Below are 55832 nucleotides of genomic sequence, written 5' to 3'. Positions count from 1 at the left end.
GGTTTCCTCGCCGATCGCCTGAAGGTCTATCTCCGCGATCAGGGCGCCCGCCACGACCTGATCGACGCCGTCTTCGCCCTCCCCGGCCAGGACGACCTGCTGATGGTCGTGCGCCGCGTCGAGGCGCTCGGCCAGTTCCTCGACACCGAGGACGGCAAGAACCTGCTCGCGGGCTACAAGCGCGCGGCCAACATCCTGCGGATCGAGGAGAAGAAGGACGGCCGCGCCTACGATTCCGCGCCGGACGCCGCCCTCGCGGAAGCGGGCGAGCCGGCCGAGCGGGCGCTCGCCGAGGCGCTGGCGAAGGCGCGGGAGACCGCCTCGGCGTCCGTCGCCCGCGAGGATTTCGCCGGCGCCATGCAGGCGCTCTCGACGCTGCGCGCGCCGGTCGACGCGTTCTTCCAGGACGTGACCGTCAACGCCCCCGATCCGAAGCTCCGCGAGAACCGCTTGGCTCTGCTCAACGCGCTGCGCGCCGCGACGCGGGAAGTGGCTGAGTTCGCGAAGATCGAGGGGTGAGGCGCAGACCACCGCAGCCCCATCCTACCATCCTCCCCCTCATCCTGAGGTGCCGGAGCGTCGCGGAGGCCTCGAAGGAGGGCTCAGGGATCGCGGCGGCGTCTGGAGGGCTCCTTCGAGGCTCGCTGCGCTCGCACCTCAGGATGAGGTGGTCTGATGGGAGAGCGGACCCACCGCCCTCACTCGTGATCGTGCCCGGCATGGTCGTCCGGCTCCGGCAGGGTCAGGTCGAAATGGCTCACCAGATCGGCCACCTGCCCGGGGCTCAGCTGCCGCGGGTTGAGGTTGCGCAGGAGCAGGTAGAGCTTGGCGGTCTCTTCCAGCTCCTCGGTGGCGAAGACCGCGCCCTCCAGGCTGTCGCCGGCCACCACCGGGCCGTGATTGGCGAGCAGCACCGAGCTGTACTTTCCCGCCAAGCCCCGGATCGCGTCCGCCACGGCCGGGTCGCCCGGGCGATAGTAGGGCACGAGCGCCGTGCCGCCGGTCCGCATCAGGTAGTAGGGCGTCAGCGGCGGCAGCACCTGCCTGGGGTCGACCTCCGGCAGCATCGAGACCGCCACCGCGTGGGTCGAGTGCAGGTGGACGATGGCCTTCGCCTCGCTCCGGCTCTCGTAGAGCGCGCTGTGCAGCGGGATCTCCTTGGTGGGCTTGTCGCCAGAGACCAGCCGCCCCGCATCGTCCAGCCGCGCGATCCGCGCCGGGTCGAGGAACCCGAGCGACGCGTTGGTCGGCGTCACCAGCCAGCCGCCGTCGGGCAAGCGCAGCGAGATGTTGCCCGACGAGCCCGGCGTCAGGCCGCGCTCGAACAGCGAGCGGCCGTAGCGGCAGATCTCCTCGCGCAGTCGGCTCTCGTCGCTCATGCGGTCGCTCCCTCGATCAGCTCGAATCCGAGATCGATTCTTCTCGGGCCTGCGCCGGTCAGGCAGGCGGCGGCCTGCCGGCCGATCTCCAGGCGCGGCGTGCGCACCGTCGACAGGGGCTGCGGCATCGCCGCCGCGAAGTCGAGCCCGTTGAAGCCGAACAGCGCGATCCGTCCCGGCACCGCCAGCCCCGCCGACAGGCAGGCGAAGTAGCCGCCGAGCGCCATGTCGTCGTTGGAGAAGTAGACCGCGTCGAGATCGGGCACGCGCGCCAGCAGCGCCTCCAGCCCGGCCCGGCCCGAGGCCGGCGAGGACGGTCCCGTCCGGATCTCCTTGCCGTGGAGCGCCAAACCCGCCTGCCCGAGCGCGGCCTCGAACCCGGCGAGCCGCTTGCCCGCGCGCAGGTCGACCGCGAGGTCGTGGCCGAGATAGCCGATCCGCCGGTACCCGCGCGCCACGAGGTGGCGGGCGCTCGCCGCCCCGACGGCGCGGTTGGAGAAGCCGACCACGGCGTCGATCCCCTCCCCGTCCGTGTCGATCATCTCGACCACGCGCACGCCCCCGGCCTTCGCCAGGGCCACCGTCCCGGGATTGTGCTCCAGCCCGGTGAGCAGCAGCGCCGCCGGCCGCCAGGAGAGGAGCGCGGCGGCCAGCGCCTCCTCCCGGTCCGGGTCGTAGTCGCTCACTCCGATCACGCAGGGGATGCCGTCAGCGTCGAGGGCGGCGGTGAGGCCGCGCAGCAGGTCGGGGAAGACCACGTTGGCGAGCGACGGGATGACGACCCCCACGAGCCGCGCGCTCGCCCCCTGGCCGGCGAGGCTGCCGGCGAGGCGATTCGGAACGTAGCCGAGACGGGCGACCGCCTCCGCCACCCGCTCGCCGGCGCGCTTGGAGTAGGAGCCGTGGTTGCGCAGTACCCGCGAGACCGTGCTCTCGCCGACCCCGGCCTCGCGGGCGACGTCGGTGAGGGTGACGAGCCGCCCCGGCGGCTGGATGTCGTCCATGGCCCCGCTCTCCCGGCGCGGTTTTTTTTCACGACGCCCGTCGAACCTCCCGGCGTCCTTCCCTCATCCTGAGACGACCGCGAAGCGGGCCCCGAAGGAGGCCTCCGCCACGCTGCAGCGCCTCGGCATAAGGCAGGAATGGGAAGACCGTCCGCGTCGATCCACGACTGACATAGCGGCCTGCATTATCTCGCACAACCGGATTGGCAGCGCTGCCAAAAGGCGATATGGCACCGCCCCAGCGCCGCCCGACGAGCGGTGAAGAGCAATGTCCGGCAGCCGTGCGGCCCGGACCAGGGAGTACGCCATGTCGGTTCAAGCCGCCCCGCTGGGGGGCGCCACCGCACCCGCGGACGAGAAGTCCTTCGCCGACCGCACCTACGCGAAGGTGTTCTGGCGCCTCGTGCCGTTCCTGATGCTCTGCTACGTCGTGGCATATCTCGACCGGGTGAATGTCGGCTTCGCCAAGCTCCAGATGTCCCAGGAGCTGAAATTCTCCGAGACGGTCTACGGCCTCGGCGCCGGCATCTTCTTCCTCGGCTACTTCCTGTTCGAGGTGCCCTCGAACGTGATCCTGCACCGGGTCGGCGCCCGGGTGTGGATCGCCCGGATCATGATCACCTGGGGGGTAATCTCCGGGGCGTTCCTGTTCGTGAACTCCGAGTGGAGCTTCTACGGGATGCGCTTCCTCCTCGGTCTCGCCGAGGCCGGATTCTACCCGGGCGTCATCCTCTACACGACCTCGTGGTTCCCGGCCCATCGCCGGGCCCGGGTGATCGCCGTGTTCATGGCGGCGATCCCGATCTCCGGCATCTTCGGCAACCCGCTCTCCGGCTGGATCATGGACGCGTTCAACGGCGCCCACGGCCTGTCGGGCTGGCAGTGGATGTTCCTGATCGAGGCAGTGCCGGCGGTGCTGATCGGCCTCGCGGTGTTCTTCTACCTCGACAACCGCCCCGCCGAGGCCACGTGGCTGACCGACGCCGAGAAGCAGCTCCTCGAGCGCGACATCGCGGCCGACAACCAGGGCAAAGAGTCGAGCCCGCACTCCATCGCCACCGTGTTCCGCAACGGCCGCGTGTGGTTCATGAGCCTGATCTATTTCGCCTTCGTCACCGGCCAGTACGGGCTGACCTTCTGGATGCCGACGATCGTCAAGGCGTCGGGCGTACAGGGCAACTTCAACATCGGCCTGATCAGCGCGATCCCGTTCGTCTGCGCGGCGATCGTGATGATCCTGCTCGGCCGCTCCGCCGACCGGATGCGCGAGCGCCGCTGGCACCTGATCATCCCGGCGCTGATCGGCGCGGTCGCCTTCGTGGTCTCGGCCAATGCCGGCTCGACGACGCTCGCCATCGCGGCGCTGTCGGTGGCGGCGGCCGGCGTGCTGACCTGCTCGCCCCTGTTCTGGTCGCTGCCCACGGCGTTCCTCAGCGGCGCGGGCGCGGCGGCCGGCATCGCGCTGATCAACTCGGTGGGGAACCTCGCGGGCTTCGTCAGCCCCTACGTGATCGGCGCGCTGCGGGACGCCACCGGCAGCACCGCCACGGGCCTCTACGCGCTGGCCGCCATGCTGGTGGTCGGCGCGGTCTGCGTGTTCGTCACACCCGCCCGGATGGTCAACCGCTGACCTCTGATCCGGGCGCGACTTGGCCCCTCTCCCGCACGGGAGAGGGGACCCGCGCTTCGAGCGGCGACGCCGAGGCGCCCTTTCCCAGCTTCAGGAGCCGTCCCCGATGACCAACGCAACACCCCGCGCCGCGGTGATCGGCCTGGGCTCCATGGGCTCCGGGATGGCCGGCTCGCTCCTGAGGGCGGGCTTCGCGGTCTCCGCCTGCGACGTGAACCCGGAGGCGGTCGCCCGCTTTGAGGCGGCCGGTGGCCGGGGCGCCGCGAACCCCGCCGAGGCGGCGCGTGACGCCGACGTGGTGGTGAGCGTGGTGGTCAACGCCGCCCAGACCGAGGCGGTGCTGTTCGGCGAGGACGGCGCCGCCGCCGCGATGCCCGAGGGCGCGGTGTTCGTCTCCTCCGCCACCATGGATCCGGCGATTGCCCGGGCGCTCGCGGCCCGGCTGGAAGCCACCGGCCGCCACTACCTCGACGCCCCGATGAGCGGCGGCGCGGCCCGCGCGGCGGATGGCGGGCTCACCTTCCTGGCCTCGGGCTCGGCGGCGGCCTTCGCGAAGGCGCGGCCCGCCCTCGATGCCATGGCGGGCACGCTCTACGAGCTCGGCGACGCCGCCGGCCAGGGCGCGGCCTTCAAGATGATCAACCAGCTGCTCGCGGGCGTTCACATCGCCGCCGCCTCGGAGGCGATGGCCTTCGCGGCCAAGCAGGGGCTCGACCTCCGGCGCGTCTACGAGGTGATCACCAAGTCGGCCGGCAATTCCTGGATGTTCGAGAACCGGGTGCCGCACATCCTCGACGCCGACTACAGCCCGAAGAGCGCGGTCGACATCTTCGTCAAGGATCTCGGCATCGTGCAGGACATGGCTCGGGCCGAGAAGTACCCGGTCCCGGTGGCGGCGGCGGCCCTGCAGATGTTCCTGATGGCGTCGGGCGCCGGCATGGGCCGGGACGACGACGCCTCGGTGGCGCGGCTCTACGCCCAGGTCTCGGGGGCGAAGCTGCCCGAGAAGGCTTGAGGGGACAGAACCATGCCGCGCTTCGCCGCCAACCTGAGCCTCATGTTCAACGAGGTGCCGTTCCTCGACCGGTTCGAGGCCGCGGCCCGGGCCGGGTTCGACGCCGTCGAGTTCCTGTTCCCCTACGAGCATGCGCCGGACGACATCGGCGCGCGGCTGCGGGCGAACGGCCTGACCCAGGCCCTGTTCAACCTGCCGCCGGGGGACTTCGCCGAGGGCGAGCGCGGGATCGCGGCCTTCCCCGAGCGGTTCGACGAGCTGAAGGCGGGGGTCGACACGGCGCTCCGCTACGCCGAGGCGACCGGCGTCGGCCGGCTCCACCTCATGGCGGGCCTCGCCCCCTGGGACGATCCCAGGGCGGTCGAATCCTACCGCCGGGCCGTGACCTGGACGGCGGAGCGGCTGGCGCCGGTCGGCCTCGACCTCGTCCTGGAGCCGATCAACGGCCGCAACATGCCGGGCTATTTCCTCAACGATTTCGGCCGCGCGGCCGACCTGATCCGCGACCTCGCCCTGCCGAACCTGAAGCTCCAGTTCGACCTCTACCACTGCCAGATCCTGCACGGCGACGTGACCGTGCGGCTGCGCGCCCTGATGCCGCTCATCGGCCACGTCCAGACCGCGAGCGTGCCCGAGCGGCATGAGCCCGGGACCGGCGAGATGGCCGACTTCTTCCTGTTCGACGAGCTGGACCGGCTCGGCTACCGCGGCTTCGTCGGCTGCGAGTACATTCCGGCCGCCGACACCGTCGCGGGCCTCGGCTGGCTCGCCGCCTACAAGGGGAGCGCCCGATGAGCCTCGCGCTGGGATGCGTCGCCGACGACTACACGGGCGCCTCGGACCTCGCCAACACGCTGACCAAGGCGGGCCTGCGCACGATCCAGACCATCGGCGTGCCTGAGGACGGCCGGTCGCTGCCGGAGGCCGACGCTGTGGTGGTGGCCCTCAAGAGCCGCTCGATCCCCGCCGACCAGGCCGTGGCGCGCTCCCGCGAGGCGGAAGCCTGGCTGCGGGCTCGGGGCGCGGCCCACGTGATGTTCAAGGTCTGCTCGACCTTCGACTCCACCGATGCGGGCAATATCGGTCCCGTGATGGACGCCCTGCGGGCCGAGGCCGGAGAGACCGTCGCCCTCGTGACGCCGGCCTTCCCCGAGACGGGGCGGAGCGTCTACCAGGGCAACCTGTTCGTCGGTTCGGTGCCGCTGAACGAGAGCCCGCTCAAGGACCACCCGCTCAACCCGATGCGCGACGCCAACCTCGTGCGCGTGCTCGGGCGCCAGAGCGGCAGTCCCGTCGGCCTGATCGACACCGCCACGGTGTCGAGGGGCGCGGAGGCCGTGGCCGCCCGCCTCGACGCCCTCGCGCAGGAGGGCATGGGCGCCGCCATCGCGGACGCGATCTTCGACAGCGACCTCGAAGTGCTCGGCCGGGCGATCGTCAGCCGCAAGTTCTCGGTCGGCGCGTCCGGCCTCGGCCTCGGCCTCGCCCGGGCGCTCGCGGCCGACGGGCGGGGAACCCAGGACGCTGCCGGCGCGGCCGTGGGCGAACCGGTGGGTGGCGCCTCCGCCTGCCTCGCCGGCAGCTGCTCGCAGGCGACCCTCCAGCAGGTCGCCGCCGCGGAAACGATCATGCCGGTGCTGCGCCTCGACCCGGCGCGGCTGCTCGCAGGCGACGACGTGGTCGCCGAGGCCCTGGCCTTCGCGGACAAGCACTTGGCCTCGGGCCCGGTGCTGATCGCCACCTCGGCCCCGCCCGAGGCGGTGCGCGCGCTCCAGGCCGCCCACGGCGTCGATGCGGCCGGCCACGCCATCGAGGCGGCGCTGGCGGCGATCGCCGAGGGCCTCGTCGCCCGCGGGGTGCGCCGGCTCGTCGTCGCCGGCGGCGAGACCTCCGGCGCGGTGGTCGACCGGCTGGGCCTCACGGCCTTCCTGCTCGGGCCGGAGATCGCCGCGGGCGTGCCGGTGCTGCGCACGGCGGGCCGGCCCGAGCCGATGCTGCTCGCCCTCAAATCCGGCAATTTCGGCGGCTCCGACTTCTTCGGCCGCGCCCTCGACATGATGGCCTGACGCCACAACTCCACGGGAGGTTTTCCATGCACGCCCTGATTCTCGGCGCCGCCGGCATGATCGGCCGCCGCCTCGTGGACGCCCTGGTGAGGGATGGCCGGGTCGGCGGTGTGCCGCTCACCGCCCTCACCCTCCTCGACGTGGTCCCGCCCGCGGCGCCCGAGGGCTTCTCCGGTCCGGTGCGGGCCGAGGCCGCCGACCTCACGGCGCCCGGCGCCGCCGAGGCCGCCATCGCCGAGCGGCCGGGGGTCATCTTCCACCTCGCTGCCGTGGTCTCCGGCGAGGCCGAGGCGAACCTCGAGCTGGGCTACCGGGTCAACCTCGACGGCACCCGCCTGCTCCTCGACGCGATCCGGGCGGCCAGCGCGGCGGACGGCTACCGGCCGAAGCTGGTCTTCACCTCCTCGCTCGCGGTGTTCGGGCCGCCCTTCCCCAAGATCATCCCGGACGACCACATCCTGCGCCCGGCCTCCTCCTACGGGGTCCAGAAGGCCATGGGCGAGCTGATGCTCGCCGACTACGCGCGCCGCGGCTTCCTCGACGGGATCGGCCTGCGGCTGCCGACGATCTGCGTACGGCCGGGCAAGCCCAACAAGGCGGCCTCGGGCTTCTTCTCGGGCATTATCCGCGAGCCGCTCGCCGGCCAGGAGGCGATCCTGCCGGTGCCCGACACGGTGCGGCACTGGTTCGCCAGCCCGGCGGCGGCGGTGGGCTTCCTCACGCACGCGGCCGGGCTCGACCTCGCGGCGATCGGCCCGCGGATCAGCCTGACCATGCCGGGCGTCTCGGCGACGGTGGCGGAGGAGATCGAGGCTCTGCGCCGCGCGGCGGGCGACAAGGCAGCGGCGCTGATCCGGCACGAACCCGACGCCACCATCGCGCGGATCGTCGGCTCCTGGCCGGAGGCGTTCGAGCCGGAGGCCGCCCTGGCCCTGGGCTTCCGGGCGGATGAATCCTTCGACGCGATCGTGGCCCAGCACGTGGCCGAGTTCCACGGGGGCTGAAGCCTCAGGCGAGGGCGGAGCGGATGTCGGTCTGCGGGAAATCGTCGCCGACATAGAGCAGCGGCACGCCGTGCACCTGTGCGCAGGCATAGGCGAAGCAGTCGCCGAGGTTCAGGTGCGCCGGGTGGCGGCCCTTGCCGTAGCGGGCATGGGCCGCAACGGCGATGCGGATTTCTGCAAGGCCGAGGGAGACCATCCCGATACCGACCGTCTCGCGGAAGCTGTTCACGAGTCTCTCGGCGGTCTCAGGCGGCAGCGACCGAATGCGAGCCACCGCCAAGACAGCCTCGAACTGGGCGAGGGCGCTGGTCAGACGATGCGGAGCTTGGCGGAGACAATCTGCCACCCGTTCATATTCCTGCTCCTGGCACAGGATCGCCACCAGCGCCGAGGCATCGATGAACATCAGTCCTCATAGAGGCTGTCGTAGAAGGTCTTGTCGGCCTTGAGGCCGGTCTTCGGGTAGGCGGCAAGGGCCTCCTGTATCGGGCGAATCTTCTCCAGAAATTCGGTCAGCGACTCTTCCCGCCGATCCAGCTCGTTCTGAAGCGCGATCCGCACCGCCTCGGTCTTGCTCACGCCGGCCCGCGATGCCAGCTTCTCGGCCAGCTGATTCACCACTTCGCTGCGGATGTTGAGCGGCACGGTCGCCTCCGTGTAGACAGGTGAGGCTAGTGTCTACACATCCGCGCCGCAAGCCCGGTGCAGACACCCGACCAAGGATCCCGATGACCCGCCTCGACGAGGCCCGCGCCGCGCTGAAGAAGACGTTCGGCTACGAGGATTTCCGCCCCGGCCAGGACGAGGTGATCGGCGCGGTGCTCGACGGGACCGACGTGTTCGCCGTGATGCCCACGGGCTCGGGCAAGTCGATGACCTACCAGCTCCCGGCCCTGGTCGATCCGGGACTCACCGTGGTGGTCTCGCCGCTGATCGCGCTGATGCACGATCAGGTCCAGCAGATGCGCAGCGTCGGCATCCGCGCCGCGACCCTCAACTCGACGGTGGCCGAGTCGGAGTCCCGCGAGACGTGGCGCGCCCTGCGCTCCGGCGACCTGCGGCTGCTGTTCGTCTCCCCCGAGCGCCTGCTGATGGACGGCTGCATGGACGCCCTGCGCGGCGCCGGCGTCCGGCGGCTCGCCGTCGACGAGGCCCACTGCGTCTCGCAGTGGGGGCACGATTTCCGGCCCGAGTACCGCGAGATCGCCCGCGCCCGGACGGCGCTGGGCAACGTCCAGACCCTGGCGCTCACCGCCACTGCCGACGCCGCGACCCGCGCCGAGATCGCCGAGCGCCTGTTCCCGCAGGACCGGCCCCCGAAGATCTTCGTCCACTCCTTCGACCGGCCGAACATCCGGCTGACCTTCCAGCCCAAGGACAACCCGGCCCGGCAGATCGAGCGGTTCCTGAAGCACCGGCGCGCGGAGAGCGGGATCATCTACTGCTCGTCGCGCAAGCGCACCGAGCAGCTCGCCGAGACCCTCCGGAAGGACGGGTTCGACGCCCTGCCCTACCATGCCGGCCTCGACCAAGCGACGCGGATGGCGAACCAGGACCGGTTCCTGCAGGAGGACGGGGTGGTGATGACCGCCACCGTCGCCTTCGGCATGGGCATCAACAAGCCGGACGTGCGCTTCGTCTGCCACGCCGACATGCCCAACAACGTCGAGGGCTACTATCAGGAGATCGGCCGCGCCGGCCGCGACGGGCTGCCCGCCGACACCCTGACCCTCTACGGCCTCGACGACATGGCGCTCCGCCGCCGCCAGATCGACGAGAAGGAGATCTCGGACGACCGCCGCCGGGTCGAGCGGCGCAAGCTCGAGGCGATGATCACCCTGTGCGAGGGCGCCACCTGCCGCCGCCAGTCGCTGCTCGCCTATTTCGGCGAGTCGAGCGGCGCTTGCGGCCGCTGCGACCTGTGCCGCGGCGGCGTCACCCTCGTGGACGGGACGGTCCCGGCCCAGAAGATCCTGTCGGCGATCGTGCGCACCGGCCAGCGCTTCGGCGCGGCGTATATCTGCGACGTGGTCCACGGGAAGGAGAGCGACCAGATCCGCCGCAACGGCCACGCGAGCCTCAAGACCTTCGGGGTCGGGGCGGACAAGCCGGTGGCGGCGTGGCGGGCGATCCTGCGTCAGCTCTTCGCCGCCGGGGCGATCGCCGAGAACGCCGACGGCTACGGCGGCCTGTCCATGACCGAGAAGGGCGAGGCGATCCTGTTCGGCCGGGAGCCGGTCCAGCTCCGCCCCGATCCGGAGCCGAAGACCGAATCCCGCGAGCGCCGCCGGGCCGCCGCCCGCGAGGACGGCGAGATCGCCCTCTCGGAGACCGACGAGGCACTGTTCCAGCACCTGCGCGGCCTGCGCGCCACGCTCGCCCGGGCCGAGGGCATCGCGGCCTTCATGGTCTTCCCGGACCGGACCCTCATCGAGATGGCCCGCCAGAAGCCCGTCGATCTCTGGGCGCTGCGCACCGTCCACGGGGTCGGCGAGCGCAAGCGCGAGGCCTACGGCGACAGGTTCGTGGCCGCGATCGCCGATTTTCTGGCCCATCCGCCGGCCGCGTGACCGGCACCCATACACGGCCAGCAGGGCCGGCGTATTGCAACGCGGTGGCGGAACGCACTAATCCGTCACCGTCGCCGCGCGCGGCCCGGTTCGGGTCGCGCATCGGGTCGAGGGCCCTGCCGGGGCTCCCGGACCGCCCTCGTCGAGACCGCCCATGTTCCGCAACGACGTTCCGATCACCCCCGAGCTCGTGGCCCAGCACGGCCTGACGCCGGACGAGTACGAGCGCTTCCGCGGCCTGATCGGGCGCGACCCGACGCTGACCGAGCTCGGCATCGTCTCGGCCATGTGGAACGAGCACTGTTCCTACAAGTCCTCCCGCAAGCACCTGCGCGGGCTGCCGACCTCGGCGCCGTGGGTGATCCAGGGGCCGGGCGAGAACGCGGGCGTCATCGACATCGGCGACGGCCACGCCTGCGTCTTCAAGATGGAGAGCCACAACCACCCGAGCTACATCGAGCCCTACCAGGGCGCGGCGACCGGCGTGGGCGGCATCCTGCGCGACGTCTTCACCATGGGCGCGCGGCCGATCGCGGCGCTCAACGCCCTGCGCTTCGGCTCCCCCGACCATCCGCGCACCCGCAGCCTCGTCTCGGGCGTGGTCGCGGGCGTCGGCGGCTACGGCAACTCCTTCGGCGTGCCGACCGTCGGCGGCCTGACCGGCTTCCACAAGCGCTACGACGGCAACATCCTGGTCAACGCCATGGCGGTGGGGCTCGCCCGCACCGACGGCATCTTCTACGCGGCCGCCGCCGGCGTCGGGAACCCGATCGTCTATCTCGGCTCCAAGACCGGCCGCGACGGCATCCACGGCGCCACCATGGCGTCGGCCGAGTTCGACGAGGAATCCGAGTCGAAGCGCCCGACCGTGCAGGTCGGCGACCCCTTCGCCGAGAAGCTGCTGCTGGAGGCCTGCCTGGAGCTGATGGCCTCGGGCGCGGTCATCGCCATCCAGGACATGGGCGCGGCCGGCCTCACCTGCTCCGCGGTCGAGATGGGCGCCAAGGGCGACCTCGGCGTCGAGCTCGACATCGACAAGGTGCCGGCCCGCGAAGAGGGCATGACCCCCTACGAGATGATGCTCTCCGAGAGCCAGGAGCGCATGCTCATGGTGCTCAAGCCCGGCATGGAGGCCGAAGCCGAGGCGATCTTCGTGAAATGGGGCCTCGACTTCGCGGTGATCGGCCGGACCACCGACACGCTGCGCTTCGTGATCAAATGGCACGGCGAGACCGTGGCCGACCTGCCGATCAAGGAGCTCGGCGACGAGGCCCCGCTCTACGACCGGCCGCACCTCGCCAACACGCACCAGCCGGTGATCGCGGCCGCCGATGTGGCGGCCCCGGCCTCGCTCACCGACGCGCTGAAGCGCCTCGTCGGCTCCCCCGACCTCGCCTCGAAGCGCTGGGTCTTCGAGCAGTACGACCACTTCATCCTAGGCAACACCGTCCAGAAGCCCGGCGGCGACGCCGCCATCGTGCGGGTCGAGGACGGGCCGAAGGGGCTGGCGCTCACCTGCGACGTCACCCCGCGCTACTGCGAGGCCGACCCGGTCGAGGGCGGCCGGCAGGCCGTGGCCGAGGCGTGGCGCAACATCACCGCGGTCGGCGCCAAGCCGCTCGCCATCACCGACAACCTGAACTTCGGCAACCCCGAGAAGCCCGAGGTGATGGGCCAGCTCGTCGGCTGCCTCCAGGGCATCGGCGAGGCCTGCCGGGCGCTCGACTTCCCGGTCGTGTCGGGCAACGTCTCGCTCTACAACGAGACCAACGGCGTCGGCATCCTGCCGACCCCGACCATCGGCGGCGTCGGCGTGCTGGACGACGTGGCGCGCCACGCGACCATCGCCCTGAAGCGCGAAGGCGACGTGCTGGTGCTGATCGGTGCGAGCGAGGGCTGGCTCGGCCAGTCGGCCTACCTGTCGGTGATCGAGGGCCGCGAGGCGGGCGCTCCGCCGCCCGTCGACCTCGCGCTGGAGCGCCGCAACGGCGACTTCGTCCGCGGCCTGATCCAGGCGGGCACCGTCGACACGGTCCACGACCTCGCGGATGGCGGCCTCGCCGTCGCGCTCGCCGAAATGGCGATGGCGGGGGGCATCGGCGCGGCGCTCTCCGACGTGCCGGTGGACCTGCCGCCCCACGCCTACCTGTTCGGCGAGGACCAAGGCCGCTACCTGCTGGCCGTGCGGCCGGAGGCGGCCACCGACCTGCTCGCGGTCGCCGCGGCCCAGGGCGTGGCGGCGGCCTCGGTCGGCGTCGCGGGCTCCGACCGTTTGACGCTGCCCGGCGGCGAGACCATATCGCTCGCCGACCTCACCGCGGCGTACGAGGGCTGGCTGCCCACCTACATGGCGAGCCAGCCGGCCGCGCCGGCGTCCTGATCCCTTAATCCCAGGAGTTTCCCGATGCCGATGGATGCGGGCGAGATCGAGCGCATGATCCGCGAGGCCCTGCCGGACGCGCAGGTGGAGATCCGCGACCTCGCGGGCGACGGCGACCACTACGCCGCCACCGTCCTGTCGGCGGCCTTCAAGGGCAAGACCCGGGTGGCACAGCACCAGATGGTCTACGGCGCCCTCCAGGGCCGGATGGGCGGCGTGCTCCACGCCCTTGCGCTGACCACGGGCGTCCCGCAGGATTGAGGCCTCTCGCGGGAGCGCTCCCGATGGACCGACCGAGTCTCTACGACGACGACATCGTGACCTGGGCCGAGGAGCAGGCGGCGGCCCTGCGCGCGCTGGCCGAACGACCTGAGCTGTCGAACGCGGTCGATTGGGAGAACGTTGCCGAGGAGATCGAGAGCGTGGGGCGTTCGCATCTGCGGGCCGTCGAAGGTCTGATGATCCAGACGCTCGCCCACCTCCTCAAGCGCGCATCCGCCCCGCTCGCACCGGCCAGCCTGCACTGGCGGGAGGAGATCGCGACTTTCCAGATCACCGCCTGGAACACCTACGAAGCGTCGATGCAGCAAAGGCTGAACTGGAACAGGATTTGGAAATCCGCCGTCACGGCGGCCGAGGCTGGTCTCGGCGCCTATGGGAACGCGCTGCTCCCGGGGCTGCCGGAGGCCTGCCCGATCCGTCCTGAGCACCTTCTGACCGAGACTTTCGACATAGAGCGCGCACTTCGTACGATCGCTACATCGGTTGCGCGCCGCTGACTCAGACCTCACATACGACCGACGAACAAGGACAGAGCGATGACCGACGCTAACACGACCATCCAGAACGAGATCGCCTCCCAGGACGTGGTGGTGTTCATGAAGGGCACGCCGCAGATGCCGCAATGCGGCTTCTCGGGGCAGGTGGTGCAGATCCTCAACTACCTCGGCGTGCCGTTCAAGGGCGTGAATGTCCTGGCCGATCAGGAGATCCGGGAGGGCATCAAGGCCTTCTCGAACTGGCCGACCATCCCGCAGATCTACGTGAAGGGCGAGTTCGTCGGCGGCTGCGACATCACCCGCGAGATGTTCCAGTCGGGCGAGCTGCAGACTTTCCTGTCCGAGAAGGGCGTGCCGGTGAAGACCGCCGCCGCCTGATTTTTTCAGGGACTCGGCACATCGGATGAGGGCGCCCGCGGGCGCCCTTTTTCGTGCGCGCCGCGTCGTTGCGAGCGGAGCGAAGCAACCCAACGCCGCCACGCTCGCCGATGTCGCGCTGCCCTGGATTGCTTCGCTCCGCTCGCAAGGACGTTTGAGGCAAACGGCAACCGGCTCAGCGTGGCTCCCGCGCCACGAACAGCGCCACGCAGCCGACGACCGTGATCTCGACCGACCGGAACCGCCGGTCCAGCGCCGCGCGCAGCTCCGGCAGCGTGTCGGCGGCGTTCGAGAACACCCCTTTGCGGTTGTAGACCCGCATCAGCGCCCGCGCCGCGCCCGTGGTCGGGACGCCGCCCGACAGGATCGTGGCGCCGAACACCACGCCGTCGTCGGCCAGGCAGGGCCGCACTGTGTCGAAGGCCTTGGCCTTCGCGGCGATGTCGCCCGGCAGGCAGTGCAGCAGGTAGGTCATCCCGATCGAGTCGAACGGCGCGATGCCGGTGGCCGGGGCGCCGAGCACGTCGACCCGGTAGGTCTCGGGCCGGTAGCGCGCGATCCGGTCGGCCGCGAAGGCGAGGCTGTCGGCGTTGAGATCCATCAGGCCTATCCGCGGCGCGGGCGCGGGGAAGCGGCACCGGTCGAGGTACCAGCCGGTCCCGACCCCGACGTCGAGATGCGCGAGGCCCGCGTGCCGGTCGTAGAGATCGAGGATCCGCGCCGTGGGGCACCGCCAGATCAGGGGGTTCGACAGGCGCAGCACGACGAGGTCGTAGATCTGCAGCGTCCGCGGATTGTAGATCGCCTGCCCGGCTCGGGTGTCGGTCGCCATGGCTCTCCGTCAGGGCCCCTGTGGGCGGCACGCATTCGCCTTCGCCGCCGCGATCGCCTATATCAGACCCTTTCCAACGTATGGATCGTTTGAACGCCATGGCGACGCCGTCGCTCGACAGCGCCCGCGCGGCCGATGCCGCGATCGAGAAGGCGCCGGATCTCCTCCCCGAGGCGCTGCCCGGCCGCCGCCCCTCGCTGGTCGGCCTGACCCGCGACGCCCTCAAGGCACAGCTCATCGGCATGGGCGTGCCCGAGCGCGAGAGCCGGATGCGCGCCGGCCAGGTCTGGCACTGGGTCAATTTCCGCGGGGCGTCCGACTTCGCCGAGATGACCAACGTCGGCAAGGCGCTGAAGGCGCAGCTCGCCGAGCACTTCACCCTGGAGCGGCCGGAGGTGGCGAGCCGGCAGGTCTCGCGCGACGGCACCCGCAAGTGGCTCCTGCGCATGGCGCCGACCAACCGGCAGGAGCACAACCGCGGCGCCGAGATCGAGTGCGTCTACATTCCGGGGCCCGACCGCGGCACGCTGTGCGTGTCCTCCCAGGTCGGCTGCACGCTGACCTGCTCGTTCTGCCACACCGGCACGCAGCGCCTCGTGCGCAACCTCTCGGCGGCCGAGATCGTGCAGCAGCTCGTCACCGCCCGGGACGAGCTCGGCGACTGGCCCGGCCAGATGCCGAGCCGCGACGCCGGCGGCTCCGGCGAGGTCGGCCGGCTCGTGACCAACATCGTGTTCATGGGCATGGGCGAGCCCCTCTACAACCTCGACGCCGTGGTCGACGCGGTCGGGGTGATGTCGGACCAGGAGGGGCTCGCCCTGTCCCGCCGCCGGATCACGGTCTCGACGTCGGGGGTCGTGCCGCAGATCCCGCGGCTCGGCGAGCAGGCCAACGCCATGCTGGCGATCTCGCTCCACGCCGTGCGCGACGACCTGCGCGACGAGCTGGTGCCGCTCAACCGGAAATACCCGATCGCCGAGCTGCTCGCGGCCTGCCGGGCCTATCCGGGCCTGAGCAACGCCCGCCGGATCACCTTCGAGTACGTGATGCTGAAGGGCGTCAACGATTCGGACGCGGACGCGCGGGAGCTGGTGCGCCTGCTCAAGGGCATCCCGGCCAAGATCAACCTGATCCCATTCAACCCCTGGCCGGGCAGCCGCTACGAGTGCTCGGACTGGGACCGGATCGAGCGCTTCTCCGAGATCGTGTTCAACGCCGGCTACGCCTCGCCGGTGCGCACGCCCCGCGGCCGGGACATCCTGGCGGCCTGCGGCCAGCTCAAGAGCGAGACCGAGAAGCTGCGCGCCCGCGCCCGGCTAATGCAGGAGGAAGGCATCGGCGTGGAGAGTTTCTACGCGGGCGCCGATGACTGACACCCGTCTTTGCGAGCGCAGCGAAGCAATCCAGAGTAGCGCCACGCTCACCGATGGCGCGCTGCCCTGGGTCGCTTTGCTGCGCTCGCGATGACGGGGCGGCTCACGCAGCAAAACGTCGTGCATCGGCTCTGCGCAGTGGCGCCTCCGCGGCCCCGACCCATTCCGTCCGGTGCCGCGGCAGGGCCTCCGGGTGCTCGGCCTGGAGCCACGTGATCATCGCCTCGCGGACCACGCAGCGCAGGTCCCAGGCCTGGGGCGCGTTGCGGGCGCTCACCAGCATTCGGATCTCGATCGTGGATTCCTTCGCGTCCGAGACCTGGAGGTTCACCACCTTGCCGTCCCACAGGGGCGTAGCCCTGGCGATCTCGGCGAGCTTCTCGCGCATCGCTGCCACCGGCGCCCGGTGGTCGACGTAGACGAACACGCTGCCGATCAGCGAGGCGCCGTCGCGGGTCCAGTTCTGGAACGGCTTCTGGATGAAGTAGGTCAGGGGCAGGACCAGCCGGCGCCAGTCCCAGAGGCGGACCACCACGTAGGTCGCGGTGATCTCCTCGACCCAGCCCCACTCGTTCTCGACGATGATCGCGTCCTCGATCCGGATCGGCTGCGTGATGGCGATCTGGATACCGGCCACGAGGTTCGACAGGACCGGCTGCATGGCGAGACCGAGGACGAGGCCCGCCGCGCCCGCCGAGGCGAGCAGGCTGACGCCGTACTGGCGCACCGGCTCGAAGGTCATCAGCGCCACCGACAGGGTGACGAGGGCCACCAGCGTCACGCCGGCCCGCTCCAGGATGCGCATCTGCGTGAAGTGCTTGCGCGCCAGGAGGTTGTCCTCGGCGTCGAGCTTGAACCGCCGCAGGTAGATCACCGTGGCGATGTGGAGCGCGGTGGCGCAGCACCAGCCGGTCAGCGTCACGAAGGCCACCAGCAGGATCTGGTTAAGGGCGATCCGCACCTCCCAGGACAGGTGCACGGTGGTCGAGGCGAGGCTGATCGCCACCACGATCAGGCCGAGGCGGCTCGGCCCGCGGGTGCGCGACACCAGCGAGCGCCAGAACAGGCTCTTGCCCGCGACCGCCCGCTTCATCGCCCGGTAGACGATCCCGTGCAGGGGCATCACCACGGCGCAGCAGGCAACGATGAGGATCAGGCTCTCGGCCCACCATGGCAGGTAGGCCAGCGCGCGGGCTGCGGAGCCGGCGAGCGCGTCGAGGTCCGGCATCGGGCATCGCTCCACGGGTTCCGAACGGGACCTGAAGGAATGGGTGGGCGCTCGCGGCGGTTCCGCAGCGCACCATGTGCCTGCCGCAACGCAGCAGCCCGGCCCGGCGGGTTGCGCCTTGACGTCCTAGTCGGATCCGGACGACGGCCTCCGCACCCCCGTCCTTGCGAGCGCAGCGAAGCAATCCAGGGTAGCGCCACGCTCACCGATGGCGCGCTGTCCTGGGTCGCTTCGCTGCGCTCGCGATGACGGGCGGACCCCGACCAGCGGAGCGCGCGAACGCCGCCCGCCCTACTTCGCCGCCCCGACCGTCACGCTGCCCGAGGCGGTCCGGCCGAACCGCGCCGGCCGGTACATGTCCTCCACGGTGGCGCCCGGATGGACGTAGGTCCCGGGCGAGACCGCCCGCACCGTGTAGGCTACGGTGAAGAAGGCCGACTGGCTCGGGTCGCGGTCGTAGGCGGCCACGAACCGGTCGTCCCGGAACTCGGTGTGGACCGGCTGCACGTCGGACTTGGCGAAGGCGAGCCCCTGGAGCGCGTCGGCGTCGAGGAGCTTCGGATTGTCGATCTCCAGCCCCGCCGGCAGCGGATCGACCAGCAGGAGCCGCGCCGCCTCCGCCTTGGCCTCGGTGACCTTGAGCACCACCACCAGCCTGTCGTTCTGGCGCAGGCCGCTCGCCGGATCGACGACGCTGCCGTCGAGGCGGCGGAAGCTGCGCTCGATCGTGTAGCCCTGCTGCGCCGCAGGCTCCGGCACCAGGGGGCTGCCGTTGACGGTCACGGCCACCTGCACAGGCGCGCGGCCGGTATTGGTGAGCTGAACGCCCCGGTCGGCCAGGGTCGCCTCCCGATAAACCCGGGCCAGCAGGCCGGTCTGCGGGGCGCCGTCCAGGGTGAACGAGAGAGTGCCCGCCTCGTTCGACAGGCTCTCGGCGGCGAGCACCAGCCAAGCATTCTCCTGCGTGCTCGTCGAGCGCTCGGATTGCTGCTCCTCGCCGAGCACGGAAGCCGCGGGGCCCAGCGCCCCCTGCGCCAGCCCGCTCTCGGCGGCGAGCGTGATCAGCCCGGCACCGTCGCGCAGGCGGGAGCCGTAATCGGCGCGGTAGACACCCTTGTCGCGCTCGGCGCGCAGGATCGTGAGCGCCGATTCCATGGTCTTGGCGGCGCGGCCGCGGTCGCCGAGCAGCGCCAGAGCGGCGGCGAGCTGCGCGCGCCCGAGGGCGGAGGAGAAGTCGCCGATCTTGGTGTCGGCGAGGTAGCGCAGGTCGCCCATCACCGGCCGCCCGTTCCGGGCGAGCACGTACGCCGCGTAGGCGAGGTCGGCGCCGCCGCCCCGCACTTCGGTGGCGTTGGCCACCGCGTTGCGCAGGTAGTCGAGGGCCTGGGCGAAGGCCTTCTGCGGCACCGCGAATCCGCGCTCGCGGGCGCGGGTCAGGAAGTCGGTCACGTAGGCGTCGAGCCAGAGGTCGCTCGACCCCTGCGCCGACCACAGGCCGAAATCGCCGCTCGAATCCTGGCGGGCGAGCAGGCGCTCGATCGACTCGCGCACCCGATCGTCGGCGCCGTTGTCGAGGGCGAGCTTCTCCAGGGCCGCGAGCTTGTTGACGTAGAGCAGCGGCATCGCCCGGCTCACCACCTGCTCGGAGCAGCCGTAGGGGTAGCGGTCGAGCGCCCGGAGCAGGGCCGCCACGTCGACCCCCGGCAGGGCCGTGGCCGAGAGCGAGACGCTGCCGGTGCCCGGCTGCAGGTCGGCGAGGAGGTCCGAGGTCAGCGTCAGGTTCGCCCCCGGGGCGAGGCTGCGCACCGAGCGGCGCAGCAGGGCGCCCGTCCCCGGCGAGATCCCGAGGGCGAAGCTCTGGTTCAGCGCTCCGGGAAGGCCCGGGCCTGTCAGAGCGAGGTCGAGCCGGGCCGTGCCCGGCCCGGCGGCGGTGAGGGGGATCGCGAACTGGCCCTTGGCGCCGGCCTCCAGCCGCAGCGTCTGCCGCAGGGCGCTGGCGCCGACCACGACCGGGCCGGTCGGGCTCAGGTCGACCGTGTAGTCGCCCGCCTGCCCCTCGACGTTGTCGAGGGCCACGAACAGGCGCGAGCGGTCGCCGGTGTCGAGGAAGCGCGGCAGCGTGGCGCTGAGCACGACCGGGTCGCGGATGATCACGTCGGCCTGGGCCTGCCCGACCCGGTCGCCGCTCCAGGCGGTGACCATGACGCGGCCGGTGCCGTTGAAGGCCGGGATCGGGAAGGTGACGCTGGCCGCGCCGTCCGGCCCCACGGTCACCACGCCGGAATAGAGCGCCAGCGGCGCCTGGGTCGGCGGGGAATCGGCGAGTTCGCCGCCGCCCGCGTCGCCGCCGGAGCGGATCGCCCCGGCCGAGCCCTGCATGCCGTCGATCAGGTAGCCGTAGAGGTCGCGGACCTCCGGTCCGAGCGCCCGCTGGCCGAGGAAGTACTGGGTCGGGTCCGGCGCCGCGTAGCGGGTCAGGTTGAGGATGCCGACATCGACGAGGGCCACGGTGATCCGCGCCGGCTCGCCGGCCTTCAGCCCGGTGAGCTGGACCGGCAGGGTCAGGTCCTGGCGCGGGCGCGCCCGCTCCGGCGCCTTCAGGGCGACCCCGAGGCTGCGGCGCTCCCGGTCCACCGAGAACCACGCCAGACCCAGCGCCCGGCCGGGCAGGCGCTTGGCCGCCTGGTCGAGGGGCCGGTAGGCGGTGGCCACCAGGTAGGCACCGGCGCCCCACTCGGCCTTCACCGGGATGCTGACCGTGGTGCCGCCCTCCGGCACGCTGACCTCCAGGGTCTGGTGCACGCGGTCGCTGACGACCATCAGGCTGGCCTGACCCTTGAACTTCGGGCTGAGCTTGGCCCGCAGCGTGTCGCCGGCGGCGTAGGCGGCCTTGTCGAGGGTCAGGTCGAGCAGGTCGGGCGCCTCCGCGGTCTCGGAGCCGCCCCAGCCCACCTCGAAGCCGAGGCTCGCACCCGCCTCCGGAGCGCCCGCGGTCGAGACCTCCAGCCGGTAGCGGCCGAGGCCGACCGGCGCCTCGATCCGGCTCGGGCCGGCGGCCGTGAGGTCGACGGTGCCGCTGGCGACGCGCCGGGCGGACTTCACCGCCTCGAACGACCAGCGCCCGTCCGCCCGGTACCACTGGTAGGAGGAGTCGATCCGCGACAGGGTCCAGCTCACGCCCGGCCGGGCAACGAGCGCCCCGTCGGGGCGCGCGAACACCACGTCGAAGCCGGCGATCCCGCCCTCCTTGAGGTCGGTGAAGCCCTTGCGCAGGGCGAGGACCGGGCTCGCCGGGAGGATCGGCAGGGTCAGGCTGCGCGACAGCGCCCGGCCTCCGGGCTCGCCGACCGCCAGCGTGATCTTCGCCTCCAGCGCCCGCGGCGCCGCGACCTGGGGCACCGGCACCGTGACGGTGGCGGCGCCCTGCGCGTTCGTGGTGGCGTGGTCCTGCAACTCCTGGGTCGTCGGCTCCACGGCCTCGTCGTCGAGACCGATGGAATAAGTCTCCAGTCCCTTGATGCCGCTGGTGGCCGCCGCCTGCACGGTCACACTGCCCGACACGTCGAGATCGGAGCCCGGGGCGCCGTAGAGGTAGCGGGCGGCGACGTCGACCTGCGCGGCCTCGCCCCGGTTCAGGGCCGCCTGCCGGGCCTTGAGGGTCACCTCCAGCCGCTCGGGGACGTAATCCTCCACGAGGAAGCTGGTCTCGCCGATCGCGGGCGCCTTCGGGTCCGTGTAGGCGGAGACCCGCCACGTGCCGTGCATCGCCCCCGACAGGAGCGGCAGCGGCAGGGCCCGGCCGCCGAGCCCCTGGTCGGGCACCGAGACGCGCCGGTACTCGACGCCGTCCGGCCGCTTGACCACCAGGGTCAGCGGCAGGTCCGGCACGGCGGCGCCGCGGGGGTCGCGCAGCAGGGCGGTGAGCTGGACGGTCTCGCCCGTGCGGTAGACCCCGCGCTCCGGGAACAGGTAGGCGTCGAGGCCGCCGGTCTCGGGCCGTCCCTTCACGCCGCGGTCGGTGAGGTCGAAGGCGCCGAGGTTGAGGTCGAGGAAGCCGTAATCGCCGCCCGCCTGGGCGACCACGAGGCTCGGCGCCAGACCGCCCTCCCCGCGGGCGAGCCCGGGATCGAAGGCGACGTGGCCCTGCGCGTCCGTGGTCCGGGTGCCCAGCACCTCGTTGTTGCGGGCGACCAGCCGGATCTCGGCGCCCGGCATCACCTGCGCGGAGGCGAGCGAGCGCAGGACCACGGTGACCCCGTCCCGGCCCTTAGTGGCGGTGAGCCCCAGGTCGGAGACCACGAACCACTGGGTCGCCTGGGTGTCGTACTCCTCGTCGGAGGCGGCCGTGCCGGAGGGGCGGGCCAGCATCACGTAGAGGCCGGGCTCGAGCTTGCCCACGGCCTGAAGGACCGGGAAGGCGGTGACGGCCTCCTGGTTCAGCTCGGCCTTGGCGGTGTCGAGGGTGCCCTTCCAGACGCGCTGACCCTTCTCAGACGCGATCGTCCGGGCGGTGGACCCGCTGAGCTGGCCCAGGAAGTCCTCCGACCGCAGGGTCGGCAGCAGGCCGCGATCGCCGATCCGCAGAACCTCGACGTCGAGCTTGGGCGCGTTCACCGAGACCAGGGGCACGCCCGCTTGGCCCGTCCGCGGCAGGACGTAGTTGCGCCCGGTGAAGCGCACCTGCGGGGCGCGGTCGCGGACGTAGATCTCGTAATCGGCGGCCTTGAGCAGGCTCTCGCCGACCGCGGAGGGCAGGCCCTGGCGGACCACGATGGCGTAGCGGCCGCCGTGCTTGAGTCCGTCGACGCAGACCTGGGAGCCCTCCCCGGTCACGGCGGCCGCGCTGCTGCCGGAGACGGCCACGAAGGGGGCGTAGTCGGTCTTGGGGCGGATCGCCTCCGAGAAGGTGAAGCAGGCCCGGGGAGCGGCCGCGTCGGAATCGACCTTGTAGTCGAGGATGCGGAAGCCGTGCTGCGCCCGCACGGTCTCGTAGGTCTCCCGGACCGAACCGGTCTCGGCCAGGGCGAGGCTCGCCGCGTAGGCGTCGAGCGCCGGGCGCCAGGATTCCTGCTCGGCCTCGGCGGCGCCGAGCGCCGCCAGCGCGGCTGCGGCGTCGGCCGCCGTGCCGGCGCGCTCGTAGGCGCGGTAGGCGGCGGCCGTCACCCGCCCGCGCAGGCGCGACCGGCCCTGGTAGTCGTTGTCCTCGAGGGCACCCAGGGCCGCCGCGGCCCCCCGGGCATAGGCCTGCCAGTTGCGCGCGTCGGCGGGATCGGCCGCCACCGCGGCGGTCAAAGGCGCCAGCGCCTCGTCGGGCTTGTCGGCGGCGAGCAGGGCCAGCCCGGCCGCGCGGGACTGGCCGGCGGGCCGCAGCGGGCCCCCGGCCTCCGCCTTCAGCGCGGTCTCCAGGCGGACCGCCGCGCTGGCGAGGTCGGCCCGGACGAAGGTCCTGGCGAACGGCGCGGCGACAGCCGTCGCCGGGCGGGGCGCGGTGCGGGCCGCAGGTGGGGACAGGGCTGGCGAGGTCTGGGCGAGGGCCGGATTGCTGGCGATTCCTCCGAGGAGCGCCAGGGCACCCGCGAGCCGTCCGAGCCGCGCCATCAGCCTGTTCCCCACCCGCAATCCCGATGATTCGTTCCGGGTCCCGTCGCGCGGGAGCCTAGCACCGGCGGTCGGGCTCGCAACGCTTCGGATCGCTGTAGGCCCCGCCCGGCCTCGCGCCGAGGCTCAGAACGCCTTCAGCACCTGCTCGGCGTGCTCGACGGCGACCGGGCCGGCGAAGCAGTGGGAGACCAGGGCGCGGTAATCCTGCCAGGGCTGCGAGCCGGTGAAGTCCTTGGTGTGGGCCTCCAGCGTGTCCCAGTGGATCAGCAGGCGGTAGCGCTGCGGATGCTCGATCGAGCGCCGAACCTCGAAGTGCCGGCAGCCCTTAGCCTGCTTGAAGATCGCCGAGGCCTCGGTGATGCCCTTCTCGAACTCGGCCTCAAGGCCGGGCTTGATCTCAATCTGCGCGATTTCGAGGATCATCGGTGCGGTCCCTGTCTCAGGTGCGAAGGGCGCGGCCGAGCTTGGCCGCGAGGATGCGCTGCGGGATCAGGTCCGGGTCGGCCTGGGCGGCGACCGGCAGGTAGGCGGTCTGCTCCAGCATGTAGCGGCCGCCCATGGCGCCGTGCATCACGAGGTCCGAGAGAGGGTCCCGGGTGAAGGCGGGGACGCGGATCAGCAGCCGGCGCAGGGACGCCTGCACCTCCGGCGTGCCGGCCGCGCCGCGCAGCTCGGCCGCCTCGCCGTGGATGCTGACGTTCTCGGCCCTGCCGTCCGCGAAAGGCCGCTCGGTGAACCGGCGCTCGAACGCGCTGAACGGGAAGGGCAGATCGGGGAACAGCAGCACCGCCGCGGCCTCCAGCCCCCGCGCCCGGGAGCCGGACGCCTCGCCGGGGACAATTCTGCGGATCGGGGTGATCATCGTCTGCGCGCCCGCGGCCGTCACGGTCCGGCCCCCTCTAGCGGAGCCGCCGGAGGGAGGCCAGGGCCGCGCATTTCCGGTGGACGGCGGGTGTCATCCACCGGCGCGGCGGAGGGCACCCGCCAGATCGGCTTGCGCAACCGCTTCGTTCCCGGCACGTTCCCCGGCCAGCACCCGGCCCGAGAGCCCGGCGGAGGATGGCGCCGATGGCGACCCTGAAGGAATTCGAGGAGGCCCTGCGCGAGCACGGCATGAACATGGCGCTGGCGCTGCTGGAGCGCCTGCGCGAGCGCGACCGCGCCACCCGGACGGTGAAGCCCGCCCGGCGGCTGACCGGACAGAAGATGACCCCGGAACTCGCCCGGGCGATCCTGGACCTGCACGCCACGACGGGCATGACCCAGCAGGAGATCGCCTTCAAGGTCGGGGTTAACCAGGGCCGCGTGAACGAGGTGATCAAGCGCGGCAAGTGGCTGAGCGACGACCCGAACGCCCCGGAGGCCGTGGCCCGCGACAAGGCGGTGGCCCGGATGCGCGGCGACCCGAAGCCCAGGAAGGCGGCCGCCGCGCGCCCCGCCTCCGGGCGAGCCAAGGAGCGCAAGGCCGCGCCGCCGAAGGCGCGCAACCAGGGTCAGCTGGCTCTGGGGGATCTCTGAGGGGCTGCCGCACCGTCGTCCTCGCGCGGAGCGAGGCAACCCAGGGCATCGCGATTCTGCGAAGCGCGGGACGCTGGATCGCTCCGCTCCGCTCGCGAGGACGGTGCGGGCTCCCGCCTCCGAGGGCCCGCGCTCTTACCCGGCCGGCGCGAAATGGCCCCGGTAGCGCGCCCCGATCACCTCGACCGGCAGCGCGACGAACACGTCCGTCGTTCCGAACTGGCGGTCGATCACCGCGCCGTCGCCGAAGGTGGCGCCGAGGCGCAGGTAGCCCTTGATCAGGGGCGGCAGCGCCTGCAGGGCGGCCTTGGCGTCCACCGCCTCGCGCGGCATCCGGTCCATCGCCACCGCCCGCTCCGGCAGCGCCCGGGCCCGCCAGCCCTCCGGCGCGCGGGCATGGTGGTGCAGGAAGGCGAGCGGTAGAGCCAGCCGGTCCGGGTCGGTGCCCTCCAGGCTCGCGCAGCCGATCAGCGCGTCGATCCGGTGGTGCAGGACGTAGGCGTAGATCCCCTGCCACAGCAGCTCGACGGTCCGCTTGCTCCGGTAGGGCTTGAGCACGCAGGAGCGGCCGAGCTCGAGGAGCCGCCGATGCCCCTGCGCGGCGAGAAGCGGCGCGAGGTCGTACTCGCTCTCCGAGTAGAAGCCGGTATGCCGCTCGGCCACCTCGCCGCGCAGCAGCCGGTAGGTGCCGACGACCTTCGGGCGCGGCTCGACGAAGGGCTTCTTCCGCCGCGGCGCCGCGTGGTCGAGGACGAGGAGGTGGTCGCAGACCGCGTCGTAGCCGTCGACGTCGCGCCGGGACAGGGCGGCGAGCCCGGAGGGCACCGCCGACATCTCCTCGTAGAAGACCTTGTAGCGCAGCCGCTGGGCCCGCCGGATCTCCGATTTCCGCGTCGCCAGCCGGACCTCGAGGCTGCCGATGCGGCCGAGGCTGCGACCCTCGAACGGCTCGGGCAGGCGGATCGCCCGCTCGGCCGAGAGCACGTCGTCGATTCCGCCCACGCCCTCGACGCCCGGCAGCGGGACCGACCGGCGGCGCAGCTTGGCGATCGGCGCGCCGACGCCCCACTGCACGCCCCTGTGCCAGCCGGCTCCGAGCGCGCTGTAGGCTCCGCGGGCGAGATTGGCGACCATCGTCGGGTTCACTCCGGGTGCGCATCCGTGCACCGTCGAATCCGACAGAGAGCACGACGGCCACACGCCATTATGACAGCCGCCACGAGAAAGCGCCCCGGCCGGGGCCGGGGCGCTCCAACAACCTGATCGGTACCTGATGTGGACCCGACGGTTCCCGCGCGGGGCGGGGTCAGGCGGCCTGCTGGACCGCGTCCTTGCGGACGTCGCCCTCGATCACCGGGGCGCTGGGGCGCACCGCCGAGGCGATCTCGATGCGACGGGGCTTCTTCGCCTCCGGAACCTCGCGGACGAGGTCGATGTGGAGGAGGCCGTTCTCGAGCGCCGCACCCGTCACCTGGACGTGGTCGGCGAGCTGGAACCGCCGCTCGAAGGCGCGGGCCGCGATGCCCTGGTGCAGGAACTCCGCCCTGCCCTCGGCCTTGCGCTCGCCCTTCAGCGTGAGCGCGTTCTCCCGCACCTCGATCGACAGGTCGGACTCGGTGAAGCCGGCGACCGCGACGGTGATGCGGTAGGCGTTCTCGCCGGTCCGCTCGATGTTGTAGGGCGGGTAGGTCGGGGCCGCCTCGGCGCTCGCGAACTGGTCGAGGGCGGAGAACAGGCGGTCGAAGCCGACGGTGGAGCGGTACAGGGGAGCGAGATCGAACTGACGCATGACATATCCTCGTCTGAGCAACATGCAATTCCGGTCCGCCCGATGGGCCGGACCCGTCTCTCGTGCCGCCTGACGGCCGGCACAGACGAGATATCGGAGGGGGAAAATCGCGCTTCAAGACCCCCGGCGAGGGTCGGAAACGAGATTTTTTCGCTACGGTCGCAGAGTGCATCCGGGCGTGTATCGGACGATGCGCGGAGGCGCTGAGGTGAGGCCAGTGAGACGCTTCGACGGTGACACCGGGCGCGAGCCGCCGCTCCTGACGCTGCGCAGCACGCCCGACAACCCGGTCCCGCCGGGCGGCACGCTGATCGCCGTCGGCACGCGCGACGACTGCACCCTGCGGGCGGCCTACTGGCAGACCACGGCGCGCACCTGCCGGGGCACGGTCTGCCTGCTCCAGGGCCGGGCCGAGTTCATCGAGAAGTACTACGAGACGATCCACGAGCTGCGCGCCCGGGGCTTCGCCGTCGTGGCGTTCGACTGGCGCGGCCAGGGCGAATCGGACCGCCGGGTCGACGACCCCCACAAGGGCCACGTCGCCCGGTTCGACGATTACCGGCTCGACCTGCGGGCGGTGGCCGAGACGATCCTGGTGCCGCTGATGCCGGAGCCCCATGTCGGCCTCGCGCATTCCATGGGCGGATGCGTCGCGCTCCTCGCGGCCCTCGACGGCGCGCTGCCGTTCCGGCGGCTGGTGACCCTGGCGCCGATGCTTTCGATCCGGATGGTCCGCTGGCCGGCCGGCGCCGCGATCCTGTCGCGGGGCCTGCAGCGGCTCGGCCTCGGGAGCCGCTACATCCCGTTCGGCAAGCCGGTCTCGATCGCCACCAACCCGTACGCCGGCAACCGCCTGTCGCGCGATCCCATCCGCTACGCCCGCAACGCCGCGGCGGCGCGGCAGGTCGGCGCCGGCGCGGTCGGCGACCCGACGATCGCGTGGCTCGCGGAGGCGTTCCGCGCGATGGCGCGGCTGCGCGACCCGCGGGCGGCGCCGCGGATCGGGCTGCCGACCCTGATCGTCGCGGCGGGCGCCGACCCGGTCTGCGGCACGGCGGAAACCGAGCGCTTCGCCGCCCGGCTGAAGGCCGGCCATATCCTGGTCCTGCCGGATTCCCGGCATGAGATCCTGACCGAGCGCGACGCGATCCGGCAGGATTTCTGGGCGGCCTTCGAGGCCTTCGTGCCGGGCTCGCCCCTGCCGACCCACGCGGAGGTCGAGGCGCACGCCGTGGCGGTGCCGGTCGCCTGAGGCGTCAGCCGCCGAGATCCGGGTCGATGTCCCGCGGGCGCACGTACCGGTCGAGGTGCCCGCGGTCCGGCGCGATCTCCGCCCAGCGGTCGCCGTCAAAGTCGATCACCACGAAGGCCGCGGTCGGGAATTCCAGGGCCAGCCGGTCCCGGGCCGCCCGCGGTCCCGAGCCCGCGAGGATTGCGGCGAGGTCGCCGAGGCCCGGATTGTGGCCGACGACGATCAGCGTGGTGGCCGCGTCGGGCGCCTGCCGGATCACCCCGAGGATCCGGTCCGCCGGCGCCTCGTAGATCTCGGAATGCCAGCGCGTCTCGGGGCTGCCGAGGGCCGCCTCCATCGCGGCCCAGGTCTCGCGGGTCCGCGCGGCGGTGGAGACCAGGGCGAGGTCCGGACATAGGCCCTCCCGCGCGAGGTGGGCGCCCACCGCCGGGGCAGCCCGTTTCCCGCGCGCGTTGAGCGGGCGCTCGTGGTCCGCCACGCCCGGCGGACGGTCGGACTTGGCGTGCCGCAGCAGGATCAGCCTGCGCATGAGCGAACCTCTGACGCGTCTCGTGGGCCGGTCTCGGGGCTGCCGGTCCGGGCGCGCGCGACCGGACCGGGCGGCGCCCGCTCCCGCCCGGTTAGCCGAAAGCACCGCGTGCGGGAACCGCGGCTTTGCCCGCACCGTTCCGACCGGGAGCCGTCCGCAGCACGGCCCGCGGCCTGATCCGCGGCGCGACGGTCTCTGGCCAGGAGGCTGCCCGATGGACCGATCCGCCCGCGTCACCGAGATCCTGTCGTGGTACGGGGCCGACAGCCCCGGGACCCTCACCAACCTCGCCCGGATGCTGGAGCACGGCAAGCTCGGCGGCACCGGCAAGATGCTGATCCTGCCCGTCGACCAGGGCTTCGAGCACGGGCCCGCCCGCAGCTTCGGCCCAAACCCGCCGGCCTACGACCCGCACTACCATTTCGAGCTGGCCCTGGCGGCGGGGTGCAACGCCTACGCGGCGCCGCTCGGCTTCCTGGAGGCGGGCGCGCGCGACTATGCCGGGCGCATCCCGCTCATCCTGAAGCTCAACGATCACGACCTCCTGGCCGACGAGGAGGATCCCGAGCAGGCGATCACCGGCTCGGTGGCCGACGCCCTGCGGCTCGGCGCCTGCGCCATCGGCTTCACGATCTACCCGGGATCCGCACACCGCAACGCCATGTACGGGCAGATCCGCGCGATCGCCGAGGAGGCCAAGAGCGTCGGCCTCGTCGTGGTGATCTGGTCCTACGCCCGCGGCTCGGCCCTGTCGAAGGAGGGCGAGACCGCCATCGACGTGATCGGCTACGCGGCCCAGATCGCCGCGCAGCTCGGCGCCCACATCATCAAGGTGAAGCTGCCCTCGGCCCATATCGAGCAGCCGGCGGCGAAGAAGGTCTACGAATCGACCGGCATCCCGATCGGCACGGCGGCCGAGCGCGTCCGCCACGTGGTGCAGTGCGCCTTCAACGGCCGGCGGATCGTGATCTTCTCCGGCGGCGCCCAGGCCGAGGAGGCCAGCTTCCTCGACGAGATCCGCGCCATCCAGGCGGGCGGCGGATTCGGCTCGATCGTGGGCCGCAACGCGTTCCAGCGCTCGAAGGCGGACGCCCTGTCGCTGCTCGGCAAGATCACCGACATCTACGCGGGCCGCTGAGGCAGCCCTGCGTTCAGCCGCCGTCGCGGGCCAGCCGGGCGAGCCCGTCGCGGGTCGGCCCGGCCGGCCGCCAGCCGAGGGACGCGAGCCCGTCGGCGCGGGCGACGAGACCCTCGGCGACGCGGGCGAACTGCGCGTCCCGGCCGGTCAGCCGGCAGGCCAGCCGGAGGAGCCCGGCCGGGACCGGGACGAGGCCCGGGCCGCGGCCGAGGCCATGGCGGAGGGACGCGATCATCTCGGGCAGGCTGAGCGGGTCCGGGTCGGCCGCGACGAGGGCGCGGTTCAGGGGGGCGGGCGCCGCCAGCACCGCGTCCACGGCACCCGACAGGCTCTCCAGCGAGATCAGCGAGCGCCGCGCCGCGAGGCCGCCCAGCGGCAGCGGGTAGGGACTGCGCGCCAGCCGCAGGAGCGCGGCCATGTTGCCCTTCACGCCGGCGCCGTAGACGAGGACCGGGCGCAGCGCGACCCAGTCCAGGCCGGTCTCGGCGAGCGCCGCCTCGGCCTCGAGCTTGGAGCGGCCGTAGGCGTCGGTGGGCCGGGGCGGATCGCCCTCCCCGACCACGCCCGGCGCGCTCGCCCCGACCTGCGCGCGGATCGACGACAGGAACACGAAGCGGCGCACCTTCGCGCGCGCCGCGGCCTCCGCCAGCCGGCGCGTCGCCTCGGTGTTGAGCGTGCGGTAGTCGTCCTCCGGTGCCCCCGACATAGCATGGGCGAGGCCGGCCGAGTGCACCACCGCGTCGACGCCGCTGAGGGCCGCCGCCATGTTGATCGGGCGGGTCAGGTCGCCGACGACCGCGCTCGCCGCGCCCTCCGGCACGGTCGTGGGCCGGCGCAGCAGCACGCGGACCCGGTAGCCGCGCGCGGTGAGGTCGGCGAGCAGGTGGCGGCCGATGAACCCGGTCGCCCCGGTGAGCGCGATGAGTCCGGTCACGGCTGGGCGGCCTCTGTCACGGCTGGGCGGCACCTTCGGCTGGGGCCGGCGCCGGGGCGCGGGCGAAGCGGCGGAGCAGGGCGGCGACCAGGGCGAGCCCGGCGACCGATGCGGCGAGCGTGACCGGCCAGGACGGCCAAAACAAGGTCGCGGCGGCGAGCGCCGCCAGGGCGAGATTGGCCGCGAACACCCGTCCGACCACGCCGGGCACGGACAGCCCGTTGACGGTGGCCCGCTGGTAATAGTGCCCGCGATGGGCCTCCCAGACCCGCTCGCCCCGCGCCGCCCGCGCAGCGAGAGTCAGGCTGGAATCGGCGAGGTAGACGAGCGGCAGCAGCAGGGCGGCGGCGAGTCCGCCCGCCAGGGCGAGCTGGCACAGCAGCCACGCGGTGACGAGCCCGACCGGCAGCGAGCCGACATCCCCGAGGAAGAGCCGCGCGACCGGCCGGTTGAACGGTGCGAAGCCCAGCACCGCGCCCAGCAGGCTCGCCGCCACCAGGGTCGGCAGCGGCGGCAGGTGCCCGGCGAGGCCGATGAGCAGGAGCGCGCCCGCCACCGGGACGATCTCGGCCACCGTCATCCAGTCGAGCCCGTCCATGAAGTTCGTCAGGTTGACGAACCACAGGCCGGCCAGCAGCGCGAGACCGCGCTCCAGCCAGAGCGGCAGGCCGGGCAGCAGGCGCCCGTCGAGGTGCCAGACCAGCAGGCCGACCACGACGGCCTGCACGGCGAGCCGCAGGGCGGCCGGCAGCGGCCGGACGTCGTCCACGGCGCCGAGGAGAGCCAGGGCCAGGGCGCCACCGGCGAGCCAGATCCAGTCCGGCCGGCCGCCGATCTCCGGCGCCGCGATCAGCAGGCCCCAGATCGTGACCAGCGCCGTCACCACGGCGATGCCGCCCCCCTGGGGGGTCGGCACGGTGTGGCTGGAGCGGGCATTCGGCCGGGCCAGGGCGTAGCGCTGCAGCAGCGGGCGCAGGCGCAGGATCAGGCCCGCCGAGAGCGCGGCGGCGAGGGGCACCGCCAGGAGCAGGATCGCGGTCAGGGCGGACGGCAGGGCGGACAGGGCGGGCGGCGCGTCGGGCGGCAAATCGGGCGGCATGGCGCCGTCCTACGCGATCCGCCGCCCGACCGTGAGAGGGGCTACGCCGCCCGCACCGTGGCGAGGAAGCGCGCGACCTCGGCCCCGAGATGCTCGGACTGGCGCGACATCTCACTCGCGGCCCCGAGCACCTGGGCGGCGGCGGCGCCGGTCTCCTCGGCGGACTGGGCGAGGCTCGCGATGGTGCCGGTGACCGCGCCGGTGCCGGCGGCCGCCTCGGCGACGTTGCGGACGATCTCCTGCGTGGCCGCGCCCTGCTGCTCCACGGCGGCCGCGATGCTGGAGGCCACGCCGTCGATCTCGCGGATGCGCCGGCCGATCCCGTCGATCGCCGACGCCGCCTGCCCGGTGGAGGACTGGATCCGGCCGATCTGGCCGGTGATCTCCTCGGTGGCCCGGGCGGTCTGCTCGGCGAGCGCCTTGACCTCCGAGGCCACCACCGCGAAGCCGCGGCCCGCGGCGCCGGCGCGCGCCGCCTCGATCGTGGCGTTGAGCGCCAGCAGGTTGGTCTGGGCGGCGATCCCGGAGATCAGCGCCACCACGTCGCCGACCTTCGCGGCCGCGCCGCTCAGGTCCTGGACCAGCGCCACCGTGTTGGTCGCCTCGTCGACCGCGACCCGCGCGAGCTCCGCCGAGCTGCTGACCTGCCGGCCGATCTCCTGCACCGAGGAGCCGAGCTCCTCGGCGGCGGCCGCGACGGTGTTGACGTTGGCGGCGGCGTCGCTCGCCGCACCCGCGACGGTGCCGGACTGTCCGGCGGCCTCGGTCGCGCTGCCGGTCAGGGTCCGGGCGGTGGCCTCCAGCTCGGTCGCGGCCGCCGACACGCCGCCGACGATGCCGCCCACCGCCTGCTCGAAGGCGTCGGCCATGGCCCGGGTCGCGGCCCGGCGCTGCGTCTCGGCATCGGCGCGGGCCAGCGCCGTCTCGGCCTCCAGGGCGCGCGCGCGGACGAGGTTGTCGCGGAACACCACCACGGAGCCCGCGAGCGCCCCGATCTCGTCGCGGCGCTCCTGCCCGGAGATCGCCACCTCGGCGTCGCCCGCCGCGAGGCGCTGCGTGACGGCGGCGATCTTGCGGAGCGGCCCGCTGACGCCGCGGGTCACCAGCACGAAGGCCCCGAGCGCCACCAGCAGGGCGAGGCCGGCGAGCGCCAGCACGTTCCGCTTGGCGGCGTCGTAGGTCTGCGCGATCAGCGTGCCGCTCGCCTGCGAGCCGTCGCCGTTCAGAGCGACGAGCTTCTCCCAGTCGGCCATGATGGCGCCGATGCTCTGCGACATGGTCGTGTTGTAGATCCGCTGGCCGCCGGCGACGTCGCCGCCCTCGGCCTTGGCCACCGCTTCCCGTTGCTGCTCGGCGTAGGTGGCCACGTGCTGGCGGAACACCGCGTAGGCCTCGCGCTCGGGCTGGGTCAGCGGCAGGGCCTCGTACCGGGCGTACTGGGCGGCGAGCAGTGCGTCGCGCTTGGCGATCTGGTCGGCGACCTCGGCGCGCAGCGCCGGCGTGTCGGCGGTAATCAGGCGGACGGCGTTGACCCGCTGCCGCATGAAGTTGATGCCGATCCGGCCGAGGGCGTCGGTGGCCGGGATGCGCGTGTCGCGCAGCTGCGCGGCGGCGGACTCGATGCGGCCGAGCTCGGCCAGCGAGAGGCCGCTCGTGGCGGCGATCAGCAGCACCAGGGCCGCGAGACACAGGCCGAGCTTGGCCGCGATGGAGATGCCGGCGCGCATAGGTATTGGTCCCCGATCCCGTATCTGGGATCGGAGCCCATGCTTGTCCGATAAACGTTAAAGTTGTTTGGATCCTGCCCGGACCGGCCGACATCCGGGCAGGAACGGTCCGCTAGTAGACCTGGGCCTCGGCGCGCGGCGGATCCGCCGGGCCGTCCCGTCGATCCAGACCCTTCTCCACGACCTTGGCGAGCCCGACCATGATCTGGTCGATGGCGTAGTCCTTCGGCGTGTAGACGGCGCGCACGCCCATGTTCTTGAGGACCAGCTCGTCCTCCGGCGAGATGATGCCGCCGACCACCACCGGGATGTGGTCGAGCCCGGCCTCGCGCATCTTGGCGCGGACCTCCCGCACCAGCGGCACGTGGGAGCCGGACAGGATCGACAGGCCGACCACGTGGGCGCCGGTCTCCTTGGCCTTCGCGACGATCTCGGCCGGCGTCTGGCGGATGCCGTCGTAGGTGACGTCGAAGCCGACGTCGCGGGCACGGAGCGCGATCTGCTCGGCGCCGTTGGAGTGGCCGTCGAGGCCGGGCTTGCCGACCACGAGCTTCGGCGTCTCGCCGAGCCGCTCGCCGAGATCGGCGATCAGGAGCTTGGCCTCCTCGGCCGCGCCGCTGGAGACCGTCTCCATGGTGACGCCGGTGGGCGCCCGGTACTCGCCGAACACCGCGCGCAGGCGCGCGCCCCACTCGCCGGTCGTGACGCCGGCCCTGGCCGCCTCGATCGAGGGCGGCATGATGTTGGCGCCGGAGCGCGCCGCCTGCTCCAGGGCGTCGAGGGCTTGGCCCACGGCGTTCTCGTCGCGGCGGCCGCGCCACTCGCGGATCCGGCTCTGCGCCTCCATCTCGACGGTCTCGGAGACGGAGAAGATCGCCCCCTCCCCGGCCGTGAGCGGCGACGGCTCGCCCTGCTGCCACTTGTTGACGCCGACCACGATCTGATCGCCGGCCTCGATCGCCGAGATCCGGCGCGCGTTCGACTCCACCAGCGCGCGCTTGAGCGCCCCGGTTTCCACCGCCGCGACCGCGCCGCCGATGCCGCCGATCCGCTCCAGCTCGGCGCGGGTCTGCGCCTTCAGCTCCTCGACCTTGGCCTCGATCACGTGGCTGCCGTCGAAGATGTCGTCGTATTCGAGGAGGTCGGTCTCGAAGGCCAGGATCTGCTGCATGCGCATGGACCATTGCTGGTCCCAGGGCCGCGGCAGGCCGAGCGCCTCGTTCCAGGCCGGGAGCTGCACCGCGCGGGCGCGGGCGCGCTTGGACAGCGTCACCGCCAGCATCTCGATCAGGATGCGGTGGACGTTGTTCTCGGGCTGCTGCTCGGTGAGCCCCAGGGAGTTCACCTGCACGCCGTACCGGAAGATGCGCTTCTTCGGATCGTCGATGCCGTAGCGCTCGCGGGCGATCTCGTCCCAGAGCTCCGAGAACGCCCGCATCTTGCAGATCTCGGTGACGAACCGCAGGCCCGCGTTCACGAAGAACGAGATCCGGCCGAACACCTCGGGGAAGCTCGCGGCGTCGAACTCGGGGTCCTCGCGCACGGTGTCGAGCACCGCGATGGCGATGGCGAGCGCGTAGGACAGCTCCTGGACCGGCGTCGCCCCCGCCTCCTGCAGGTGGTAGGAGCAGACGTTCATCGGGTTCCACTTCGGCACGTTCTTGGTCGTGAACAGGATCACGTCCTTGGTGAGCCGGAGGGACGGCGCGGGCGGGAACACGTAGGTGCCGCGCGACAGGTACTCCTTGATGATGTCGTTCTGGGTCGTGCCCTGGAGGGCGGCGATCGGCGCGCCCTGCTCCTCGGCCACCGCGAGGTAGAGCGCCAGCAGCCACGGGGCCGTGGCGTTGATCGTCATCGAGGTGTTCATCTGGGCGAGCGGGATGTCCTTGAACAGGGTCCGCATGTCGCCGAGATGCGCGATCGAGACGCCGACCTTGCCGACCTCGCCGCGGGACAACTCGTGGTCGGGGTCGTAGCCGGTCTGGGTCGGTAGGTCGAAGGCAACCGACAGGCCGGTCTGGCCCTTGGCGAGGTTGCCCCGATAGAGCTTGTTCGACTCCGCCGCGGTCGAGTGCCCCGCGTAGGTGCGGATGATCCAGGGCTTGTCGCGGCTCGACTTGTCGCTCCTGGTCTCGGCGACGCTCGCGCCCATTCCTCGCCTCCGTGTGATCTTTGTATCCGCGCGGGGCGCGGCCTTGCGGTCACCGTAGCGAAGGCTTGAGCACGCGTCATCCGGGACGGAAGTGCAAGACGCCCGCGCGGGCATCCGCGGCTCATGAAAAAACTTGCTCGCCGGAACAGCGGGATTTGAAGGCGCCGCGGCGCGCCGCCGCCCGCGCGCCGCCCGCACCCGCGGTCCGGACGGTGCCGCGCGACGATCCCGATCCGCTTTATCAGTGCTGGTATAATGTCCACCTGAACTGTTCTTCGCGGGACTTGCCGCTGTTCGGGCGCGAGAGAGCAAGTCGAACCAATGACTTAGAGGTGCATGTGCTCGCCGGACGGCCCGGAGCAGCTCGGGCGCGCGGCGGTGGAGTCGGGCAAGGTCTCGGGTCCGGGGCGACCGAGGCCGGCGCCGAATAATACTTGGTCTGCCGGAAAGCCGATTTTGAATACGTGGTCGCGCGCCCTGTGCTCGCGCTTTTTTCATGTCGGAAACCGTCGGCTTTCGACTTTCGGCCCACTTGGACGCCTCCGGCATCGCCGGTATAGCGCGATGGAGAACCGCGGCCGTGAGAAACACGCGGGACGAGAGGAGAGCGAGATGGCGGCGAGCGCTGCGATCAGTCCGACGGGCGGGGAGGTCAAGGACCTCTACGAGATGGGTGAGATCCCGCCGCTGGGTCATGTGCCGGCCAAGATGTATGCCTGGGCGATCCGGCGCGAGCGGCACGGACCCCCGGAACAGTCCCACCAGCTCGAGGTGCTGCCGGTCTGGGAGATCGGCGACGACGAGGTGCTGGTCTACGTCATGGCGGCGGGCGTCAACTACAACGGCGTCTGGGCCGGCCTCGGCGAGCCGATCTCGCCCTTCGACGTCCACAAGGGCGAGTACCACATCGCGGGCTCCGACGCCTCCGGCATCGTCTGGAAGGTCGGCTCCAAGGTGAAGCGCTGGAAGGTCGGCGACGAGGTCATCGTCCACTGCAACCGCGACGACGGCGACGACGAGGAGTGCAACGGCGGCGACCCGATGTTCTCGCCCTCGCAGCGGATCTGGGGCTACGAGACCGGCGACGGCTCGTTCGCGCAGTTCTGCCGGGTGCAGTCCCGCCAGCTCATGGTCCGGCCGAAGCACCTCACCTGGGAGGAGGCCGCCTGCTACACGCTGACGCTCGCCACCGCCTACCGTATGCTGTTCGGCCACGCCCCGCACACGGTGAAGCCGGGCCAGAACGTGCTGATCTGGGGTGCCTCCGGCGGCCTCGGCGTGTTCGGCGTGCAGCTCTGCGCGGCCTCGGGCGCCAACGCCATCGCGGTGATCTCGGACGAGTCGAAGCGCGACTACGTGATGAGCCTCGGCGCCAAGGGCGTCATCAACCGCAAGGACTTCGACTGCTGGGGCCAGCTCCCCAAGGTCAACAGCCCCGAGTTCCACGCCTGGACCAAGGAGGCCCGGAAGTTCGGCAAGGCGATCTGGGACATCACCGGCAAGCAGGACGTCGACATCGTGTTCGAGCATCCGGGCGAGGCGACCTTCCCGGTCTCGGCGCTGGTGGTGAAGCGCGGCGGCATGGTGGTGTTCTGCGCCGGCACGACCGGCTTCAACATCACCTTCGACGCCCGCTACGTCTGGATGCGGCAGAAGCGCATCCAGGGCTCGCACTTCGCCCACCTCAAGCAGGCCTCGTCGGCGAACCAGTTCGTGCTCGACCGGCGGATCGACCCGTGCATGAGCGAGGTCTTCCCCTGGGACAAGATCCCCCAGGCCCACACCAAGATGTGGAAGAACCAGCACCCGCCGGGCAACATGGCCTGCCTCGTCAACTCCCCGCGCGCCGGCCTGCGCACGGTCGAGGACGTGATCGAGGCCGGTCCGCTGAAGCGGTAAGGCGCTCCGTCGGGCCGGTTCCCGCTCTCGCGCGGGGCCGGCCCGATCGGCTAGGCTCGCGGCGTCCCGCGCCGACTCGGCGACCGATTCGGTGTGCCGGGGCGCTGATGACGGGCCCACGCGATCCTCACAGGACCCGGCCCCGATCCGGACAGGGGGCACGGTTTTGAGCGGCGACGACGAGGCTTACGTCTACGACGAGGCGACGGGCGAGTGGCTCCCGCCCGGATCCGCGGCCGCGCCCGCCGAGGCGAGAGCCGTCCGCGACGCGGCCGGCAACGTCCTGGCCGACGGCGATTCGGTCACGCTGATCAAGGACCTCAAGGTCAAGGGCGCGAACCAGACCCTGAAGCAGGGTACGGTCATCCGTTCGATCCGGCTCACGGACGATCCGGAGGAGATCGACTGCCGCCACGACACCATCAAGGGCCTCGTGCTGCGCACCGAGTTCGTGCGCAAGCGCTGAGGCCGATGCGGGGCGGCGCTTCTCCCGGCTGCGCTACCGCCGCCGCGTCTCGTCCTGCGGCAGGTGGCGGCCGTAGGCCTCCTGCTTCTCGGCGCGCTCCTGGATCAGGTCGGCGTAGGCCTGCCGCATCTCCGGCGAGACGCTGATGCTCTTGCCCTTGGCGGCCTTACGCTTCGGCGCCTTCTTGAAGGTGTTGTTCGTGTCGCTCATGCCGGGCTCCGCGTCGAACCGTGGCGGCATCGCGTGGCCGGACGACCGATCCGGGATCCGGCCGCCGCCCAGGGCCGGACATCCGCCCTGTAGCGCATCGCGGCGCCGGACGCACGGCTGCCGGGATCGGGCCGGGACCGAGCCGGGACCGGATTGATCTGGCCTGTCGCGGCGGCCTCTGCCAGGATCGGGACGACGCGGGGCAGAGAGTGTCGGAGGGCGGGCATGGATTCGGGTGACGCGTCGCGGTGTCGGAACCCGGATACCCTGCGCGGCCGCGCCCGGCGCGCGACGGCCCTCGCGCTCCTGATCGCCCTCGGCACCGGGCCTGTCGGGGCCCAGGACCGGCCGGCGCCCGCCCGGGCCGCCCCCAGATCCGCGCCGGCGGCCGGCGCGCCGGCCGACCCCGTCTTCGAGGCGATGCGGGCGGGCTTCGAGGCCCTGCCGGAGGCCGACCGCAAGGCCGTCCAGGACGCCCTGGTCTGGACCGGCGACTTCAACGCCGTCGTGTCGGGGGCCTTCGGGCGCCGGACCTTCGAGGCGCTCACCGCCTACGGCGCCCGGACCGGCGGGGCCGACCCCCTCGATCCGCGCGGCCGGGCGGCGCTGCTGGCCGCCGGTGCGGCGGCGCGGAACGCGGCGCGCTTCCGCGTCGCGGTCGATCCCGGGACCGGCGCCGTGATGGGCGTGCCCGAGAGACTCCTGGCGAGACGGACCGCCCTGCCCTCCGGAACCCGCTGGCAGAGCCAGGACGGCCGCGTCACCCTGGAATCCCGCGCCTTCCCGCCGGGGGCCGAGAGCCTCGACGCGCTGTTCGAGAAGGCGACCGCGCCGCTCCCCGGCCGCAAGGTGACCTACAAGCTGCGGCGGCCGGACACCGTGGTGGTCACCGCCGAGACCGGGCCGGGACTGTCCTACATCCGCTACGCGTCCGGACCGGAGGGCGTGCGGGGGTTCCTGCTCGGCTACGATCGCGCCCTGGCGCCGGAGGTCGACCGGCTCGTGATCGCCGTGGCGAACGCCTTCGTGCCGTTTCCCGATCCCGCCGCGGCGCCGGCCGCGCAGCTACCCCCGAGCCCGGGTCCGGCACCGGCGGCCCGCGTCGCCGCCCACCCGGCGCCCCAGCCACAGGCCGCGCCGCTGAGGCCGGCGAGCCTGTCCCCCGCGCCGGCCTCGGGCGCGGGTCTCGCGGTGGCGCCGGGACGCGTGCTGACCGCCGCCGCCGTGCTGGAGGGCTGCGCGCAGCCCCGTATCGGCGCGACGCCGGCGCGGGTGCTCGCCACCGATCCGGCCGGCCTCGCCCTCCTCGACGTGCCCGGCGCCCCCGCACCGCTCCGGCCCGCGCTCCGGGCCGAGCCCGTCGGCGCCGAGGAGAGCGTGATCGCCCTGGCGCCGGGTGCGGACGGGGTCCAGGCCGCTCCCGGTGAGGCGCGGGGCGGCGACGTGATCGCGGCGCTCCAGCCGGGTTCCGGCGGCGCGCCGGTGCTGGACCGGTCGGGGGCCCTCGTCGGTCTCGTCGCCCGCTATCCCGCGGCGCCGCGCCGGGTCGCCGGGGTGGTGCCGCCGGCACGCCTGCCGGTCGTTTCGGCGCGGGCGATCTCCGCCTTCCTCGCCGCCCAGGGCATCGCCGCGGCGGCGCCGCACTCGGGTGGCGGGCCCGGCGGGGTCGCGCCCGCCGTGGTGGGGATCACCTGCCGCTGAGATGGGGGTCGCGCGGCGGATCCCCTGTCGCTCGCGCGGGATCCGCCGGCGTTCACGAGCCTGGGCGGACGAGCCGTCCGCCCAGGCGACGGGCCGCCGCTCAGAGCCGCCCGGTGACCAGGAGCACGATCAGCACGATGAGCAGGATGCCGCCCAGGCCGAAGCCGGGGCCGCGATACGCGCCGCCGCCGAGGAAGCCGCCGCCGCCGAAGGCCAGGATGATCAGGATGATGAGCAGGATGGTGACGAGGGACATCGGTCGCGTTCTCCGGACGGTCGCGCTGGTGCGAGCGTGACCGTTCAAACGCTGCGACATTCCGTTCCGTTCAACGCCAAGCCACGCTTTTGTGAGGAAAATTCCGGATGAGACCCCGGCCTCAGGCGTGCCAGTCGGGAAGAGCATCCGCCGGCGCGTCGAGCCAGCCCGGAACCGGCAGGTCGCGCTCGGTGAGGAAGTCCGGGTTGAACAGCTTCGAGGCGTAGCGGGCCGCCCCGTCGCAGAGGATCGTCACGATGGTGTGACCGGGCCCGAGGTCCCGGGCCAGCCGGATCGCCCCGGCGACGTTGATGCCCGACGAGCCGCCCAGCGACAGCCCCTCCTCCCGCATCAGCCCGAAGACGATGTCGAGGGCTTCGCGGTCCGGGATCCGGAAGGCGCGGTCGGGGGTGAAGCCCTCGAGGTTGCGGGTGATCCGCCCCTGGCCGATCCCCTCGGTGATCGAGGAGCCCTCGGCCTTCAGGGTGCCGGTCGTGTAGTGGGCGTAGAGGGCCGAGCCCTCCGGATCCGACAGCGCGATCCGCACCTGCGGGTTGCGGGCGCGCAGGGCCTCGGCGGTGCCGGCCAGCGTGCCGCCGGTGCCGGCCGCGCAGACGAAGCCGTCGACCCGGCCGCCGGTCTGCGCCCAGATCTCCGGGCCGGTGCCGTCGACATGGGCCTGCCGATTGGCGACGTTGTCGAACTGGTCGGCGAAGAAGGCGCCCGCCGGCTCCGTGGCGGCGAGCTTCTCCGCGAGCCGCCGGGCCACGTGGACGTAGTTGTTCGGGTTGGCGAAGGGCACCGCCGGCACTTCCACCAGCCGGGCGCCCGCGAGCCGCAGGGTCTGCTTCTTCTCCTCGGACTGGGTGACCGGGATGACGATCAGCGTCCGGTAGCCGCGCACCGAGGCCACCAGGGCGAGACCGATGCCGGTGTTGCCGGCGGTGCCCTCGACGATCGTGCCGCCCGGGCGGATCAGGCCCCGCGCCTCCGCGTCCCGCACGATCGAGAGCGCCGCCCGGTCCTTCACCGACAGGCCGGGATTCAGGAACTCCGCCTTGCCGTAGATGGTGCAGCCGGTCTCCTCGGAGGCGCGGCGCAGGCGGATCAGCGGCGTCTGGCCGATGGCGGCCAGGACGTCGGAGGCGGGTTCGCGACTCGGTACGGTCATGGTCGGGAGCCTAGGGTGCCGCGCGGCCGCTGGCGAGCCTCACCCGAACACGTGCCCGCCGTTGATCCGCAGGCCGACCGGGTGGCCGGCCGGGTAGCGCACGCCGTCGAAATCCTCCACGGCGAGGACGCGCCCCTCGGCGTCGGCCACCTCGATCCGCTGGCGGCCCTGCGTCCGGTACGAGCTGCGCACGGTGCCCGACAGGTGCGCGGCCTCGGGCTCGGCGAGCTGCAGCTGCCAGGGCCGGACGTAGAGCTTGACCGGGCCGAACAGGCTGGTGGGCGCGGCGACCGGCGTCTCCCGGCCCCGGACCAGCACCCGGCCGCCCTCGGCGATCGCCTCCACTTCGACGGAATCGCCCAGGAACTTCATCACGGTGGCGGAGGCCGGGTTCTCCTGCACCTCGTCGGGCGTGCCGACCTGCTCCAGGCGGCCGCGATCGAGCACGGCCACGCGGTCGGACAGTTCCAGGGCCTCGTCCTGGTCGTGGGTCACGAAGATCGTGGTCTGGCCGGTGCGGTCGTGGATCTCGCGCAGCCAGCGGCGCAGGTCCTTGCGGACCTGGGCGTCGAGCGCGCCGAACGGCTCGTCCAGCAGGAGAACCCGCGGCTCGACCGCGAGGGCCCGGGCGAGCGCCACCCGCTGCCGCTGGCCGCCGGAGAGCTGCGACGGGTAGCGGTCGCCGAACCCGGAGAGGCGGATCAGGTCGAGCAGGTCGCCGACCCGGCGCTTGATCTCGGCCTTGGCCGGCCGGTCGGCGCGGCGCCGCGCGTTCAGCCCGTAGGCGATGTTGTCGGCCACGCTCATGTGCTTGAACAGGGCGTAGTGCTGGAACACGAAGCCCACGGCCCGCTCCTGCACCGGCAGGCCGGTGGCGTCGTCGCCGCCGAACAGGATCCGGCCCCGGTCCGGCGCGTCGAGCCCGGCGATGATCCGCAGCAGCGTCGTCTTGCCCGAGCCCGACGGGCCGAGGAGCCCGATCAGCTCGCCCGCCCGCACGTCCAGCGACAGGTCGTGCAGCACCGCCGCCGTGTCGAACGTCTTCGAGACGTTCTCGACCCGGATCGCCGTGGAGGGGCGATCAGTGTGCCCGGCCGTGCGCGAGCTCACCCGCGAAGCGCCATTCGAGGACGGATTTGAGGACGAGGGTGATGAGGGCAAGGACGGCGAGGAGCGAAGCGACGGCGAATGCGGCGACGAAGTTGTACTCATTGTAGAGGATCTCCACGTGGAGTGGGATGGTGTTGGTCAGGCCGCGGATGTGGCCCGACACCACCGACACCGCTCCGAATTCGCCCATCGCCCGGGCATTGCAGAGGAGCACGCTGTAGAGCAGGCCCCAGCGGATATTGGGCAGCGTCACCGTCCGGAACGCGTGCAGGCCCGAGGCGCCGAGCGTCAGCGCCGCCTCCTCCTCGGCGGTGCCCTGCTCCTGCATCAGCGGGATCAGCTCGCGGGCGACGAACGGGAAGGTCACGAACACCGTCGCCAGGACGATCCCCGGCAGGGCGAACAGGATCTGGACGCCGTGGTTGAGGAGCCAAGAGCCGAACAGGCCCTGGGACCCGAACAGCAGCACGTAGATCAGCCCGGAGACCACCGGAGAGACCGAGAACGGCAGGTCGATCAGGGTGATCAGCAGCGCCTTGCCGGGGAACTCGAACTTGGCGATCGCCCAGGAGGCGGCCAGCCCGAACACGACGTTGAACGGCACCGCGATCGCCGCCACGGTCAGCGTCAGGCGGATCGCGCTCCAGGCGTCGGGCTCCCGGAACGCGTCCAGGAAGGCCCCGAGCCCCTTCGAGAAGGCCTGGAGGAAGACCGCGAACAGCGGCAGCACCAGGAACAGCGCCAGGAACGCCACCGCGATCCCGATCAGGACCACGCGGACGCCCGCCCCTTCCGAGGCGACCGGGGCCGGCTTGGCGGCCGGCACGAAGGCGGGGGAGAAGATCTCAGACATAGCCGAACCGCCGCCGTGACCAGGCCTGGATGAGGTTGATGGCGAGCAGCGTCAGGAACGAGATCCCGAGCATGATCGTCGCGATGGCCGCCGCGCCGCCGTAGTCGAACTCGGAGAGCTTGATGACGATGAGCAGCGGCGCGATCTCCGACACGTAGGGCAGGTTGCCGGCGATGAAGATGATCGAGCCGTACTCGCCGACACCCCGGGCGAAGGCGAGCGCGAAGCCGGTGAGCACCGCCGGGATCAGCGGTGGCAGCACCACCCGGGTGAGGGTGACGAGGCGCGTCGCCCCGAGGGTGGCCGAGGCCTCCTCGATCTCCTTGTCGATCTCGGCGATCAGCGGCTGCACGGTCCGCACCGCGAAGGGCAGGCCGATGAACACCATGGCGATGAAGATGCCGACCGGCGTGTAGGCCGCTTGGATGCCGAGGCGCGCGAGCGGCGCGCCGAGCAGACCGTCCGGCGCGTAGAGCGAGGCGAGCGCGATGCCGGCGACCGCGGTGGGCAGGGCGAAGGGCAGGTCGACGGCGGCGTCGACCAGCTTGCGGCCCGGGAAGCGGTAGCGGGTCAGCACCCAGGCCACCAGGAAGCCGAAGGCCGAGGCGACGAGCGCCGCGATGGCCGAGACGCCGAAGCTGATCCGCAGGGCGCTGGCGACCCGCGGATCGGTGGCGACCTCCCAGATGCCCGACAGGCCGAGCCCCGAGGCCTTCACCACCAGTCCGGCCAGCGGCAGCAGGACGATCAGGCCGAGGCAGCTCAGCGTGTAGCCGAAGCTGATCCCGAAGCCCGGGATCACGCTCGGCCGTCGGAACGTCCGACGGGGACGGGGCGTCTGGACCATGATCTGAAGCCTCAGCGGCCGGCCCGGCTCAGACGGTCGAACAGGCCGCCAGCGTCGAAGTTCCGCTTCTGGATCTCGTCCCAGGATCCCTGGAGGTCCTCAATCTTGAACAGCTTGATCTCGGGCAGCTGGGCGAGGTCTGCCGGAGCGGCCGCCTCCCGCCGGATCGGCCGGTAATGGTGCTTGGCGAAGATCGCCTGGGCGCGGTCGCCGTAGAGGAAGTCGAGATAGGCCTGGGCCGCCTTGGTGGTGCCCTTCCGCTCGGCATTGACCGCCACCAGGGCCACAGGCGGCTCGGCGTAGATCGAGGTCGGCGGCGAGACGATGTCGAACTTGTCGGCGCCGAATTCCTGGAGCACGAGGTAGGCCTCGTTCTCCCAGGTCGGCAGGACGTCGCCGAGGCCGCGCTGCGCGAAGGTCACCGTCGAGCCGCGGGCGCCGGTGTCGAGCACCGGCACGTTCTTGTAGACCTGCCCGACGAAGGCGTCGGCCTTCGCGGCGTCCTTGTCCTTCCCGTAGGCGTAGCCCCAGGCGGCGAGGAAGTTCCAGCGCCCGCCGGCCGAGGTCTTCGGATTCGGGGTGATCACCTTCACGTCGGACTTGACCAGGTCGTCCCAGTCCTTGACGCCCTTCGGGTTGCCCTTCCGGACCAGGAACACCACCGTCGAGGTGTAGGGCGTCCCCTGGTTCGGCAGCTTGCTGCGCCAATCTTCCGGGATCTTGCGGGTGAGCTTGGCGATCGCGTCGATGTCGGACGGGATGCCGAGGGTGACCACGTCGGCGTCCACCCCGTCGATCACCGTGCGCGCCTGCGCGCCCGAGCCGCCGTGCGAGGCCCGCACCGTGATGGCCTCGCCGGTCTTGGCCTTCCACTCCTCCGCGAAGGCGGCATTGATCTCGCGGTAGAGCTCGCGGGTCGGATCGTACGAGACGTTGAGGAGCGCGGTCTCGGCCGCGGCCGGCAGCGCGCAGGTCAGCAGGCCGGCTCCGGCCAGAAGGGTCAGCCCGATCGCCCGAGCCATCCGGCCCAGACCTGAAGCGTTCGTCATCACGTCCGATCCCCCAGCCATCCGCGGTTGCGACGCAGGGGACAGGCGTCCCCGGGAGGCGCGAAATCGTTCTTTTTACCGAACGAAGTCAAGTCTCGGGTGTGGACCCGCGTGATGCCGTAACGTGATCAGGATCGACGATCGTGCCGGAAATGCAAGATAACTCAGGGCGGTAGACGATCAGAACGCATGGATCTTCTCTGTGGCGTCGCCGATGGAGAAGATTTCGTGCGCGGAATCGGGTTTCTCAGAACGAACGATCTTAAGTGCTCTAGCGCACATCGGGCGGCATTCCGCGGGCCGGCGAGAGCCGTCGGTGGTTGCGCCGCACGCGGTTGCCCGCAAGACGGCGATCCTCCGCTCCCCTGCCGGCGGCGGTCCGGGTCAGCGCTTCGGCTTGTCGAGCCGGGCGATCAGGGCCTCCAGCCGCTTGTCGACCGGGGCCGCCAGCGTCTCGCTGAAGAGCGCGCGCAGGTTCTGGCCGAGATGGCGCCGGATGTCGGAGCTCAGCGGCGGCGCGTCGACCGACCGCTCGGTCTCGCAGGGGCGTTCGGGATGCGGCTTCGACATGACCGGGAAATCCTCGCACCTGTGGACACGTACGGTTGCAAGGTTTGGTTAAGGAGCCGTCACCGCCGCGGCCGCGCTGCCGCCGCGCGATCCCGGTGCCCCGTGCCGGGTCGGTGTCGCAGGCCGGAACTGCCGCCGCAAAGGCTACGTTGCCCGGGCATTCCCCGCTCTTCATCCCCCGCTGCCATTCTCCCCGCATTCCCCCTGCTGCCAGGAGGCGCCCCGTGTCCCGCTCGATTCCCCTGATGATGTCGGTGCTCCTCGGTTTCGCGACGGCGGCGTCGCCCTGTCTCGCCCAGACGAAACCGGGCGAGATCAAGGGCGTCGACGCAATGGGCGACAAGTCCCGCAGCGCGCAGGACGGCTGGAGCCAGGCCCCGGTGCCGCGGGAGCAGTCGGCCGCCAAGGACGCGCCGGACCCGGGCGGCAACTCGATCAAGGAGAATGCCGACCGTCCCGTGCCGCCGGCCCAGCCCGGCGGCACCTCCGCCACCGAGCCGCAGGCGCCCCTGGAGCACCGCACGGCCGGCCCGTCAGGCGCCAATCCGGCCAATCCCAGCAAGTAAAAAAACCGTTCTCATGCAGGATGATGCCGGTGCGACAAACGTGTTGCTTCGGCTGAGACACGGCAACTTGCTGTGTCACGCAACCGCACTTGCCTCGCGCACGCTTTTTTGGGACAGCTTGGAATTATACCAGATCGCTTTTACGGAGCGGAGATGACGGTCCAGGTCTCAAGGCGTGGCCTGCTCAAGGGGGCCGGCGCCGGCCTCGCTGGCGGCTCGCTGGGCGCGCTCGGATTCGGCGGACTCGAGCCCGCCATGGCCGCCGCGGTGCGGCCGTTCAAGCTCGCGCAGATGCGCGAGACCCGCAACACGTGCCCGTACTGCTCGGTCGCGTGCGGCGTCATCCTCTACAGCCTCGGCGACCGTTCGAAGAACGCGCGCTCCTCGGTCATGCACATCGAGGGCGATCCGGATCATCCGGTCAACCGCGGCACGCTCTGCCCGAAGGGCTCGGCGCTGCTCGACTTCGTGCACGCCGAGACCCGCACCAAGTACCCGCTCCATCGGGCCCCGGGTTCCTCCGAGTTCAAGCGCGTGTCCTGGGACTTCGCCCTCGACCGCATCGCGCAGCTCATGAAGGAGGACCGGGACAAGAACTTCGTGGCCAAGAACGGCGACCTCACGGTCAACCGGTGGACCACGATGGGCTTCCTCGGGGCCTCGGCCACCACCAACGAGACGGCGTGGCTGACCTACAAGACAGTCCGAAGCATGGGGGCCCTGGTCTTCGATAATCAGGCCAGAGTTTGACACGGTCCGTCGGTCGCCAGTTTGGCGCCCTCCTTCGGACGCGGTGCGATGACCAACCTCTGGATGGACATCAAGCACGCGGACGTGATCACCGTGATGGGCGGCAATGCCGCCGAGGCCCACCCCTGCGGCTTCAAGTGGGTCGTGGAGGCGAAAGCCCATAACAATGCCAAGCTGATCGTCGTCGATCCGCGCTTCACCCGCACGGCGTCGGTGGCCGATCTCTACTGCCCGATCCGGCAGGGGACCGACATCGCCTTCCTGTCGGGGGTGGCCAAGTACCTGCTCGACAACGACAAGCTGCAGCACCGCTACGTCTCCGCCTACACCAACGCCGGGTACGTGGTCCGCGAGGGCTACGACTTCAGCGAGGGGCTGTTCACGGGCTACGACGCGGACAAGCGCGACTACGACAAGGCCACCTGGGACTACGAGATCGGCCCCGACGGCTACGCCGTGGTCGACGAGACGATGCAGCATCCGCGCTGCGTGATGCAGCTCCTCAAGAAGCATCTCGCGATCTACACGCCCGAGATGGTGGAAAAAATCTGCGGCTCGCCCAAGGAGACCTTCCTGAAGGTCTGCGAGCTGATGGCGACGACGGCTTCCCCCGAGAAGTCGATGGCCTCGCTCTACGCGCTCGGCTGGACCCATCACTCCAAGGGCTCGCAGAACATCCGCTCGATGTGCATCGTGCAGACGCTGCTCGGGAACATCGGCGTGCTCGGCGGCGGCATGCAGGCCCTGCGCGGTCACTCCAACATCCAGGGGCTGACCGATATCGGGCTGATGTCGAACCTCATCCCCGGATACCTGAACATCCCGGTGGAGAAGGAGCCCGACTACGCGAGCTACATCGCCAAGCGGCAGTTCAAGCCGCTGCGTCCCGGGCAGACGAGCTACTGGCAGAACTACAACAAGTTCTTCGTCTCGTTCCAGAAGGCGATGTGGGGCGACAAGGCCACCAAGGAGAACGACTGGGCGTACGATTACCTGCCCAAGCTCGACGTGCCGACCTACGACGTGCTGCGCGGGTTCGAGCTCGCCAAGCAGGGCAAGATGACCGGCTACGTCATCCAGGGCTTCAACCCCCTGCTGTCGTTCCCCAATCGCGCCAAGATGACGGAAGCCTTCTCCAAGATGAAGTTCATCGTGGTGATGGATCCGCTCAAGACCGAGACGGCCCGGTTCTGGGAGAATCACGGCGAGTACAACGACGTCGATCCGACCAAGATCCAGACTGAGGTGTTCGAGCTTCCGACCACCCTGTTCGTGGAGGAGGAAGGCTCGCTGTCGAACTCCAGCCGGTGGCTGCAGTGGCACTGGCAGGCGCAGGAGGCGCCGGGCGAGTGCCGCTCCGACATCGAGATCATGTCGGAGATCTTCCTCCGCATGAAGGCGGCCTACAAGAAGGATGGCGGGGCCTTCCCGGACCCGATCGTCAATCTGAAGTGGGATTACGCGATCGCCGAGGCGCCGACGCCGACCGAGCTCGCCCGCGAGCTCAACGGCTACACGCTGGCGCCGACGCCGGACCTCAACGGGACGATCATCCCGGCGGGCAAGCAGGTCGACGGCTTCGCCCAGCTCAAGGACGACGGGACGACCGCCTGCGGCTGCTGGATCTACTCGGGCTGCTACACCGAGAAGGGCAACATGATGGCCCGCCGGGACAACACCGACCCCGGTGACCGCGGCATCGCGCCGAACTGGGCCTTCGCGTGGCCGGCCAACCGGCGCGTGCTCTACAACCGCGCCTCGTGCGACCCCGAGGGTCGCCCGTGGTCGGAGAAGAAGAAGCTCATCGAGTGGAACGGCAAGCAGTGGATCGGCTTCGACGTGCCGGATTACGGCGTCACCGTCGCCCCCGATAAGGGCGTCGGCCCGTTCATCCTGAACCAGGAGGGCGTCGCCCGCCTGTGGACCCGCGGCCTCATGCGCGACGGGCCGTTCCCGACGCACTACGAGCCCTTCGAGTCCCCGGTGGCCAACCTCGCCTTCCCGAAGATCAAGGGCGCGCCCGCGTCCCGCATCTTCAAGGACGACCTCGCCGACCTCGGCGACGCGAAGGAGTTCCCCTACGCGGCGACGAGCTACCGCCTGACCGAGCACTTCCACGGCTGGACCAAGCACGCCCGGATCAACGCGATCCTCCAGCCGGAGGCCTTCGTGGAGATCTCGGAGGAGCTCGCCAAGGAGAAGGGCATCGCCAAGGGCGGCTGGGTCCGCGTCTGGTCGAAGCGCGGCTCCCTGAAGGCCAAGGCGGTGGTGACGAAGCGGATCAAGCCGCTGATCTGCGACGGCAAGCCCGTCCACGTCGTCGGCATCCCGCAGCACTGGGGCTTCATGGGCCACACCAAGAAAGGATGGCACCCGAACTCGCTGACGCCCGTCGTCGGCGACGCGAACACCGAGACGCCGGAGTTCAAGGCTTGGCTCGTGAACATCGAGCCGACCACGCCTCCGTCGGACGCGGTCGCGTAAGGGGGAGCGGCAGACATGGCTGACTACAGCTCCCTCGACATCCGCCAGCGCTCCGCCTCCACGGAGACGCCGCCGGAGATCCGCCGTCAGGTGGAGGTCGCCAAGCTCATCGACGTGTCGAAGTGCATCGGCTGCAAGGCCTGCCAGTCGGCGTGCGAGGAGTGGAACGACCTGCGCGACGACATCGGTGTCAACACGGGCACCTACCAGAACCCCCACGACCTCACGCCGAAGTCGTGGACCCTGATGCGGTTCACCGAGTACGAGAACCCGGAGACCAACAACCTCGAATGGCTGATCCGCAAGGACGGCTGCATGCACTGCACCGAGCCGGGCTGCCTGAAGGCCTGCCCGTCTCCCGGCGCGATCGTGCAGTACTCCAACGGCATCGTCGACTTCATCGAGGAGAACTGCATCGGCTGCGGCTACTGCGTGAAGGGCTGCCCCTTCAACATCCCGCGCATCAGCCAGACCGACCACAAGGCGTACAAGTGCACCCTGTGCTCGGACAGAGTGGCGGTGGGTCAGGCCCCGGCCTGCGCCAAGGCCTGCCCGACCGGCTCGATCATGTTCGGCACCAAGCAGGCCATGATCGATCAGGCCCACGACCGGGTCGAGGACCTGAAGTCGCGTGGCTTCGCGCATGCCGGCCTCTACGACCCGGCCGGCGTCGGCGGCACGCACGTCATGTACGTGCTGCACCACGCCGACCAGCCGAACCTCTACGCGGGCCTGCCGAACGACCCGAAGATCTCGCCGCTGGTCGCCTTCTGGAAGGGCGGCGCCAAGGTGTTCGGTCTCGCCGCGATGGGCTTCGCGGCGGTGGCGGGCTTCTTCCACTACGTCACGGCCGGCCCCAACGAGGTCGTGCCCGAGGAGGAGGAAGAGGCGGTCGAGTACGACGAGGCCAAGCGCCGGGAGAATGGCGGCGAGGCCCGGCCGCACTGAGACGCGACGGTCTCCCTCCCCCGCGGGGGAGGGAGCGCCGCGCCGAACGGTTTCGGCAGGGCGGAGACGGCTCGGGCGCCAGACCCGATTTCGAGTTTCACGGCCCGCCCGCCGCGACGGGCGGCCCCGTCAGGCGAGTGAAGGCCGATGACGATCCAGAACGATGTCCGGGACGGCGATTCCCGCCCCCTCCACCACGCCAAGTCCGAGGCGCCGGAGGTGATGTACGTCCCGCGCTACACCGGCGTGCAGCGCGTGAACCACTGGATCACCGCGATCCTGTTCACGCTGCTGACCCTCTCGGGGCTGGCGATGTTCACGCCCTACCTGTTCTCGCTGACCGGCCTGTTCGGCGGCGGGCAGGCGACCCGGGCGGTCCACCCGTGGTTCGGCGTGGCGCTGGCGATCAGCTTCCTCTTCCTGTTCGTGCGCTTCTGGCGGCTCAACATCCCCAACAAGGACGATGTCGAGTGGTCGAAGAAGATCGGCGACGTGGTCACCAACCGCGAGGACCGGCTGCCGGAGCTCGGCAAGTACAATGCCGGCCAGAAGGGCGTGTTCTGGGGCCAGACCGCGCTGATCGGCGTGATGTTCGTGACCGGCCTCGTGATCTGGAACACCTATTTCGGCGGCCTCACCTCGATCGAGACCCAGCGCTGGGCGCTGCTCGCGCACTCGCTGGCCGCCGTCATCGCCATCGCGATCATCGTGGTGCACGTCTACGCCGGCATCTGGGTGCGCGGCACCGGCCGGGCGATGGTCCGCGGCACGGTCACGGGCGGCTGGGCCTACCGGCATCACCGCAAGTGGTTCCGTCAGATGGCCGGCGGCCCGGCGCGCCGCGGCTCGGTGGACAAGCGCGGATCCTGATCGCGTGGCCAACTTCTTCAGGCGGAAACCCGCGGCTCCGGCCGCGGACAAGACCCCGAAACCCGCCGAGGCCCCGAAGCCCCGACGCCGGGATTTCAGCGAGCTCAAGCCCGATCCCGACAAGATCGGGATCTCGGGCTCGGTCCCGTTCGTGCGCCTGCCCGATCCCGCGACGCTGTTCGCCGACCGGGCCGCGCGCCTGGCGGAGGCCGCGCCAGGGCACCCGCTGGAGGCCTATCTCCGGTTCGTCGGTGAGGTCGCCCGCGCCCAGGCGGCGATCCAGGCACGGTTTCCGGCCCCGCCGGCGCCGGATCCCGCCGATCAGGCGCTGAGGAGCGAGCACGGCATGCCGCCGCTGTCGCGGCACAGCCTCGAGGCCGACCAGGATTTCGACGCGTGCCTCCTGGCGCTGCTCGACGCGCTGGATCTCGCGACCGCGCCCGAGGCCTCGGCCGCGGCGCGGGATGCCCTGCGGGCCGCCGCGCCGGAGGAGCGCCGCGATCTCGCCGTGCAGGTTTTCGAGGGCGCGCTGCCGGTCGACCGGATCGCTGAATGCCTGTTCGTCTCAGCCGCGTTGCAGGTGCGCTTCGCCGAGCGGGCCGCGCGCCTCGACACGCGGACGCTGAAGCCCGTCGCGGACGGCGTCTGCCCGTGCTGCGGCGGCGCGCCGGTGGCGAGCGTCATCGTCTCCTGGACCCCGGCCGACAAGGCCCGGTATCTCAGCTGCTCGGTCTGCGGCACGTACTGGAACCACGTCCGGATCCGCTGCACCGCCTGCGGCGACGGCGAGAGTGTCAGCTATTACGGGCTCGATGAGGTCTCGAAGGACGTCCAGGTCGAGACCTGCACGACCTGCCACAGCTACATCAAGCACCTCCACCAGCACCGAGCGCCGGCCCTCGACCCGGTGGCGGACGACATCGCGTCCTACGGGCTCGACCTGAAGATCGCCGAGGACGGGTTCCGGCGCGCCGGACTGAACCTGCTGTTCGTGATCTAGCGCGGGATGCGCCCATCCCGACCGACGGCCTCGTCCCGAGGTGGCCGTGTCGGGGGGCCTCGAGGGCGAGTTCCAGAGAGCGCGCGGCGCCTGGAGGCCGCCTTCGAGACCTCCGCCGCGCTCCGCACCGCGGGATGAGGGGCCGGGTCGGACGCGCCTGCAGGATCGACAGCGCGATCCTGCAGGCGCGGCGGGAAAGGAAAACCCCGCGCTCAGCGGTAGCCGTAGCGGCTCTTGGCGGCGGCGAGCAGGTGCAGGGCTTCGCCCGACTTGCCGGCCGAGCACTCCGCGGCGGCGTGGGCGAGGTCGGCGCTGAAGCGGTCGCCCACCGGCTTGTTGAGGTTGCCGGTGGCCACGTCGCTGTCGACGATCGCCTTCGTGCGGGCGATCTCCGGGCCGCAACCGCTGCCCGTGGGCAGGGCCAGGGGCGCCGGCACGATCGGCGAGGGCTCGGTGACCGCGGGCGTGGCGCGCTGCTGGCAGGCGCCCAGCGCCGCGACGGCGAGGGCGACGAGGCTGAGGCGCATCGGGAGGCGGGACGCGGGCACGGCGATCATCCTGTTGGGGCGCGAGGGGCCGCGCCGCCGAGGTTCTGAGCCGAGCTTGGCGGTGGGTCAATCGCCCCGGCGACATGCCGAAGGGGCGCGAAGCGCGGGACGCGGTTCGCCGCGAACGCGCGATTCCGCTGTTGCCGGAGGGACTTGGTGCGCGCCGCCGGCTTCCGGCGTCGGCGGCGCGCTCCGAATCGTGACGGGCTTACTTCGCCTTGTCGGCGAGCGCCTTCAGGCCGGAATCGTAGATGCCCTGGATCGCGTCGGTGGCGACCGTGTCCGGCGCGCCCTTGGCGTTGAAGGTTCCGGTCCAGGTCACCTTCGAGCCGGAGCCGGCGGGGGCGACCGAGAGGGTCGACTTGTAGTCCGAGACCGGCAGCGGGCTCTCCAAGATCGTGTAGGTGTAGCTCATCACCTTGTCGTCGCGGGAGACCTGCTCCTCCTTGATGGTGCCGCCGCCCTTGAGGCTGAGGGTGCGGACCTTCATGCCGTCCTTGTCCGACAGGACGCATTTCTCGATGGCGGGGTGCCAGTCGCCGATGCCGCAGAACTCGCCGATGGTCTGCCAGACCTTGGCCGGCGGCGCGGCGATGTCGGCCGAGCGCGTCACCTCCAGGGCGTAGCCCGGCACGGTGGCCGCGGCGAGCGCCAGGGCGGCGAGGGGAAGGGACCGGCAGAAAGCGAAGGGCATCTCGGGGTGTCTCCGTCCGTCTCAGGTCGCGGCAGGGGCCGCGCAGGCTCTGATGGCCGCGCAGGAGCTAGGCCGGGAGGGGGCGCTCGGCAATGGGCGGGCGCTACGGCGCATGACTTTCGCGCTCAGACGACGCGGCCGGTGATCGTCCGCACGCAGGGGACGTCGTGGCGCCGATCGGCCGATACTCGCGGCCTGGGCCGCGATCCGGCCTACCAGCCGTCCGTCTCGTCGGCGTCGGCCGGGTAGCCGTAGACCGTCGCGGGCGCGTAGGCCGGCCGGGCCGCCGGGCGGTAGTAGGCCGGCACCGACCGGCGCCCCATCTGATCGCTGTTCGCCAGCAGATCGTCCGGCTCGTAGGGGCTGCGGTTCCGGGCGAGCCGGGTGCCGCGCCGGCCGCGGTCCGCCATCGGAACATCCGCCCCCTCGATCACCACCCGCGTCCGGCCCATGCCCTGGCTCTTCACGAGGTTGAACAGGGTCGCGGCGTTGCGCACCGACAGGCGCACGCAGCCGTGCGAGGCCGCGCGCCCGAGGCTCCGGACGTGGTTGGTGCCGTGAATGGCGTGGCCCTGGGTCGTGAAGAACATCGCGAAGGGCATGGGCGCGTCGTCCCACTCCTTCGAGAAGTGCGTGCGCTCCATCCGGAACGGGCGGTAGGCGCCGGACGGGGTGTCGTAGCTCGCGACGCCGGTCGAGACCGGCCAGGAATAGCGCGGCTGGCCGTCGACCGAAACCTCCATGCGCTGGGTGGTCTTGTCGACGTTGACGAGCACGTCCGCGCTGGCCGTCGCGGGAATCCCCGCGCACAGGAGCAGCCCGGACAGGACGGAGATCAGACCAATACGCATGAGCGACTCCGACTCGAGACGCGCCTCGAGAAACCGCGACGGTTTGCCGTCACGCTAAACCGTCGGCAACTCCGAGGTTCCGGTCCGCGGCAACCCTGCGTAGTCACGCTTTGCTGAGCACCCTCACAGCACCCTCACAGCACCCTGGCGGCGCCCTCACGGCGCAGCCGCGGCCATGCCGGAGATCCGGCGGATCGCGGCCTCGGCCTCCTCGGCGATGCGCAGGACGAGGTCGCCGGCGCCCGGCAGGTCGGCGATGAGCCCGACGGCCTCGCCGACCGTGACGTTGGCGACGTCGTAGTCGCCCGCCGCGTCGGCATCCTCCACGTCCCGGCGCCGCTCGGCCGAGGCCGCGCGCAGCGCGTCCTCGCGGCCGTGCCACGTCTCGATGAAGGCGTTGCGCAGGAGTCGCCCGGTATAGGGCGCCGGCCAGGCCCGCTGGCGGGCGATGTCGTAGACCTGCGTGCGGATCGTGTCGTCGCCGGTCGCGGCGAGAACCCGCTGCTTCGCGGCTGGGTGGATCAGCGCCTCCCGGCTGGCCCAGAACCGCGTCCCCATCAGGACACCGTCGGCCCCCAGCGCCAGGGCGGCGGCGAGGCCGCGCCCGTCCGCGATGCCGCCCGCCGCGAGGAGCAGCGTCTCGGGGCGCTCACGGGCGATCAGGTCGGCGACCGCCGGCACGAACGCTGCGGTCCCGCGGGCGGTGAGGCCGTGGCCGCCGGCCTCCGTCCCCTGCGCTACCACCGCGGCCGCGCCGACCTCGAGGGCACGCCTCGCATGCGCCAGGGTGTGCACTTGGCAGATCAGCGGCACGCCGGCGGCGCGGATCCGGTCCGCGAACGGCGCGGGATCCGCGAAGGAGAGCATCAGGGCCGCGGGCGACCGGGCGAGCGCCGCGTCGAGGAGCGACGGGTCCCGGGCCATCGACCACGTGATGAAGCCGCAGCCGACCCGCTGATTGCCCGCGCGGGCGAATTCCCGGTCGAGCGTCGCGTGGTCGCCGTAGCCGCCGCCGATCAGGCCGAGGCCGCCGGCGGCGCTCACCGCCGCCGCGAGGGCACCCCCCGAGGCCGGGTCCATGGGGGCCAGCAAGATCGGGTGTCGCAGCCCGAAGGCGTCGGTGAGTCTGGTCCTCAAGGCCATGGATCCCCTCCCCGGGTAGCGTCTCGGTTGCGCGCGCCGCCCGCCAGGGATTAGCGCTCGCGCGATGGCGGAAAAAATGATTCCTTCTGAAGGAAGGCATCGGAAAAGCAGATGGCATGAACAGCACCGACCTGATGTTCTTCGCGGCGGTGGCCGAGACCGGCGGCATCGGGCGGGCGGCGGCGCGGCTCAACACTGTCCAGTCCAACGTCACCGGCCGGATCCGCGCCCTGGAGCAGGCCCTGCGCGTGCCGCTCTTCCACCGCGGCAGCCGCGGTGTGACGCTGACCCGGGCGGGTGAGCGGCTCCTGCCCTACGCGCTCCAGGTCGGACAGCTGCTCGCGGAGGCGCGCCACGCCCTGCTGGCTGAGGGCGAGCCGCGCGGACCCCTGCGGATCGGCGCCATGGAGACGACCGCGGCCCTGCGCCTGCCCGGCCCGCTCGCCGACTTCGCCGCGCGCCACCC

General features: G+C 71.7%; 52 protein-coding genes (2 of these 52 running past the window's edge). 24 read left to right on the top strand and 28 right to left on the bottom strand.

What is annotated here, in order from left to right; all coding sequences use genetic code 11:
• Nucleotides 1-519: the 3' portion of a glycine--tRNA ligase subunit beta gene (gene glyS, locus ASG32_RS06170; RefSeq protein ID WP_056523535.1), read on the top strand. The gene continues 1581 nt to the left of window position 1, outside the view; the window shows 519 of its 2100 coding nt (coding positions 1582-2100); its start codon lies off the left edge, out of view; its stop codon occupies nt 517-519.
• 179 nt (nt 520-698) lie between these two features.
• Here glyS and ASG32_RS06165 read toward each other — a convergent pair whose 3' ends face one another.
• Both ASG32_RS06165 and ASG32_RS06160 read right to left on the bottom strand, forming a co-directional pair.
• Nucleotides 699-1379 (bottom strand): aldolase, encoded by a 681-nt coding sequence (locus ASG32_RS06165; RefSeq protein ID WP_056523533.1) that lies wholly within the window; start codon nt 1377-1379, stop codon nt 699-701.
• The gene (locus ASG32_RS06160) at nt 1376-2383 is read right to left on the bottom strand and encodes a LacI family DNA-binding transcriptional regulator (RefSeq protein WP_056523531.1); all 1008 of its coding nucleotides are present in this window, start codon (nt 2381-2383) and stop codon (nt 1376-1378) included. The genes ASG32_RS06165 and ASG32_RS06160 overlap by 4 nt, the downstream gene beginning before the upstream one ends.
• Before the next feature lie 307 nt (nt 2384-2690).
• Between ASG32_RS06160 and ASG32_RS06155 the strand changes: the two genes are divergently transcribed.
• The 5 genes from ASG32_RS06155 (at nt 2691) to denD (ending at nt 8098) form a co-directional block, all read left to right on the top strand.
• Complete coding sequence (locus tag ASG32_RS06155) at nt 2691-4013, top strand: MFS transporter (RefSeq protein ID WP_082557765.1); 1323 nt, start codon at nt 2691-2693, stop codon at nt 4011-4013.
• A gap of 106 nt (nt 4014-4119) precedes the next feature.
• Nucleotides 4120-5028, top strand: a complete 909-nt coding sequence (ltnD, locus tag ASG32_RS06150) for an L-threonate dehydrogenase (protein ID WP_056523529.1) — start codon at nt 4120-4122, stop codon at nt 5026-5028.
• Between the two features lie 12 nt (nt 5029-5040).
• Nucleotides 5041-5823, top strand: a complete 783-nt coding sequence (gene otnI / locus ASG32_RS06145) for a 2-oxo-tetronate isomerase (protein WP_056523527.1) — start codon at nt 5041-5043, stop codon at nt 5821-5823.
• Nucleotides 5820-7094 carry a 3-oxo-tetronate kinase gene (gene otnK, locus ASG32_RS06140; RefSeq protein WP_056523524.1) on the top strand — a complete coding sequence of 425 codons (1275 nt, stop codon included), beginning with the start codon at nt 5820-5822 and terminating at the stop codon, nt 7092-7094. Before otnI ends, otnK begins: the two co-directional genes overlap by 4 nt.
• A gap of 26 nt (nt 7095-7120) precedes the next feature.
• Nucleotides 7121-8098: a D-erythronate dehydrogenase gene (gene denD / locus ASG32_RS06135; protein WP_056523522.1), complete on the top strand. Its 978-nt coding sequence runs from the start codon at nt 7121-7123 to the stop codon at nt 8096-8098.
• A 4-nt stretch (nt 8099-8102) separates the two neighbouring features.
• Here denD and ASG32_RS06130 read toward each other — a convergent pair whose 3' ends face one another.
• Nucleotides 8103-8504, bottom strand: coding sequence for a type II toxin-antitoxin system VapC family toxin (locus ASG32_RS06130; protein WP_056523520.1), 402 nt, complete (start codon nt 8502-8504; stop codon nt 8103-8105).
• Nucleotides 8504-8743: a type II toxin-antitoxin system VapB family antitoxin gene (locus tag ASG32_RS06125; RefSeq protein ID WP_056523518.1), complete on the bottom strand. Its 240-nt coding sequence runs from the start codon at nt 8741-8743 to the stop codon at nt 8504-8506. The genes ASG32_RS06130 and ASG32_RS06125 overlap by 1 nt, the downstream gene beginning before the upstream one ends.
• Nucleotides 8744-8826: 83 nt before the next feature.
• Here ASG32_RS06125 and recQ point away from each other — a divergent pair, with 83 nt between their 5' ends.
• The 5 genes from recQ (at nt 8827) to grxD (ending at nt 14205) form a co-directional block, all read left to right on the top strand.
• On the top strand, nt 8827-10668 hold the full coding sequence (gene recQ, locus ASG32_RS06120) for a DNA helicase RecQ (protein ID WP_056523517.1): 1842 nt from the start codon (nt 8827-8829) through the stop codon (nt 10666-10668).
• Between the two features lie 154 nt (nt 10669-10822).
• Nucleotides 10823-13048: a phosphoribosylformylglycinamidine synthase subunit PurL gene (purL, locus tag ASG32_RS06115; protein WP_056523516.1), complete on the top strand. Its 2226-nt coding sequence runs from the start codon at nt 10823-10825 to the stop codon at nt 13046-13048.
• Nucleotides 13049-13072: 24 nt separating this feature from the next.
• On the top strand, nt 13073-13309 hold the full coding sequence (locus ASG32_RS06110; RefSeq protein ID WP_007568343.1) for a BolA family transcriptional regulator: 237 nt from the start codon (nt 13073-13075) through the stop codon (nt 13307-13309).
• A 23-nt stretch (nt 13310-13332) separates the two neighbouring features.
• A complete protein-coding gene (locus tag ASG32_RS06105) occupies nt 13333-13827 on the top strand; it encodes a DUF29 domain-containing protein (protein WP_056523514.1) in 495 nt (164 codons plus the stop codon).
• A 39-nt stretch (nt 13828-13866) separates the two neighbouring features.
• Entirely contained in the window at nt 13867-14205 is a 339-nt protein-coding gene (gene grxD, locus ASG32_RS06100) for a Grx4 family monothiol glutaredoxin (protein WP_010685583.1), read from the top strand.
• 175 nt (nt 14206-14380) lie between these two features.
• On the opposite strand, the gene ASG32_RS06095 is transcribed toward grxD, so the two are convergent.
• Nucleotides 14381-15037 (bottom strand): class I SAM-dependent methyltransferase, encoded by a 657-nt coding sequence (locus ASG32_RS06095; protein WP_056523511.1) that lies wholly within the window; start codon nt 15035-15037, stop codon nt 14381-14383.
• Nucleotides 15038-15135: 98 nt separating this feature from the next.
• On the opposite strand from ASG32_RS06095, the gene rlmN reads away from it, so the two are divergent.
• Nucleotides 15136-16410 (top strand): 23S rRNA (adenine(2503)-C(2))-methyltransferase RlmN, encoded by a 1275-nt coding sequence (rlmN, locus tag ASG32_RS06090; RefSeq protein WP_056523509.1) that lies wholly within the window; start codon nt 15136-15138, stop codon nt 16408-16410.
• 103 nt (nt 16411-16513) lie between these two features.
• On the opposite strand, the gene ASG32_RS06085 is transcribed toward rlmN, so the two are convergent.
• From ASG32_RS06085 to ASG32_RS06070, 4 genes are all read right to left on the bottom strand, one after another.
• Entirely contained in the window at nt 16514-17638 is a 1125-nt protein-coding gene (locus ASG32_RS06085) for a mechanosensitive ion channel domain-containing protein (RefSeq protein ID WP_056523507.1), read from the bottom strand.
• Between the two features lie 291 nt (nt 17639-17929).
• Nucleotides 17930-23236: an alpha-2-macroglobulin gene (locus tag ASG32_RS06080; protein WP_056523505.1), complete on the bottom strand. Its 5307-nt coding sequence runs from the start codon at nt 23234-23236 to the stop codon at nt 17930-17932.
• A gap of 126 nt (nt 23237-23362) precedes the next feature.
• A complete protein-coding gene (locus tag ASG32_RS06075) occupies nt 23363-23662 on the bottom strand; it encodes an antibiotic biosynthesis monooxygenase family protein (protein WP_010685588.1) in 300 nt (99 codons plus the stop codon).
• 16 nt (nt 23663-23678) lie between these two features.
• Nucleotides 23679-24101 carry a Kdo hydroxylase family protein gene (locus ASG32_RS06070; RefSeq protein ID WP_082557768.1) on the bottom strand — a complete coding sequence of 141 codons (423 nt, stop codon included), beginning with the start codon at nt 24099-24101 and terminating at the stop codon, nt 23679-23681.
• Nucleotides 24102-24307: 206 nt separating this feature from the next.
• Here ASG32_RS06070 and ASG32_RS06065 point away from each other — a divergent pair, with 206 nt between their 5' ends.
• A complete protein-coding gene (locus ASG32_RS06065) occupies nt 24308-24757 on the top strand; it encodes a DNA-directed RNA polymerase sigma-70 factor (RefSeq protein ID WP_026604809.1) in 450 nt (149 codons plus the stop codon).
• A gap of 135 nt (nt 24758-24892) precedes the next feature.
• On the opposite strand, the gene ASG32_RS06060 is transcribed toward ASG32_RS06065, so the two are convergent.
• On the bottom strand, nt 24893-25891 hold the full coding sequence (locus tag ASG32_RS06060; RefSeq protein ID WP_056523569.1) for a GNAT family N-acyltransferase: 999 nt from the start codon (nt 25889-25891) through the stop codon (nt 24893-24895).
• Between the two features lie 172 nt (nt 25892-26063).
• Nucleotides 26064-26546, bottom strand: a complete 483-nt coding sequence (locus ASG32_RS06055) for an Hsp20 family protein (RefSeq protein ID WP_056523500.1) — start codon at nt 26544-26546, stop codon at nt 26064-26066.
• Between the two features lie 217 nt (nt 26547-26763).
• Here ASG32_RS06055 and ASG32_RS06050 point away from each other — a divergent pair, with 217 nt between their 5' ends.
• Entirely contained in the window at nt 26764-27798 is a 1035-nt protein-coding gene (locus ASG32_RS06050) for an alpha/beta hydrolase (protein ID WP_056523499.1), read from the top strand.
• Nucleotides 27799-27802: 4 nt separating this feature from the next.
• Here the strand turns inward: ASG32_RS06050 and ASG32_RS06045 are convergent, their stop codons facing one another.
• Nucleotides 27803-28327, bottom strand: coding sequence for a histidine phosphatase family protein (locus tag ASG32_RS06045; protein ID WP_056523497.1), 525 nt, complete (start codon nt 28325-28327; stop codon nt 27803-27805).
• 214 nt (nt 28328-28541) lie between these two features.
• Between ASG32_RS06045 and ASG32_RS06040 the strand changes: the two genes are divergently transcribed.
• Nucleotides 28542-29465, top strand: coding sequence for a class I fructose-bisphosphate aldolase (locus ASG32_RS06040; RefSeq protein WP_056523495.1), 924 nt, complete (start codon nt 28542-28544; stop codon nt 29463-29465).
• 13 nt (nt 29466-29478) lie between these two features.
• On the opposite strand, the gene ASG32_RS06035 is transcribed toward ASG32_RS06040, so the two are convergent.
• The 4 genes from ASG32_RS06035 to ASG32_RS06020 all read right to left on the bottom strand — a co-directional run bounded on the left by ASG32_RS06035 (nt 29479) and on the right by ASG32_RS06020 (nt 35380).
• Nucleotides 29479-30399, bottom strand: coding sequence for an NAD-dependent epimerase/dehydratase family protein (locus tag ASG32_RS06035; protein WP_056523493.1), 921 nt, complete (start codon nt 30397-30399; stop codon nt 29479-29481).
• 16 nt (nt 30400-30415) lie between these two features.
• Nucleotides 30416-31498: a glycosyl transferase gene (locus ASG32_RS06030; protein WP_056523491.1), complete on the bottom strand. Its 1083-nt coding sequence runs from the start codon at nt 31496-31498 to the stop codon at nt 30416-30418.
• 41 nt (nt 31499-31539) lie between these two features.
• A complete protein-coding gene (locus tag ASG32_RS06025) occupies nt 31540-33225 on the bottom strand; it encodes a methyl-accepting chemotaxis protein (protein WP_056523489.1) in 1686 nt (561 codons plus the stop codon).
• A 112-nt stretch (nt 33226-33337) separates the two neighbouring features.
• A complete protein-coding gene (locus ASG32_RS06020; protein WP_056523487.1) occupies nt 33338-35380 on the bottom strand; it encodes a protein meaA in 2043 nt (680 codons plus the stop codon).
• Nucleotides 35381-35992: 612 nt separating this feature from the next.
• Here ASG32_RS06020 and ccrA point away from each other — a divergent pair.
• Nucleotides 35993-37279 (top strand): crotonyl-CoA carboxylase/reductase, encoded by a 1287-nt coding sequence (ccrA, locus tag ASG32_RS06015; protein ID WP_042672037.1) that lies wholly within the window; start codon nt 35993-35995, stop codon nt 37277-37279.
• Nucleotides 37280-37445: 166 nt separating this feature from the next.
• On the top strand, nt 37446-37745 hold the full coding sequence (locus ASG32_RS06010; RefSeq protein ID WP_020092438.1) for an alkylphosphonate utilization protein: 300 nt from the start codon (nt 37446-37448) through the stop codon (nt 37743-37745).
• A 33-nt stretch (nt 37746-37778) separates the two neighbouring features.
• Here ASG32_RS06010 and ASG32_RS34375 read toward each other — a convergent pair whose 3' ends face one another.
• Nucleotides 37779-37955 (bottom strand): hypothetical protein, encoded by a 177-nt coding sequence (locus tag ASG32_RS34375; protein ID WP_012318104.1) that lies wholly within the window; start codon nt 37953-37955, stop codon nt 37779-37781.
• Between the two features lie 225 nt (nt 37956-38180).
• Between ASG32_RS34375 and ASG32_RS06000 the strand changes: the two genes are divergently transcribed.
• Nucleotides 38181-39656 carry a serine protease gene (locus ASG32_RS06000; protein WP_056523486.1) on the top strand — a complete coding sequence of 492 codons (1476 nt, stop codon included), beginning with the start codon at nt 38181-38183 and terminating at the stop codon, nt 39654-39656.
• 100 nt (nt 39657-39756) lie between these two features.
• Here ASG32_RS06000 and ASG32_RS33250 read toward each other — a convergent pair whose 3' ends face one another.
• The 7 genes from ASG32_RS33250 to ASG32_RS05970 all read right to left on the bottom strand — a co-directional run bounded on the left by ASG32_RS33250 (nt 39757) and on the right by ASG32_RS05970 (nt 45512).
• The gene (locus tag ASG32_RS33250; protein ID WP_007563230.1) at nt 39757-39912 is read right to left on the bottom strand and encodes a hypothetical protein; all 156 of its coding nucleotides are present in this window, start codon (nt 39910-39912) and stop codon (nt 39757-39759) included.
• A gap of 121 nt (nt 39913-40033) precedes the next feature.
• Nucleotides 40034-41083: a cysteine synthase A gene (locus ASG32_RS05995; RefSeq protein WP_056523484.1), complete on the bottom strand. Its 1050-nt coding sequence runs from the start codon at nt 41081-41083 to the stop codon at nt 40034-40036.
• Between the two features lie 39 nt (nt 41084-41122).
• Entirely contained in the window at nt 41123-42193 is a 1071-nt protein-coding gene (locus ASG32_RS05990; protein ID WP_244491830.1) for a sulfate/molybdate ABC transporter ATP-binding protein, read from the bottom strand.
• Nucleotides 42165-43046, bottom strand: a complete 882-nt coding sequence (gene cysW / locus ASG32_RS05985; RefSeq protein ID WP_042672043.1) for a sulfate ABC transporter permease subunit CysW — start codon at nt 43044-43046, stop codon at nt 42165-42167. Before cysW ends, ASG32_RS05990 begins: the two co-directional genes overlap by 29 nt.
• Complete coding sequence (gene cysT, locus ASG32_RS05980) at nt 43039-43893, bottom strand: sulfate ABC transporter permease subunit CysT (RefSeq protein ID WP_056523481.1); 855 nt, start codon at nt 43891-43893, stop codon at nt 43039-43041. Before cysT ends, cysW begins: the two co-directional genes overlap by 8 nt.
• A gap of 11 nt (nt 43894-43904) precedes the next feature.
• Nucleotides 43905-44915, bottom strand: coding sequence for a sulfate ABC transporter substrate-binding protein (locus tag ASG32_RS05975; protein WP_107351926.1), 1011 nt, complete (start codon nt 44913-44915; stop codon nt 43905-43907).
• Between the two features lie 411 nt (nt 44916-45326).
• A complete protein-coding gene (locus ASG32_RS05970; RefSeq protein ID WP_020092430.1) occupies nt 45327-45512 on the bottom strand; it encodes a hypothetical protein in 186 nt (61 codons plus the stop codon).
• Nucleotides 45513-45736: 224 nt separating this feature from the next.
• Between ASG32_RS05970 and ASG32_RS05965 the strand changes: the two genes are divergently transcribed.
• The 5 genes from ASG32_RS05965 (at nt 45737) to fdhE (ending at nt 52130) form a co-directional block, all read left to right on the top strand.
• Complete coding sequence (locus ASG32_RS05965; protein ID WP_056523478.1) at nt 45737-46078, top strand: hypothetical protein; 342 nt, start codon at nt 45737-45739, stop codon at nt 46076-46078.
• A gap of 153 nt (nt 46079-46231) precedes the next feature.
• Nucleotides 46232-49312, top strand: coding sequence for a formate dehydrogenase-N subunit alpha (gene fdnG, locus ASG32_RS05955; protein WP_082557764.1), 3081 nt, complete (start codon nt 46232-46234; stop codon nt 49310-49312).
• Between the two features lie 15 nt (nt 49313-49327).
• Entirely contained in the window at nt 49328-50260 is a 933-nt protein-coding gene (gene fdxH, locus ASG32_RS05950) for a formate dehydrogenase subunit beta (RefSeq protein ID WP_020092426.1), read from the top strand.
• A gap of 147 nt (nt 50261-50407) precedes the next feature.
• On the top strand, nt 50408-51130 hold the full coding sequence (locus tag ASG32_RS05945) for a formate dehydrogenase subunit gamma (RefSeq protein WP_020092425.1): 723 nt from the start codon (nt 50408-50410) through the stop codon (nt 51128-51130).
• Nucleotides 51131-51134: 4 nt separating this feature from the next.
• On the top strand, nt 51135-52130 hold the full coding sequence (fdhE, locus tag ASG32_RS05940) for a formate dehydrogenase accessory protein FdhE (RefSeq protein ID WP_020092424.1): 996 nt from the start codon (nt 51135-51137) through the stop codon (nt 52128-52130).
• 212 nt (nt 52131-52342) lie between these two features.
• Here fdhE and ASG32_RS05935 read toward each other — a convergent pair whose 3' ends face one another.
• From ASG32_RS05935 to ASG32_RS05920, 4 genes are all read right to left on the bottom strand, one after another.
• A complete protein-coding gene (locus ASG32_RS05935; protein WP_020092423.1) occupies nt 52343-52687 on the bottom strand; it encodes a hypothetical protein in 345 nt (114 codons plus the stop codon).
• 199 nt (nt 52688-52886) lie between these two features.
• The gene (locus tag ASG32_RS05930; protein ID WP_012318087.1) at nt 52887-53372 is read right to left on the bottom strand and encodes an SRPBCC family protein; all 486 of its coding nucleotides are present in this window, start codon (nt 53370-53372) and stop codon (nt 52887-52889) included.
• A 212-nt stretch (nt 53373-53584) separates the two neighbouring features.
• On the bottom strand, nt 53585-54223 hold the full coding sequence (locus ASG32_RS05925) for a L,D-transpeptidase (RefSeq protein WP_020092421.1): 639 nt from the start codon (nt 54221-54223) through the stop codon (nt 53585-53587).
• Nucleotides 54224-54379: 156 nt separating this feature from the next.
• Nucleotides 54380-55366 carry a nitronate monooxygenase gene (locus tag ASG32_RS05920; RefSeq protein WP_056523474.1) on the bottom strand — a complete coding sequence of 329 codons (987 nt, stop codon included), beginning with the start codon at nt 55364-55366 and terminating at the stop codon, nt 54380-54382.
• A gap of 116 nt (nt 55367-55482) precedes the next feature.
• Between ASG32_RS05920 and ASG32_RS05915 the strand changes: the two genes are divergently transcribed.
• Nucleotides 55483-55832, top strand: the beginning of a protein-coding gene (locus ASG32_RS05915) for a LysR family transcriptional regulator (protein WP_056523472.1). Its footprint extends 541 nt past the window's final position; 350 of the gene's 891 nt are visible here — the first part of the coding sequence; its start codon is at nt 55483-55485; the stop codon falls past the right edge of the window.

It is taken from the genome of Methylobacterium sp. Leaf361, from assembly GCF_001424445.1.
Lineage (GTDB): Bacteria > Pseudomonadota > Alphaproteobacteria > Rhizobiales > Beijerinckiaceae > Methylobacterium.
Note: the sequence above shows the minus strand (reverse complement) of the source record. Positions and strands in the feature narration are given on the sequence as shown.

Bases quoted from the DNA above. Each gene is read 5' to 3' on its own strand.
- ASG32_RS06165 (WP_056523533.1), bottom strand. From the start codon at position 1,379: ATGAGCGACGAGAGCCGACTGCGCGAGGAGATCTGCCGCTACGGCCGC.
- ASG32_RS06160 (WP_056523531.1), bottom strand. From the start codon at position 2,383: ATGGACGACATCCAGCCGCCGGGGCGGCTCGTCACCCTCACCGACGTC.
- ASG32_RS06155 (WP_082557765.1), top strand. From the start codon at position 2,691: ATGTCGGTTCAAGCCGCCCCGCTGGGGGGCGCCACCGCACCCGCGGAC.
- ltnD (WP_056523529.1), top strand. From the start codon at position 4,120: ATGACCAACGCAACACCCCGCGCCGCGGTGATCGGCCTGGGCTCCATG.
- otnI (WP_056523527.1), top strand. From the start codon at position 5,041: ATGCCGCGCTTCGCCGCCAACCTGAGCCTCATGTTCAACGAGGTGCCG.
- otnK (WP_056523524.1), top strand. From the start codon at position 5,820: ATGAGCCTCGCGCTGGGATGCGTCGCCGACGACTACACGGGCGCCTCG.
- denD (WP_056523522.1), top strand. From the start codon at position 7,121: ATGCACGCCCTGATTCTCGGCGCCGCCGGCATGATCGGCCGCCGCCTC.
- ASG32_RS06130 (WP_056523520.1), bottom strand. From the start codon at position 8,504: ATGTTCATCGATGCCTCGGCGCTGGTGGCGATCCTGTGCCAGGAGCAG.
- recQ (WP_056523517.1), top strand. From the start codon at position 8,827: ATGACCCGCCTCGACGAGGCCCGCGCCGCGCTGAAGAAGACGTTCGGC.
- purL (WP_056523516.1), top strand. From the start codon at position 10,823: ATGTTCCGCAACGACGTTCCGATCACCCCCGAGCTCGTGGCCCAGCAC.
- ASG32_RS06110 (WP_007568343.1), top strand. From the start codon at position 13,073: ATGCCGATGGATGCGGGCGAGATCGAGCGCATGATCCGCGAGGCCCTG.
- ASG32_RS06105 (WP_056523514.1), top strand. From the start codon at position 13,333: ATGGACCGACCGAGTCTCTACGACGACGACATCGTGACCTGGGCCGAG.
- grxD (WP_010685583.1), top strand. From the start codon at position 13,867: ATGACCGACGCTAACACGACCATCCAGAACGAGATCGCCTCCCAGGAC.
- ASG32_RS06095 (WP_056523511.1), bottom strand. From the start codon at position 15,037: ATGGCGACCGACACCCGAGCCGGGCAGGCGATCTACAATCCGCGGACG.
- rlmN (WP_056523509.1), top strand. From the start codon at position 15,136: ATGGCGACGCCGTCGCTCGACAGCGCCCGCGCGGCCGATGCCGCGATC.
- ASG32_RS06085 (WP_056523507.1), bottom strand. From the start codon at position 17,638: ATGCCGGACCTCGACGCGCTCGCCGGCTCCGCAGCCCGCGCGCTGGCC.
- ASG32_RS06080 (WP_056523505.1), bottom strand. From the start codon at position 23,236: ATGGCGCGGCTCGGACGGCTCGCGGGTGCCCTGGCGCTCCTCGGAGGA.
- ASG32_RS06075 (WP_010685588.1), bottom strand. From the start codon at position 23,662: ATGATCCTCGAAATCGCGCAGATTGAGATCAAGCCCGGCCTTGAGGCC.
- ASG32_RS06070 (WP_082557768.1), bottom strand. From the start codon at position 24,101: ATGATCACCCCGATCCGCAGAATTGTCCCCGGCGAGGCGTCCGGCTCC.
- ASG32_RS06065 (WP_026604809.1), top strand. From the start codon at position 24,308: ATGGCGACCCTGAAGGAATTCGAGGAGGCCCTGCGCGAGCACGGCATG.
- ASG32_RS06060 (WP_056523569.1), bottom strand. From the start codon at position 25,891: ATGGTCGCCAATCTCGCCCGCGGAGCCTACAGCGCGCTCGGAGCCGGC.
- ASG32_RS06055 (WP_056523500.1), bottom strand. From the start codon at position 26,546: ATGCGTCAGTTCGATCTCGCTCCCCTGTACCGCTCCACCGTCGGCTTC.
- ASG32_RS06045 (WP_056523497.1), bottom strand. From the start codon at position 28,327: ATGCGCAGGCTGATCCTGCTGCGGCACGCCAAGTCCGACCGTCCGCCG.
- ASG32_RS06040 (WP_056523495.1), top strand. From the start codon at position 28,542: ATGGACCGATCCGCCCGCGTCACCGAGATCCTGTCGTGGTACGGGGCC.
- ASG32_RS06030 (WP_056523491.1), bottom strand. From the start codon at position 31,498: ATGCCGCCCGATTTGCCGCCCGACGCGCCGCCCGCCCTGTCCGCCCTG.
- ASG32_RS06025 (WP_056523489.1), bottom strand. From the start codon at position 33,225: ATGCGCGCCGGCATCTCCATCGCGGCCAAGCTCGGCCTGTGTCTCGCG.
- ASG32_RS06020 (WP_056523487.1), bottom strand. From the start codon at position 35,380: ATGGGCGCGAGCGTCGCCGAGACCAGGAGCGACAAGTCGAGCCGCGAC.
- ccrA (WP_042672037.1), top strand. From the start codon at position 35,993: ATGGCGGCGAGCGCTGCGATCAGTCCGACGGGCGGGGAGGTCAAGGAC.
- ASG32_RS34375 (WP_012318104.1), bottom strand. From the start codon at position 37,955: ATGAGCGACACGAACAACACCTTCAAGAAGGCGCCGAAGCGTAAGGCC.
- ASG32_RS06000 (WP_056523486.1), top strand. From the start codon at position 38,181: ATGGATTCGGGTGACGCGTCGCGGTGTCGGAACCCGGATACCCTGCGC.
- ASG32_RS33250 (WP_007563230.1), bottom strand. From the start codon at position 39,912: ATGTCCCTCGTCACCATCCTGCTCATCATCCTGATCATCCTGGCCTTC.
- ASG32_RS05995 (WP_056523484.1), bottom strand. From the start codon at position 41,083: ATGACCGTACCGAGTCGCGAACCCGCCTCCGACGTCCTGGCCGCCATC.
- cysW (WP_042672043.1), bottom strand. From the start codon at position 43,046: ATGTCTGAGATCTTCTCCCCCGCCTTCGTGCCGGCCGCCAAGCCGGCC.
- cysT (WP_056523481.1), bottom strand. From the start codon at position 43,893: ATGGTCCAGACGCCCCGTCCCCGTCGGACGTTCCGACGGCCGAGCGTG.
- ASG32_RS05975 (WP_107351926.1), bottom strand. From the start codon at position 44,915: ATGGCTCGGGCGATCGGGCTGACCCTTCTGGCCGGAGCCGGCCTGCTG.
- ASG32_RS05970 (WP_020092430.1), bottom strand. From the start codon at position 45,512: ATGTCGAAGCCGCATCCCGAACGCCCCTGCGAGACCGAGCGGTCGGTC.
- fdxH (WP_020092426.1), top strand. From the start codon at position 49,328: ATGGCTGACTACAGCTCCCTCGACATCCGCCAGCGCTCCGCCTCCACG.
- ASG32_RS05945 (WP_020092425.1), top strand. From the start codon at position 50,408: ATGACGATCCAGAACGATGTCCGGGACGGCGATTCCCGCCCCCTCCAC.
- ASG32_RS05935 (WP_020092423.1), bottom strand. From the start codon at position 52,687: ATGATCGCCGTGCCCGCGTCCCGCCTCCCGATGCGCCTCAGCCTCGTC.
- ASG32_RS05930 (WP_012318087.1), bottom strand. From the start codon at position 53,372: ATGCCCTTCGCTTTCTGCCGGTCCCTTCCCCTCGCCGCCCTGGCGCTC.
- ASG32_RS05925 (WP_020092421.1), bottom strand. From the start codon at position 54,223: ATGCGTATTGGTCTGATCTCCGTCCTGTCCGGGCTGCTCCTGTGCGCG.
- ASG32_RS05920 (WP_056523474.1), bottom strand. From the start codon at position 55,366: ATGGCCTTGAGGACCAGACTCACCGACGCCTTCGGGCTGCGACACCCG.